At 63.1% G+C, this 57,671-nt stretch carries 48 protein-coding genes (1 of these 48 cut by a window edge); 34 read left to right on the top strand and 14 right to left on the bottom strand.

What is annotated here, in order from left to right:
- A protein-coding gene (locus tag ASG03_RS20280; protein WP_062468106.1) for an ABC transporter permease crosses the window boundary here: on the bottom strand, positions 1-404 show its 5' portion. The gene continues 400 nt to the left of window position 1, outside the view; only the first 404 of its 804 coding nucleotides appear in the window; its start codon is at positions 402-404; its stop codon lies off the left edge, out of view.
- Positions 405-521: 117 nt separating this feature from the next.
- Positions 522-1,304, bottom strand: a complete 783-nt coding sequence (locus tag ASG03_RS20275; protein ID WP_062695711.1) for an ABC transporter substrate-binding protein — start codon at positions 1,302-1,304, stop codon at positions 522-524.
- Between the two features lie 355 nt (positions 1,305-1,659).
- On the opposite strand from ASG03_RS20275, the gene ASG03_RS21225 reads away from it, so the two are divergent.
- Together ASG03_RS21225 and ASG03_RS20265 are read left to right on the top strand one after the other, a co-directional pair.
- The gene (locus ASG03_RS21225) at positions 1,660-3,912 is read left to right on the top strand and encodes an OmpA family protein (RefSeq protein WP_082475886.1); all 2,253 of its coding nucleotides are present in this window, start codon (positions 1,660-1,662) and stop codon (positions 3,910-3,912) included.
- A 119-nt stretch (positions 3,913-4,031) separates the two neighbouring features.
- A complete protein-coding gene (locus ASG03_RS20265) occupies positions 4,032-4,766 on the top strand; it encodes a polysaccharide deacetylase family protein (protein WP_062695568.1) in 735 nt (244 codons plus the stop codon).
- Positions 4,767-4,878: 112 nt separating this feature from the next.
- Here ASG03_RS20265 and mobB read toward each other — a convergent pair whose 3' ends face one another.
- From mobB to moaA, 3 genes are read right to left on the bottom strand one after another with little or no spacing between them, the layout of a single operon-like run.
- Positions 4,879-5,394 (bottom strand): molybdopterin-guanine dinucleotide biosynthesis protein B, encoded by a 516-nt coding sequence (gene mobB, locus ASG03_RS20260; RefSeq protein ID WP_062695567.1) that lies wholly within the window; start codon positions 5,392-5,394, stop codon positions 4,879-4,881.
- Complete coding sequence (gene mobA, locus ASG03_RS20255; RefSeq protein ID WP_062695565.1) at positions 5,391-6,053, bottom strand: molybdenum cofactor guanylyltransferase MobA; 663 nt, start codon at positions 6,051-6,053, stop codon at positions 5,391-5,393. The genes mobB and mobA overlap by 4 nt, the downstream gene beginning before the upstream one ends.
- 49 nt (positions 6,054-6,102) lie before the next feature.
- Entirely contained in the window at positions 6,103-7,197 is a 1,095-nt protein-coding gene (gene moaA, locus ASG03_RS20250) for a GTP 3',8-cyclase MoaA (RefSeq protein ID WP_082475900.1), read from the bottom strand.
- 163 nt (positions 7,198-7,360) lie between these two features.
- On the opposite strand from moaA, the gene ASG03_RS20245 reads away from it, so the two are divergent.
- Genes ASG03_RS20245 through ASG03_RS20235 form a run of 3 tightly spaced genes read left to right on the top strand, consistent with a single transcriptional unit; the run spans position 7,361 to position 9,567 of the window.
- Positions 7,361-7,753, top strand: a complete 393-nt coding sequence (locus ASG03_RS20245) for a gamma-butyrobetaine hydroxylase-like domain-containing protein (protein WP_062468097.1) — start codon at positions 7,361-7,363, stop codon at positions 7,751-7,753.
- On the top strand, positions 7,750-8,937 hold the full coding sequence (locus ASG03_RS20240) for a low temperature requirement protein A (RefSeq protein ID WP_443216647.1): 1,188 nt from the start codon (positions 7,750-7,752) through the stop codon (positions 8,935-8,937). Before ASG03_RS20245 ends, ASG03_RS20240 begins: the two co-directional genes overlap by 4 nt.
- A gap of 51 nt (positions 8,938-8,988) precedes the next feature.
- The gene (locus tag ASG03_RS20235) at positions 8,989-9,567 is read left to right on the top strand and encodes a nucleoside 2-deoxyribosyltransferase (RefSeq protein WP_062468094.1); all 579 of its coding nucleotides are present in this window, start codon (positions 8,989-8,991) and stop codon (positions 9,565-9,567) included.
- 19 nt (positions 9,568-9,586) lie between these two features.
- Here ASG03_RS20235 and ASG03_RS20230 read toward each other — a convergent pair whose 3' ends face one another.
- Both ASG03_RS20230 and fumC read right to left on the bottom strand, forming a co-directional pair.
- Positions 9,587-10,657 carry a GGDEF domain-containing protein gene (locus tag ASG03_RS20230; RefSeq protein WP_062695563.1) on the bottom strand — a complete coding sequence of 357 codons (1,071 nt, stop codon included), beginning with the start codon at positions 10,655-10,657 and terminating at the stop codon, positions 9,587-9,589.
- Between the two features lie 326 nt (positions 10,658-10,983).
- Positions 10,984-12,375, bottom strand: a complete 1,392-nt coding sequence (fumC, locus tag ASG03_RS20225) for a class II fumarate hydratase (protein WP_062695561.1) — start codon at positions 12,373-12,375, stop codon at positions 10,984-10,986.
- A gap of 507 nt (positions 12,376-12,882) precedes the next feature.
- Here fumC and ASG03_RS20220 point away from each other — a divergent pair.
- Entirely contained in the window at positions 12,883-14,772 is a 1,890-nt protein-coding gene (locus tag ASG03_RS20220) for a L,D-transpeptidase family protein (RefSeq protein WP_062695559.1), read from the top strand.
- A 210-nt stretch (positions 14,773-14,982) separates the two neighbouring features.
- Here the strand turns inward: ASG03_RS20220 and gltA are convergent, their stop codons facing one another.
- Positions 14,983-16,272 carry a citrate synthase gene (gltA, locus tag ASG03_RS20215; RefSeq protein ID WP_062471789.1) on the bottom strand — a complete coding sequence of 430 codons (1,290 nt, stop codon included), beginning with the start codon at positions 16,270-16,272 and terminating at the stop codon, positions 14,983-14,985.
- A 310-nt stretch (positions 16,273-16,582) separates the two neighbouring features.
- Between gltA and ASG03_RS20210 the strand changes: the two genes are divergently transcribed.
- The 9 genes from ASG03_RS20210 (at position 16,583) to exoR (ending at position 30,503) form a co-directional block, all read left to right on the top strand.
- Positions 16,583-19,051, top strand: a complete 2,469-nt coding sequence (locus tag ASG03_RS20210) for a ComEC/Rec2 family competence protein (protein ID WP_443216646.1) — start codon at positions 16,583-16,585, stop codon at positions 19,049-19,051.
- A gap of 174 nt (positions 19,052-19,225) precedes the next feature.
- Complete coding sequence (gene exbB, locus ASG03_RS20205) at positions 19,226-20,188, top strand: tonB-system energizer ExbB (RefSeq protein WP_062468087.1); 963 nt, start codon at positions 19,226-19,228, stop codon at positions 20,186-20,188.
- Positions 20,189-20,190: 2 nt separating this feature from the next.
- Positions 20,191-20,625, top strand: coding sequence for a TonB system transport protein ExbD (gene exbD, locus ASG03_RS20200; protein ID WP_062695558.1), 435 nt, complete (start codon positions 20,191-20,193; stop codon positions 20,623-20,625).
- Between the two features lie 186 nt (positions 20,626-20,811).
- Positions 20,812-21,471 (top strand): protein-L-isoaspartate O-methyltransferase family protein, encoded by a 660-nt coding sequence (locus ASG03_RS20195; protein WP_062695705.1) that lies wholly within the window; start codon positions 20,812-20,814, stop codon positions 21,469-21,471.
- A 330-nt stretch (positions 21,472-21,801) separates the two neighbouring features.
- Positions 21,802-23,160, top strand: a complete 1,359-nt coding sequence (locus ASG03_RS20190; protein ID WP_062601287.1) for a TolC family outer membrane protein — start codon at positions 21,802-21,804, stop codon at positions 23,158-23,160.
- 164 nt (positions 23,161-23,324) lie between these two features.
- Positions 23,325-24,281, top strand: coding sequence for a PopZ family protein (locus ASG03_RS20185; protein WP_062695556.1), 957 nt, complete (start codon positions 23,325-23,327; stop codon positions 24,279-24,281).
- A gap of 242 nt (positions 24,282-24,523) precedes the next feature.
- Entirely contained in the window at positions 24,524-27,367 is a 2,844-nt protein-coding gene (locus ASG03_RS20180) for a valine--tRNA ligase (RefSeq protein WP_062695703.1), read from the top strand.
- A gap of 474 nt (positions 27,368-27,841) precedes the next feature.
- Positions 27,842-29,098 (top strand): OmpP1/FadL family transporter, encoded by a 1,257-nt coding sequence (locus tag ASG03_RS20175; RefSeq protein WP_062695554.1) that lies wholly within the window; start codon positions 27,842-27,844, stop codon positions 29,096-29,098.
- A gap of 607 nt (positions 29,099-29,705) precedes the next feature.
- Positions 29,706-30,503 carry an exopolysaccharide production regulator ExoR gene (gene exoR / locus ASG03_RS20170; RefSeq protein WP_062695701.1) on the top strand — a complete coding sequence of 266 codons (798 nt, stop codon included), beginning with the start codon at positions 29,706-29,708 and terminating at the stop codon, positions 30,501-30,503.
- A 94-nt stretch (positions 30,504-30,597) separates the two neighbouring features.
- Here the strand turns inward: exoR and xth are convergent, their stop codons facing one another.
- On the bottom strand, positions 30,598-31,404 hold the full coding sequence (xth, locus tag ASG03_RS20165) for an exodeoxyribonuclease III (RefSeq protein ID WP_062695552.1): 807 nt from the start codon (positions 31,402-31,404) through the stop codon (positions 30,598-30,600).
- 269 nt (positions 31,405-31,673) lie between these two features.
- Between xth and ASG03_RS20160 the strand changes: the two genes are divergently transcribed.
- Complete coding sequence (locus ASG03_RS20160) at positions 31,674-33,137, top strand: phospholipase D-like domain-containing protein (protein WP_062695550.1); 1,464 nt, start codon at positions 31,674-31,676, stop codon at positions 33,135-33,137.
- A gap of 89 nt (positions 33,138-33,226) precedes the next feature.
- Here ASG03_RS20160 and erpA read toward each other — a convergent pair whose 3' ends face one another.
- Positions 33,227-33,559, bottom strand: coding sequence for an iron-sulfur cluster insertion protein ErpA (gene erpA / locus ASG03_RS20155; protein WP_062468072.1), 333 nt, complete (start codon positions 33,557-33,559; stop codon positions 33,227-33,229).
- Between the two features lie 198 nt (positions 33,560-33,757).
- Between erpA and ASG03_RS20150 the strand changes: the two genes are divergently transcribed.
- The 13 genes from ASG03_RS20150 (at position 33,758) to ASG03_RS20090 (ending at position 49,114) form a co-directional block, all read left to right on the top strand.
- Complete coding sequence (locus ASG03_RS20150; RefSeq protein WP_062695699.1) at positions 33,758-34,975, top strand: deoxyguanosinetriphosphate triphosphohydrolase; 1,218 nt, start codon at positions 33,758-33,760, stop codon at positions 34,973-34,975.
- A 103-nt stretch (positions 34,976-35,078) separates the two neighbouring features.
- Complete coding sequence (argS, locus tag ASG03_RS20145; RefSeq protein WP_062695697.1) at positions 35,079-36,839, top strand: arginine--tRNA ligase; 1,761 nt, start codon at positions 35,079-35,081, stop codon at positions 36,837-36,839.
- Positions 36,840-36,900: 61 nt separating this feature from the next.
- Entirely contained in the window at positions 36,901-39,414 is a 2,514-nt protein-coding gene (locus ASG03_RS20140; protein ID WP_062695548.1) for an SPOR domain-containing protein, read from the top strand.
- A gap of 153 nt (positions 39,415-39,567) precedes the next feature.
- Positions 39,568-40,584, top strand: a complete 1,017-nt coding sequence (nagZ, locus tag ASG03_RS20135; RefSeq protein WP_062695546.1) for a beta-N-acetylhexosaminidase — start codon at positions 39,568-39,570, stop codon at positions 40,582-40,584.
- A gap of 39 nt (positions 40,585-40,623) precedes the next feature.
- Entirely contained in the window at positions 40,624-41,481 is an 858-nt protein-coding gene (locus tag ASG03_RS20130; RefSeq protein WP_062695544.1) for a segregation and condensation protein A, read from the top strand.
- Positions 41,474-42,178, top strand: a complete 705-nt coding sequence (gene scpB / locus ASG03_RS20125) for an SMC-Scp complex subunit ScpB (protein ID WP_062695543.1) — start codon at positions 41,474-41,476, stop codon at positions 42,176-42,178. Before ASG03_RS20130 ends, scpB begins: the two co-directional genes overlap by 8 nt.
- Positions 42,179-42,432: 254 nt before the next feature.
- Complete coding sequence (locus tag ASG03_RS20120; protein ID WP_062468063.1) at positions 42,433-42,690, top strand: twin-arginine translocase TatA/TatE family subunit; 258 nt, start codon at positions 42,433-42,435, stop codon at positions 42,688-42,690.
- Positions 42,691-42,752: 62 nt separating this feature from the next.
- Positions 42,753-43,628: a Sec-independent protein translocase protein TatB gene (tatB, locus tag ASG03_RS21220; protein WP_082475884.1), complete on the top strand. Its 876-nt coding sequence runs from the start codon at positions 42,753-42,755 to the stop codon at positions 43,626-43,628.
- Positions 43,625-44,443, top strand: coding sequence for a twin-arginine translocase subunit TatC (gene tatC / locus ASG03_RS20110; protein WP_062468061.1), 819 nt, complete (start codon positions 43,625-43,627; stop codon positions 44,441-44,443). Before tatB ends, tatC begins: the two co-directional genes overlap by 4 nt.
- Before the next feature lie 103 nt (positions 44,444-44,546).
- Positions 44,547-45,830 (top strand): serine--tRNA ligase, encoded by a 1,284-nt coding sequence (serS, locus tag ASG03_RS20105; RefSeq protein WP_062695541.1) that lies wholly within the window; start codon positions 44,547-44,549, stop codon positions 45,828-45,830.
- Between the two features lie 86 nt (positions 45,831-45,916).
- Positions 45,917-46,570 (top strand): protein-L-isoaspartate(D-aspartate) O-methyltransferase, encoded by a 654-nt coding sequence (locus ASG03_RS20100; protein WP_062468056.1) that lies wholly within the window; start codon positions 45,917-45,919, stop codon positions 46,568-46,570.
- A gap of 191 nt (positions 46,571-46,761) precedes the next feature.
- The gene (locus tag ASG03_RS20095) at positions 46,762-47,412 is read left to right on the top strand and encodes a hypothetical protein (protein WP_062471775.1); all 651 of its coding nucleotides are present in this window, start codon (positions 46,762-46,764) and stop codon (positions 47,410-47,412) included.
- Positions 47,413-47,551: 139 nt separating this feature from the next.
- A complete protein-coding gene (locus tag ASG03_RS20090) occupies positions 47,552-49,114 on the top strand; it encodes a peptidoglycan DD-metalloendopeptidase family protein (RefSeq protein ID WP_062695539.1) in 1,563 nt (520 codons plus the stop codon).
- Positions 49,115-49,210: 96 nt separating this feature from the next.
- Here the strand turns inward: ASG03_RS20090 and ASG03_RS20085 are convergent, their stop codons facing one another.
- Positions 49,211-50,104 carry an ATP-binding protein gene (locus tag ASG03_RS20085; RefSeq protein WP_062695537.1) on the bottom strand — a complete coding sequence of 298 codons (894 nt, stop codon included), beginning with the start codon at positions 50,102-50,104 and terminating at the stop codon, positions 49,211-49,213.
- 244 nt (positions 50,105-50,348) lie between these two features.
- Here ASG03_RS20085 and yajC point away from each other — a divergent pair, with 244 nt between their 5' ends.
- The 5 genes from yajC to ASG03_RS20060 all read left to right on the top strand — a co-directional run bounded on the left by yajC (position 50,349) and on the right by ASG03_RS20060 (position 55,186).
- Positions 50,349-50,684, top strand: coding sequence for a preprotein translocase subunit YajC (gene yajC / locus ASG03_RS20080; RefSeq protein WP_062468050.1), 336 nt, complete (start codon positions 50,349-50,351; stop codon positions 50,682-50,684).
- Between the two features lie 60 nt (positions 50,685-50,744).
- Positions 50,745-53,273, top strand: coding sequence for a protein translocase subunit SecD (gene secD, locus ASG03_RS20075; protein WP_062695535.1), 2,529 nt, complete (start codon positions 50,745-50,747; stop codon positions 53,271-53,273).
- A complete protein-coding gene (locus ASG03_RS20070; protein WP_062695533.1) occupies positions 53,273-53,659 on the top strand; it encodes an Mth938-like domain-containing protein in 387 nt (128 codons plus the stop codon). The genes secD and ASG03_RS20070 overlap by 1 nt, the downstream gene beginning before the upstream one ends.
- Before the next feature lie 13 nt (positions 53,660-53,672).
- Positions 53,673-54,551, top strand: coding sequence for a phytoene/squalene synthase family protein (locus ASG03_RS20065; RefSeq protein ID WP_244475338.1), 879 nt, complete (start codon positions 53,673-53,675; stop codon positions 54,549-54,551).
- A gap of 221 nt (positions 54,552-54,772) precedes the next feature.
- A complete protein-coding gene (locus ASG03_RS20060) occupies positions 54,773-55,186 on the top strand; it encodes a hypothetical protein (RefSeq protein WP_062468045.1) in 414 nt (137 codons plus the stop codon).
- 40 nt (positions 55,187-55,226) lie between these two features.
- Here the strand turns inward: ASG03_RS20060 and trmFO are convergent, their stop codons facing one another.
- From trmFO to ASG03_RS21210, 3 genes are all read right to left on the bottom strand, one after another.
- Positions 55,227-56,663 (bottom strand): methylenetetrahydrofolate--tRNA-(uracil(54)-C(5))-methyltransferase (FADH(2)-oxidizing) TrmFO, encoded by a 1,437-nt coding sequence (gene trmFO, locus ASG03_RS20055; RefSeq protein ID WP_062695531.1) that lies wholly within the window; start codon positions 56,661-56,663, stop codon positions 55,227-55,229.
- A gap of 135 nt (positions 56,664-56,798) precedes the next feature.
- Positions 56,799-56,942 carry a DUF1127 domain-containing protein gene (locus tag ASG03_RS21215; protein ID WP_082475898.1) on the bottom strand — a complete coding sequence of 48 codons (144 nt, stop codon included), beginning with the start codon at positions 56,940-56,942 and terminating at the stop codon, positions 56,799-56,801.
- A 285-nt stretch (positions 56,943-57,227) separates the two neighbouring features.
- Positions 57,228-57,371 carry a DUF1127 domain-containing protein gene (locus tag ASG03_RS21210; protein ID WP_082475883.1) on the bottom strand — a complete coding sequence of 48 codons (144 nt, stop codon included), beginning with the start codon at positions 57,369-57,371 and terminating at the stop codon, positions 57,228-57,230.
- Positions 57,372-57,671 lie beyond the last annotated feature (300 nt).

Raw genomic sequence — 57,671 nt, 5'->3', positions numbered from 1 at the left:
AAAAAGGCGTTGATTTCGACCGGACCCGCGTAGCCGACGCCGGCGAGCACCTGCTGCACCACGATCTGGAGGCCGTAATAGACGATGAAGAGGGTCAACAGCTCCGGCAGGCCTCGGAAGATCGTCGTGTAGATGTCCGAGGACAAGCGGAGCGATCGCTCGCTCGACTGCTTGCCGAGAGCCACGCAAAAGCCGAGCATCAGTCCGAAGGGCAGCGTGGCGATTGCCAGGGACGCCGTGATGAGAAAGCCATAACCGATCTCGTCGCCCCAGCCTGCATCTCCGCACGCCAGCAGCGTGTTGCCGGCGAGGATCCGAAAGATGCCGAGAGGTCCGCACCACGGGTCCAGCGTGGCGCCGAGCCATGACACGGCGGATGAAAGCGCGGCCATGATTCCGCTCATTGTCTGATCGTCCCCTTGAGGCGCTCCTTGTTGGGCGCTTCTTGCTTACGTCGTTGTTGTCAAACAAAAACGGCGGGAGGGCAAGCTCCCGCCGCAGGATTTCGGCAAGGACCGGGCTTAGCCGCCGTAGACGTCGAAAGCGAAGTACTTGTCGTTAATTTCCTTGTACTTCCCGTTGGCGCGGATCGCCTTGATCGCGGCGTTGAACTTTTCGCGCAGCTCGTTGTCACCCTTGCGCAGCGCAATGCCGGCGCCTTCGCCATTGATGACCGGATCGACCGGCAGCGTGCCGAGCAGCTTGCAGCAATCGCCATCCGTGGTCTTCAGCCATTCCGAGAGCACGACGACGTCGTCGATCACGGCATCGATGCGGCCGTTGACAATGTCGAGCTTGTACTCGTCGGACGTCGGGTAGAGCTTGAGCTCGGCCTTCTTCATATGCGCTTCGGCATAGTTGGAATGGGTCGTGGAGGCCTGTGCACCGAGCGTCTTGCCGTCGAGGCCGGCTTCGGTCGCTTCGGTGATCGGGCTGTCCTTCGGCACGGCGATGGCCGGCGGTGTGTTGTAGTACTTCTCGGTGAAGTCCACCTTCTGCTTACGCTCGGCCGTGATCGACATCGAGGCGATGAAGGCGTCGTATTTCTTGGCGATCAGAGCGGGAATGGCGCCGTCCCAATCCTGGGTGACGAAGGTGCATTCGGCCTTCATCTCGACGCAGAGCGCCTTGGCGATGTCGATGTCGAAGCCCGTCAGCGAGCCGTCGGATTCCAGAACGTTGAAGGGCGGATAGGCGCCTTCGGTGCCGATGGTGATCTTCTCGCCTGCGGCAAGAGCCGTACTCGCGGTGAGGGCGAAAACGGCTGCAGCGGCAGCCATGGTGAAACGTTTGGCGATAGGCATGTCGATCCTCTCTGTTGGCGCAGTCCCGGCTTCTTTTTGGTGTTCCGGGACATTCGCAAGCGACGGCAAACGGTCGCTTCGGCTGCGATATTCCGTCACCCGTTCGCAAATGCAACAGGAAAAAGCAGCCGCAGAGAAAAGCGTGAGCCGGCTCTGGCGGTCGGATGCGGAAAGCCTATGTCCGCCGATGAACGCGGCATTCATCGCCAATTCATGCGCTTGTTGCTACCGCTCCGCCTCTGGATCGCAGCATGAGTTGCGACCGGCCGATACGCGGCGTTCGACGTTATGCCGGTCCGAATATTCGGCATCGGACACAAGAACAAGAACGGGATCTCTCGCAGGAGGAGACACCATGACCATTCGATCCAAGCTTTTCGCAACGGTAGCCATGCCTTTGCTCGCCATGACCGTCGGGCTGCAGCCAGCTTTGGCTGACGCCCAGATCAAGTCCTTCCAGTTGGCGCAGGCCGATGAAGACGAGCTTCTTCGCAAGCGCAAACCCGTAGAAGGGCAGGAAGAGTCCGCCCCGAACGGCGGCGCAGAGCCGTCGGAGAACGGCGAAGGCCGTCAGAAGCGGGAGGAACGTCGCAAGGATCGCGACTCCGACCAGCAGCAAGGCGAGGGAAAGAAGCAGCGTGAGGCCGAGCCGTCTTCCGGCCTGGACGCGCAGCCCCGCCGCGAAGAGCGTCGCAAGCAGCGCGACAGCGAACAGCAGAACCCGTCGGACGAGCAGCCGCAGGCCCAGCCATCGAGCGAGGATGCTCCGCGTCCGAGCCGCGAAGAGCGCCGCAAGCAGCGGGATGCCGAGCAGCAGAAGCAGAACGACGAGCAGCCGCAGGCCCAGTCATCGGGCGAGGATGCGCCGCGTCCGAGCCGCGAAGAGCGCCGCAAGCAGCGGGATGCCGAGCAGCAGAAGCAGAGCGACGAGCAGCCGCAGGCTGAGCCATCGGGCGAGGCTACGCCGCGTCAGAGCCGCGAAGAGCGCCGCAAGCAACGGGATGCCGAGCAGCAGAAGACCGAAGAGCAGCAGAAGAAAGCCGGCGCGGATGCGAACGACGCGGCGAAGACTGGCGATTCCGACGCGGCTGGTCAACCCAAGGCGGACGAGGACGCCGAACGCAAGCGGCAGCGCGAAGAGCGTATCCGCAAGCGCGAGGCCGAACGCCTGCAGGGTCAGCAGGATGGCGAGCAGCAGGCCAAGCCAGGCGATTCCGCCGAGCAGCCCGCTGCAGCCGAGATGACCGACGAGGAGCGTGCCCGTCTCCGTGCCGAGCGCCGCAAGCAGCGTGAAGCCGAAGGTCAGGGGACCGACGATCCGGCGCGCCCGCGTGACGCTCAGGACGCCGGCACGAATGCCGATCAGGCAGGCGACGACGGTGCAAACCGCGATCGCCCTGTCGTCGACAAGCGGTCGCGCGAGGAACGCGAGAAGCTGGCACGCGACCCGTCCAAGAGCGACGAGACCGTTGTCCTCCCGGTCGAGAATGGTGCCGCCGTGCTCGACAGTGACAAGGACGCCGACAATCGCGACAGAGACTCGCGCGATCGGCGTCGCCGCGAACGCGAGCAGGTTCGCGAGGAACGCGACAACCAGCCGCCGCCGCGCACGGATGCCGATGCGCAGTCCGAGCACCGCGAGCGTCGTCCGGATCGTGAAGAGCTGAATGCCGCGATCAACGAACGCGGGCGTCGTATCGATCAGGCACCGGAATTCGATGCCCGCGATCTGATCGACGCTCTGACCGGTCAGCGTCCGCGAATCGAGGAAACGCGCAACAACCGCACAGTTCTCGATTTCGGTGACGAGATCGTCGTGCGGAGCGACGATCGCCCGCGCCTGCGGCGTGACGCACGCGAGACCTCCTACGAGGAACTGCCGCGTGGCCGCACCCGCGAGGTGATCGAGCGCCCGAACGGCATGCGCGTCGTGACGATCTACAACCGCTACGGCGACGTGATCCAGCGCACACGCATCAATCGTGACGGCGAGGAATACCTGATGGTCTATGCGCCAGAGGTCGACGAAGAGAAGCGCCCGCCGCTCTACGACGTCGGCGAGGATCTTCCGCCGATGCGTCTGACCGTCCCGGTCCGCGACTATATCATCGACACGTCGACCGAGCCGGATCGCGATTACTACGACTTCCTAGCTGAGCCGCCGGTCGAGCGGGTCGAGCGAACCTATTCGCTGGACGAGGTCCGCAACTCGGCGCGTATCCGCGACAAGGTCCGTCGTATCGATCTGGATACGATCACCTTCGCCACGGGAAGCGCAGAAGTGCCGACATCGCAGGCGAAGACGCTGCGCAAGGTGGCGGACGCCATGCTGGAGGTCATCGACAAGGATCCCGGCGAGACCTTCCTGATCGAAGGTCATACCGATGCCGTCGGCTCCGACCAGTCCAACCTCGTCCTTTCCGATGAGCGTGCCGAATCGGTCGCCGCACTTCTGACGGATATCTACGAGATCCCGCCGGAAAACCTGGTCACGCAGGGCTATGGCGAACGCTTCCTCAAGGTCCGCACGTCGGAAGCCGAGCAGGAAAACCGTCGCGTCACCATCCGCCGCGTCACGCCGCTGGTGCGTCCCGTCGCGCAGAAGTAAAGGCTGACGAAGGGGACGGCGCTCGCTTCCGGCCGCCGCCCCTATTTTGCCACCTTGGCCGTCTTGATGATAAAGAACCCGGCGCGCCTCGCGCCGGGTTCTTGCCGTCTGGACGTCTCATGAAAGCTCTGTATCTATTGCCGCTGCTGGCGGCCCTCGGCTTCGGCTCCCAGGCTGCGGCCCGTGACGGTCTCCTGGAGCCGCGGCTCCACGTCGCTCCGGGTGGCAAGACGCCGCGTGTGGCGTTGACGTTCGACGCCTGCATGGGCCTTGCCGATCAGCGGATCCTGTCTGTCCTCGTCGACAATCGGATACCGGCAACGATCTTCATCACGGAGCGCTGGTTGAAGCGGAATGCTGCGACGCTGGCGATCTTCCTGGCGCATCCCGATCTGTTCGAGCTCGAGAATCATGGTGCGATGCATGTCCCCGCGATCGATCGACCGCAGGCGGTCTACGGAATAGCGTCCGCCGGGTCGGCAGAGGCCGTCGAGGCGGAAGTGTCGGGCGGCGCGCATGCGCTTGTGGCAGATGGCGCGCCGCAGCCGCACTGGTTTCGCGGCGCGACGGCGAAATACACCGCATCGTCCATCGCGCAGATCCGGGCCCTCGGCTTCGACGTGGCGGGCTATTCGCTCAATGGCGACGACGGGTCCCTTTTGGGCGCGAAGATTGCCACGCGACGGATTGCCGGCGCGCGAGATGGCGACGTGATCATCTCCCATATCAACCAGCCGACGCACGCGGCGGGAGAAGGCGTTGCGGCCGGCATTCTCGCGCTCAAGGCCAAGGGGTACGCCTTCGTGCGGCTGGATGCCGTCCACGAGGACGGCACGAACGCGACAGTCAACTGATGGGTCTGCCTAAGGCATGTCGCCCGAAAGTGTCCAGCGGTTTCGGGAAATGACACGCATCAAAACAAGACCTTAAAGCGCGTTGCGTGCGTCCTTTTTCACGCAGCGCCCTTTAACGTCGCGTAAGACCGCAGGTCATCTCCACGAAGTCGGCGATCGATGCGGTGTCGTCGAGGTCGAAGACGGGGAGGGTCGTGTCGGGAACCGGATGATCGGCTGCGATGCCGCAAATATAGGGGTCTGCGGGTGCGAGCGGCTCGTGGTTCTTCGCATCCAGCCGCCGCGCCTCGATTTTCGGGATAGGCTCGCGCTTGTAGCCTTCGACCAGGACGAGATCGCAGGGAGCGAGCCGCGCCAGGATCGCCTCGAAGGACGGTTCCACTTCTCCGCGGAGTTCGTGCATGATGGCAAAACGGGTGCCCGACACGATCGTCACCTCATGTGCCCCTGCTTCCCGGTGCCGCCAGCTATCCGCGCCGATTTTGTCGATGTCGAAATCATGATGGGCGTGCTTCACGGTCGAGATCTTATATCCCCGCGCCGTGAGTTCCGTCACGAGCCGGACGGCCAGGCCCGTCTTGCCGGAATTCTTCCAGCCGGCAATGCCGAAGATCTTGGGTGTGCTCATCGATGTCCAGCTTCGTCGCGTGCCAGCATGTGTTCGATCCTCTCGAGATCCTCGGGGCTGTTCATGTTGGAAAAGGGGTCGATCCCGCCAGAAGCTTTACCCGCCGAGGTGAAATCGACCACGACATGCGAATGTTGCTCGATGAAGGTGCGGACCCTGCGCTTGGCATCGGTCGCGATGAAATGCGTGAGATCGCGCGATAGCGCGGACGACCAGAGCGCGAAGACGGGATGCAGTTCGTCTCGCGAACTGGCCACGGCGATCATGCTGCGTGTCTCTTCGAGCGCTGTGCGCAGCCTGAAGACAAGGTCGCTCGGAAAGAAAGGTGCATCGACGGGGACGGTGGCCAGTAGCGGAGCGTCCATTGATTGGGCCAGACGCAGCCCGGCGAGGACGCCGGATAACGGACCAAACTGTCCGGGCGACGTTTCCGGAACCGTGAGAATGCCGGTCGAGAGGCTTGGCAGGGGCAGGGGCAGATTGCCGTTGAAGGCGAGGGCAGTGACCTGTGGTCGCAGCCGATCCAGAGCGAGCACCGCCAGCGATGTCCCGGCCAGGGGAACGCCGGCCTTGTCCCGCCCCATCCGGCTTGACAGACCGCCGGCAAGGACCATCCCGAGGACCGTCCGCGGGAGGTCTTCTGCGTGAACCGGGCGCATCGGTCAGCCCATCCTGCAATCATGGCTGTCGAGGGTAGGGGCGGTCATCTCAGCCGCCGGTAACGCTCATGTGGCGCGCAACCGCCGGGCGGTTCTGCGTTCGGTCTATGATGAAATCATGGCCCTTCGGCTTGCGTCCGATCGCCTCGTCGATCACCTGAGACAGGTAGGCATCTTCGGCGGATGCCCGGACAGCGGCGCGAAGGTCGGCGGCATCGTTCTGACCAAGGCACATATAGAGCGTGCCTGTGCATGTCAGTCGGACGCGATTACAGCTCTCGCAAAAATTGTGGGTCATCGGCGTGATGAGGCCGAGCCGTCCTCCGGTTTCCGCGACGGTCATGTAGCGGGCAGGGCCGCCGGTGGCATAGGCATTGTCGGTCAGTGTGAAGATCTTCGACAGCCGGTCCCGCATTTCGGACAGCGGCATGTAACGGTCCGTCCGATCCTCCTCGATCTCGCCCATCGGCATGGTTTCGATCAGCGTCAGGTCCATGCCCCGACCATGTGCCCAGCGGATCATGTCGGGGATCTCGAGATCATTGAAGCCCTTCAAGGCAACGGCATTGATCTTGACGTGAATGCCCGCTGCCTGGGCGGCGTCGATCCCTTCCAGCACCTTGGAGAGGTCGCCCCACCGCGTGATCTCCCGGAATTTGTCAGGGTCGAGCGTATCCAGCGAGACATTGATGCGCCGGACCCCGGCGTCCGCGAGGTCCTGCGCATAGCGCGCCAGTTGGGAACCGTTGGTCGTCAATGTCAGCTCGTCCAGCGTCCCTTCCTCGATCTTTTTGCCGAGTGCGCGCACGAGGTGCATGATGTTCTTGCGCACCAGCGGTTCCCCGCCGGTGAGGCGGAGCTTGCGCACGCCCTTCTCGATGAAGGCTGAGCAGATGCGCTCCAGCTCTTCGAGCGTGAGGAGATCCTTTTTTGGCAGGAAGTTCATGTTTTCCGCCATGCAATAGGTGCAGCGGAAGTCGCAGCGATCGGTCACCGAGACGCGCAGATACGTGACCGCCCGGCCGAAAGGGTCGATCATCGGCGCGGCTGAAGCGGCGAGCGCCGCGGCGCCCCGCTGATCGATCGGGCGTCTGTCGATGATGATGGTGTTCACAAGCGTCTCCGTCGTCCTGTGTGCAAACATCGTGCCTGCGACGGGATGCGTCAAGGCCGGCTTGGACGGGACGGTTTCTGTTCACGCTATGGGATCGTCGAGCGTGTCGGTTTCCTTGCAGGTGAATCTGCGCTAGGTCTCGAAAAAATCAAGCGGCAGCAGGCGCATGACGAGATGCGCGCGGAGAACCGACATGACGAGCGACATCTGGCCGAAGGAGCTGCGGGTCTCCAAGGATCGAAGAACGCTGACCGTGACCTTCAATGATGGGCTTGCGGGTATCCTGCCCGCCGAGATGCTGCGTGTGCTCTCGCCCTCGGCCGAGGTTCAGGGACACGGGCCGGGCCAGAAGATTACCGTTCCGGGCAAGCGCAACGTGGCCATCGCCGCGATGACGCCGACGGGAAATTACGCGGTCCGCATCGCGTTCGACGACGGCCACGACACGGGCATTTTCACCTGGACCTACCTGCGGACGCTTGCGACCGACGGCACCGCCCTGTTTGCCGCCTATGAGCAGGAGCTGGGCGCCAAGGGGCTCGACCGAGGGCGTGAGCGCGGCGGACAGGCTGAGGGTGGTCGATGAGCCGGCTTTTCCAGTCGTTGCGCGATAGAGCCGGCTGGATGCGCGATCGGCGCGAGGGCGAAGACGACAAGGTCGCCTTTCCCGAGCTGTTCTTCGATCTCGTCTTTGTTTTCTCGTTGATCCAGCTGTCGCACACGCTCGCCGTGCATTACTCGCTGCTGGGCGGGCTGGAAGCGCTGCTGATGATCCTTGCCGTCTGGTGGGTGTGGATCTTCACGACCTGGGTGACGAATTGGCTCGATCCGGATCGCATGCCGGTCCGCGCGATGCTGTTTGCCCTGATGTTCGGCGCGCTTCTGCTTTCCACCGCCATCGATGATGCCTTCGGCGACAAGGCGCTGCTGTTTGCCCTGTCCTACGTGGGCATGCAGGTGGGTCGTTCTCTCTTTACTGTCTATGCGCTTCATGGTCACAGCCCGGACAATGCACGCGATTTTCTGCGGATCACCTGCTGGCTGGTGCTGTCCGGAGTCTTCTGGATTGCTGGCGCCTTGATCGGCGGCGAGGCCCAGCTTTTCATCTGGATGGCAGCCCTTGCGATCGAATATGTCTCGCCTGCCGTCGGTTTCAGGGTGCCCGGACTGGGTCGCTCCGATTTCGACGACTGGGATGTTCTCGGCGCGCACATGGCCGAACGTTGCGCTCTCTTCGTGCTCATCTGCCTCGGCGAAACGATTCTCGTTACGGGCCGCACCCTGGCCGAAATGGACGTGACTCCGCTCGTCTTCGTGCTCGCTCTCAGCAGCTTCGGTTCGACCGTCACCATGTGGTGGATCTACTTCCGGTTTGGGCAGGAGCGGGCGGCTGCCCAGATTGAAAGCGACGACTCGCCGGGCGAAGTCGCGCGCACCATTTTCACCTATGCCCACATACCGGTCGTGGGAGGGATCATCCTCTGCGCGGTTGCGGATGAATTCGTTCTCGCGCACCCATACGGCGCGATTGATCTGAAGACGGCAAGCGCCATCATCGGCGGCCCCATCGTCTTCCTCGCCGGCAATGTCTGGATCAAACGCTCGGTCGCGCCGCGTCTGTCGGTCTCGCACCTCGGTGGAATCGGCCTGTTCATCCTGGCCGCGCCGCTCGCCTTCGTGGTCGAGCCCCATGTCCTGCTGATCATCTCCTTCGCCATCCTCGTCATCGTGGCCGTCTGGGAGTATGTGACGCTGAAGGCCAGGTCATAAGCGCGAACGCGCATGCGCCGACGCCGTAACTCGAGCAAAACGGGAAGCATCATGCCCCTGAAAGTCTATCTTGCCGGTCCTGAGGTGTTTCTGCCCAATGCGCGGGAGATCCTCGACCTGAAGGCCGCGCGGGCCCGAGCTGCAGGCTTCGAGCCGCTCAGTCCGGGCGATCTTGCCATTCCGCCGTCCGAGACGAAGTTCGGCATGGGCCTTGCGATCAGCCAGATCAACGAGGGCATGATGCGGGCGGCCGATGCCGTGATTGCCAACCTCACGCCCTTTCGCGGCGTTGCCGCCGATGTCGGCACGGCATTCGAGGTCGGTTTCATGTGCGCGCAGGGCAAGCTGGTCTATGCCTACACCAATGTCGCGCAATCCCACTACGATCGCTGCTCCGCCTATTACGGCGGCGACATCCGGGAGACGACGGACGGACGCCACCGCGGGCCGGACGGGATCTCGATCGAGAATTTCGACATGGCCGATAATCTGATGCTCGACGGCGGTATCGCCGCACGGGGCGGCGCGCTCGTGGTCGGCCGGGCGGCCCCTGATGCGCTCTATACGGACCTTGTGGCCTTTGACGAATGCCTCCGCCTTCTGGCCGAGCAACAGGGGACCGTCGCCTGATCGCGACGGCCAAGAACCGTCAACGGCGGTAGAGAAGCCAGTTACGGCCCGTATCCTTCTTCATGCCCTCTTCGAACAGCGTGGTCCGGTTGCGCCCGGCGTTCTTCGCACAATAGAGCGCAACGTCCGCCTTGTTGTAGAGGTCGACTGGATCATCGGCGAGAGATGCCTGGCAGACGCCGATCGACAGCGTGATCGGGCCGTAGTTCACGCCCGTCTTCGAGTTCTTGAACGGCGTATTGGCCAGTGCCAGACGAATGCGGTCTGCGATCTGGACGCATTCCTCGACCGTCTGATCGTTGAGGATGACGGCAAACTCCTCGCCGCCGGTCCGCGCCACGAAGGCCTCGCGTCGCAGGTTCGAACGGATGACCGTGCCGACCGTGGCAAGAATCTTGTCGCCCACCGGATGGCCGAAGGTGTCGTTGACCTTTTTGAAGTGATCGATGTCGCAGATCAGGAGACCCGTATAGGTGCGGATCTGATCGGAATTGTAAACCGCAGACAATTTCTCGTCGAAGGCTCGGCGGTTGGCGAGACGTGTCAGGGAATCGGTATTGGCAATGCGCTTGTACTCGTCGAGTTCCTGCCGGATGACGTCCATCTCCACCGACTTGAGCGAGACGTTCTCGACCAGCTCCTTGCCTTGGGTCATCGTATCTTCGGTGGCCTGCGTCAGCAGCTTCACAGCGCTGCGCAGGATTTCCGCACCGGCAGCACTCTTGCTGTTAATGTTCATCGCCGCTTCGCCGAGAACGCGGTTGTAACTTTCAAGCGCAAACTGTTCCTCGCGCATCATCGCGAGGAGATCGTTCAGCTGCGCCGCGAGACGATTATGGGCACGCTCGACCCCGGCCGCATGGTGGATATGCGCGAAGTATCGAGCGCCGATCTCGTCCAGTTCCTCCTGCGTCGCCTTGCTTCCAAGGCCGGCGAGTTCCTTCGTCAGCCGCGGATTGGAACCGATATAGGCCTCGTAATAGAGTTCGTAATTGCGCGGAATGGGAGCAATTCCCATGATCCGCATTGCGAAGGTGACCTGCGCAGCGATATCCGGTGCTTGTCCCTTGGGTGAAGTCGCAGGCTGCACGTCGCCCTCCCTGAAATGACCTTGGCATCGCTGACGATGACCTCAACGGCCTGCAATCACGCGCGTCCGCAGGCGCGGTTTTCCGGCCCCGGGAAAATCCGTCCTGCAATAACCCTACTCTAGGGTTTAAATGATGTGAGAAAGTTTAATGAATGCGCGAAACTACAGTTAGCAGACGCTTTCTAAGGCGAATTCGAACGGAGGGCCTGCGGCACATCAAAAACCCCGCTTCGGGGAAGCGGGGTTCCTTATGTTGTCAATGGTGCGCGTAAGCCGGCTGGACCCTCGACGGGTCCTCCTGCCGTGCCTCCCGGTCGGCGCGACGGTCAGGCAGGGCTGATCATCGTCTCCGGGCGAACGACGGCATCGAACTCTTCGTTCGTGACATAGCCGCCACCGACGGCCTCCTCACGCAGCGTGGTGCCGTTCTTGTGCGCCGTCTTGGCGATCTTAGCGGCATTGTCGTAGCCGATCTTCGGAGCGAGTGCCGTCACGAGCATCAGCGAGCGGTCGAGCGCCGCCTTGATGTTGTCTTCCCGCGCCTCGATACCCGTGACGCAGTTGTCGGTGAACGAAATGGCGGCATCGGCGAGCAGCTGGACCGACTGAAGGAAATTGTAGGCCATCAGCGGGTTGTAGACATTGAGCTCGAAGTGCCCCTGGCTGCCGGCAAAGGTCAGCGAGGCGTGGTTGCCGAAAACCTGCACGCAGACCTGGGTCAGCGCTTCGCACTGTGTCGGGTTGACCTTGCCCGGCATGATCGAGGAACCGGGCTCGTTTTCCGGGAGTGACAGTTCGCCGAGGCCGGACCGCGGGCCGGAGCCGAGAAGCCGGATGTCATTGGCGATCTTGAAGAGCGCCGCCGCCGTTGCATTGATGGCGCCGTGGCTGAAGACCATGGAGTCGTGCGCCGCCAGCGCCTCGAACTTGTTCGGCGCCGAGGTGAAGGCGATGCCGGTGATCGATGCGATCTCTTCGGCAACCTTTTCCGCAAAGCCGATCGGCGCGTTCAGCCCGGTGCCGACGGCCGTGCCGCCCTGAGCGAGCTCCTGCAGGCCCGGCAAGGTCATTTCGATGCGCTTGATCGAAGAGGCCACCTGCGCGGCATAACCGGAGAACTCCTGGCCAAGCGTCAGCGGCGTCGCGTCCTGCGTGTGCGTGCGACCGATCTTGATGATGTGATCGAAGGCCTTCACCTTTGCGTCCAGCGCCGCATGAAGATGCTTCAGCGCCGGAAGCAGGTCGTGGACGACGCGCTCGGCGCAGGCGATATGCATGGCCGTCGGAAACGTATCGTTCGAGGACTGGCTCATATTGACGTGGTCGTTCGGATGAACCGGCTTCTTGGAACCCATGACGCCACCGAGCAGCTCGATGGCGCGATTCGAAATGACCTCGTTGGCATTCATGTTCGACTGCGTGCCGGAACCGGTCTGCCAGACGACCAGCGGAAAATGCTCGTTGAGCTTGCCGTCGATCACTTCCTGCGCGGCGCGGATGATCGGCTCGCCGACGGCCGGGTCGAGGCGCCCGAGCGCCATGTTGGCGCGGGCCGCCGCCTGCTTGACGATGCCGAGCGCGCGAACGATGGACAACGGCTGCTTCTCCCAGCCGATCTTGAAGTTGCCAAGCGACCGCTGGGCCTGGGCGCCCCAATAGCGATTATTTTCGACCTCGATCGGGCCGAATGTATCTGTTTCCGTGCGGGTCGCCGTCATCGTCTTTTCCCCTGCTTCGTCAGATGCAGCGCGCGGCGCGCCGCAAGATCCTCGGTGCCGGTCTCGACATGGTCCGGCTGGTCTGGCGTCTTCTGTGGCCCAGGTCCGGCCCGATTGTAAAGAGAAAGAGGCGGAGCGATGCGCGGAGAATCGCTCGGTTCTACCGACCGGCGGCGGAAGACCGTGAGAGGTCTCGACCGAGGCCACCCCGAGAGGGCTGTGCCTTTTGGAACACAGGCCCCATGTCTCTTCGCAACGAGGAATGGCGGGCAATGCCGATTTTACGCCGGTGCTGCCGGGCCTGTGCGGCAAAAAGCGTAAACTATCAGATTCTTGGGATGTTTCAGCGAAGGCTCCGCAAGGTTTCGATGCGCTTGTCTCTGCGTTTAGGGCGTCTGCGTTTCCTTTTCATTCACCAACATTTCTTATAAGTCGGATGCTTGGTGACATGAACGGCATCGGGCGCCACCCGCCATGAGGCGGCACTGCGATACGGAAAGTTCGGCTATGACATTGAAGAAGACAGCAGCGATCGTCACCCTCATGTCGGGGTGCGCCCTGACCACGCTCAACGTCGGTCACGCCGACGCCATGACGCTGATGGACCTGTTCCGTCGCAACCGGGCGCCGGAAACCTTCCAGACGCTGCCGGAAGCAGCGCCGGCGCCAGCCCAGGAACAGCCCGCACGGCGCAGCGCATCCGCGTCGCCTGCGCCCCGTGTCGTCGGGCCGAAATATTACACCTACAAGGCGGAAGCGCCCCGACGCATCGAGACCGACCGTCTGGTCGATCCGGTCGTCACCGGCTCGCTTCGTCCGGAGCTCGTCTCGACGGGCGATACCACGCTGCTGAACGATGCGCGCCCGTATATGCCGTCCGTCACGGCCTATGCAGCGCCTGACGTCGCCAAGACGATCGAAGCCTATTATGCCGGTACCGATGCCCTGATCTGGATCGACGCCAAGGGCGTCAACGATCGCGCCCGCGCCGCCATGGCCGTGTTGGCCGACGCGGCAAGCGTGGGCCTCGATCCGCAGGACTATGCTGTCACCCTGCCCACGGAGACGCCGGATGCCACGGATATGGCGGCCCGCGAGAAAGCCCTGGTTTCCTTCGAGATCCGGCTGAGCGCGGCCGTCTTGACCTATGTTCAGGATACGGTGCGCGGCCGCATCGATCCGAACGCGATCTCCGGCTACCATGATTTCAAGCGCAAGGACGTGAACCTTGCGGGCAAGATGCGCGTGATCGCGGCAAGCCATGACGTTGCGGCGTTTCTGGCAACGCAGACGCCGTCGAACGTCGAGTTCACGGCCCTGCGCAACGAATTGAAGCGGCTTGAAGCAACGGCCGGCGGTCAGCCCCGCATCGAGATCCCGGAAGGGACGCTCCTCAAGCCGGGCATCGCCGATCCCGGCCTGCCGGCGGTCGTGGCTGCCATCAAGGCAAAAGGCTCGGATGCCCTGAAGACAGAGCATGCCGCGACGCTCGACGCCTATCAAGGCAGCGAGGCCTACACGCCGGATCTCGTGGCGCTGGTCGAAGGCTTCCAGAAGGAGAACGGCCTGAAGCCCGATGGCATCGTGGGCCGCGCCTCGATCCGCATCCTCAGCGGCGGCGACAGCAATGCCGACAGGATTTCCAAGCTGCGCATTGCCATGGAACAGGCCCGCTGGCTTCCGGCCGATCTCGGCAGCCGCTATGTCTTCATCAATCAGCCGGCGTTCACCGCATCCTATCATGATGGCGGCGTCGAGCAGTTCAACATGCGCGTCGTCGTGGGTTCGAAGACGAACCAGACCTATTTCTTCGAGGACGAGATCCAGACGGTCGAGTTCAACCCCTACTGGGGCGTGCCGCAGTCGATCATCATCAACGAGATGCTGCCGAAGCTGCGCAGCGATCCGGGCTACCTCGATCGCCTCGGTTACCAGGTCGAGGTGGGCGGCCGTCCGGTGTCGTCCTATGATGTCGACTGGTACGGCTCGACCAAGTCCGTCTCTGTCCGCCAGCCGCCATCGGACGACAATGCACTGGGCGAACTGAAGATCCTGTTCCCCAACGCGCATGCGATCTACATGCACGACACACCGTCCAAGAGCTTCTTCAAGAAGGACATGCGGGCCCTCAGCCACGGTTGCGTTCGGCTTGCCGACCCGCGCCGCATGGCGGCTGCCGTGCTTGGAACGACCGTCGAAGACGTCGCCAAGCAGATCGCCGATGGCCGCAACAAGGGCGTGTCGGTTCCGAGCCGCATCCCGGTCTACGTCGCCTATTTCACGGCCTGGCCGGACAAGAACGGCCATATCGCCTATTTCGACGACGTCTACGATCGCGACATGTACATGAACCGTGCTTTCGACGCCACGCGCCAGGTCCGCCGCATCGAAGGCTGAGCGCGCCGTTCTAGGTTTGGTTCGCGGGATGTGAAGCCAGTCTCCTGATCGAGACTGGCTTCATTACGTTTGTCGGAGCGAGCCCGGAACCAAGCCCTCTGCAAAACAGGATGACAACCAGGCGGCGCGCAGCGAGCGCGACAATTCGGCGAAAAAAAACCGCGGGCTCGAGGCCCGCGGCTTTTCGTCTCACATTACCGTGCGAACGGCTTAACGCTTGGAAACGGGGACGTAATCCCGCTTCGGCTCGCCAACATAGAGCTGGCGGGGACGACCGATGCGCTGCTCGGGGTCCTCGATCATTTCGTTCCACTGTGCGATCCAGCCGACGGTCCGCGCCAGGGCGAACAGAACCGTGAACATGGTCGTGGGGAAGCCGAGCGCCTTCAGGGTGATGCCGGAATAGAAGTCGATGTTCGGATACAGCTTCTTCTCGATAAAGTAGGGGTCCGTCAGCGCGATGCGCTCGAGCTCCATGGCGACCTGCAGGAGCGGGTCGTCCTTGTGGCCGAGTTCCGCCAGAACCTCATGCGTGGTCTTCTGCATGATCTTGGCGCGCGGGTCGTAGTTCTTGTAGACGCGGTGACCGAAGCCCATCAGGCGGAAAGGATCGTTCTTGTCCTTGGCCTTGGCGACATATTCCGGAATACGATCGACGGTGCCGATTTCCGCCAGCATGTTCAGGGCCGCTTCGTTGGCGCCGCCATGGGCCGGACCCCAGAGGCAGGCGATGCCGGCCGCGATGCAGGCAAACGGGTTCGCACCGGACGATCCGGCAAGACGAACCGTCGACGTCGAGGCGTTCTGTTCGTGATCCGCATGCAGGATGAAGATCCGGTCCATGGCGCGCGCGAGAACCGGGTTGACCTTGTATTCCTCACAAGGCACGGCAAAGCACATGTGCAGGAAGTTCGACGCGTAGTCGAGATCGTTCTTCGGGTAAACGAAGGGCTGGCCGATGTGGTACTTGTAGGCCATGGCGGCAAGCGTCGGCATCTTCGCGATCATGCGCAGGCTGGCGACCATGCGCTGATGGGGATCGGTGATGTCGGTCGAGTCATGGTAGAAGGCCGACAACGCGCCCACGCAGCCGCACATTACGGCCATCGGGTGGGCGTCGCGACGGAACCCCGTGAAGAAGCGCGACATCTGCTCATGCACCATGGTGTGGTGCGTGACGCGATGGTCGAAGTCGATCTTCTGGGCCTTCGTCGGAAGTTCGCCGTAAAGGAGAAGGTAGCAGACCTCCAGAAAATCGCCCTGTTCGGCGAGTTGCTCGATCGGGAAACCGCGGTGCAGAAGAATGCCTTCGTCACCGTCGATGTACGTAATCTTGGACTCACATGACGCTGTCGACGTGAAGCCGGGATCATAGGTGAACTGACCCGTCTGCTTGTAGAGCGTGCCGATGTCGACCACATCCGGGCCGATGGAACCGGACCGCACGGGCAGTTCGACCGATTTATCGTTGACCGTTACCGTTGCGCTTTTGCCTGCCATATAGCGATCCTCCATGTGCACCGAAACGGCACGAAATCGTGCCGCATTTCGTCATTGTTGCCTCAGTGCTACCGCATTTGATACCCCCTGCCAAGCGTGCGGCGGCGGTGCTTTTGCGATGCAGCATAATCATTTCGCGACGCGATAGTTGCATGGATAGGCGGCAGTTCCAATCGTGCCAGCTCACGAAAGCTGCGGCTTCCAGCGCTCCTCGATCGACATGATGAAGAAATAGGCACGAACGAAAAATTGTAACCCGCGCTGTTTTCTGCGAGACTTTTGCCGGGCGGCAAGAGGGGCATGGCATGTGATGCGTGACGTGCCGGAAACGCCAGTGGATGTTCGCCTTCGCAGCGATGGCCCCGCTGGGCGCGCGCCGGTCCCAGCCGACCGCTCCAACCTTCGCATGCCTTTTCCGGTGCCGCTTCCCGCCAGACGGTCGTTCGCTTTCCGGCCCCGAGGCCGTGTCTGGATTGTGAGGCTCCGGTCGCTGCCCCGAACATGGCCGAACAGCATCCGTCTTGCCTGGGACGAGGAGAGAGCGTTCGGGCATCCGTTTCTTTTCCTGCCGGTGCTGATGGCTTTGGGCGCAATCCTGTGGTTTTCAGCGCGCGATCCCCCGAGCATGGTCACTCTCGCAGTTCTGGCATGTGTTTTTTGCATAGCTAGTGTCGCACTCCATGCACGGCCGGGCGTGCTGAGCCTGGCCGTCATTGCCGCAACATTCCTGCTGCTCGGTGCTGCCTCCGCCGCCTTCGAGACCGCGAGAACGACGACCATCCTGCTCGACTCGCCGGTGACGACGACCCTCACGGGTCGGATCGTCAGCCGGGAGATCTCCGGCAAGAACGCCTACCGCTACGTCGTGGCCCTGCAGAGCACGGAGGGTCCGGTTTTGCGGCGTCCGCCGGCCACGTTGACGCTGACGGTCCGCGGCGGCAGGCCGGCAAGGGTCGGGGAGACGATCAAGGGACGCGCGCGCCTCTCCCCGCCGTCGGGACCTGCACTCGCCGGCCTCAACGATTTCGGCTTCGACAGCTTCTTCAAGGGTATCGGCGCGGTGGGATACGCCTTGGGCAATCCGCAGGTCGTTGCAACCCCCGTCCCGGACAGGGCCGGGCGGGGAGGTTCGATCGAGGCGGCATGGCAGGGGTTGGCGATCTGGCGAGAAGCGATCGGCATTCGCATCCGGGCGACCATCCCGGGCGACGCCGGCGCGATCGGCGCAGCTCTCGTGACCGCCGAGGAGCGTGCGATCGGCGACGACAGCATCACGGCGCTGCGAAACTCCGGCCTTGGCCATGTCCTGGCGATTTCCGGGATGAACATGGTGCTGGCGGCCGGTACCCTTCTGGTCGGCTTGCGCACCGGCCTCAGCCTCGTGCCCGGTCTCGCGCATCGGGTGCCGATCAAGAAGATCGCCGCCGCGGGGGCGCTCGCCATGGTGTGCTTCTACATTCTGATCTCCGGCGGCGCGGTCTCCGCGGTTCGGTCCTGGATCATGATCGTCATCATGCTGATGGCGGTCTTCTTCGACCGGCCGTCGATCAGCCTGCGCAATGTCGCCGTTGCGGCGCTTGTCATTCTGGCTGTCGATCCGTCGTCCGTCTCCGGTCCCGGGTTCCAGATGTCCTTTGCGGCGACGCTGGCCCTTGTCGCCGGCTATGCCCGCTGGCGGCAGCGCAAGGTGAAGGGCGGCCGTCGCGGCGGAAACGAGATCCTTGCCGGGGTTCGCAGCTTTCTCGCGGGACTTTTTCTCAGTTCTCTGATGGGCGGCGTCTCCACGATGGTCTATTCGGCAGCGCACTTCAACCAGTTGCCCGCCTACGGCCTGCTGGGCAACATGCTCGCCATGCCGGTCATCGGCATTGTCGTGATGCCCGCGGGACTGATCGCGATGCTTCTGATGCCGCTGGGGCTCGACACCCTGCCGCTGATCGTCATGGGCTATGGTCTTGAGGTCATGATGGCGGTGGCGCGGTTCGTCTCGTCGCTTGGAGGACAGATCTTCACCGGACGTTTGCCGCCGTCCGCCTTCGCGTTGATCGCCATCGGAGGTCTCGTTCTCTGTCTGCTGCGAACGTGGCTGGCCCTAGCCGGTCTTGGTCTTGTCGCCGCCGGTCTCTGCGTCGCCGGGCTCGCGTCTTCGGAACGTCCCGTCCTCGTCATCGCCGAAGACGGACGATTGGCGGCGATCATCGAGGGCGGGGCAGGTGCAAGCAACCGCAGCCGGCCACCCGCCTTCATCTACGGCCAGTGGACGCGGGCCCTGCGGCTCGACCGGCACGTCGCCCCCATTGTACGAGCGGATCTCGCTTTACCAGAACCGCCAGCGCGGGCATCCGAAACGCGCAAGCGACCGCCTTTTGCAGCCGGCGCAGCTGCAGCCTTGCTTCAACGGCTCGTTGCGGAGGGCACGCAGGACCGCTTTTCCTGCGTGCCCGGTCAATGGTGCGCAACCACGTCGCGTGACGGCTGGGTGATCGTGACCGTGGAAGATCGGCGACTGATCGGCGTCGCCTGCGACCGCGCCGATATCGTCGTGACATCGGCAAGCCCGGCTTTCACGGCGTGCCGGTCCGGCGCGATGCTGGCAAGCGGGCCGTCGCTCCGACGGACGGGGGCGCTTGAAGTCTACGCTGATCCGAAAGCTCCGGACGGGCGGCGGATCGTTCCCGCCATGAATGGGCTCACCCGCCCGTGGCAGCGCCATCGCGCCTATGACTGGCGTCAAGACCGCTATTCCGAAGCGCCGACGGAGAGTGTCGCCCCAACCTAGATTTCTCCTGCCAAAGAATCATGATGAAATTAGTCTACAAATCTTGCCTTACCCGTCTCCGGTGGCATATGAGGGCGTCATGACGTCACCAAGGTGACGAAACCGGCACCGATCGGTGCCCCGGTTCATCCTCCGCTCCGACGGACCGGATGGCCCGCTTGAAACGGACGAATCATGTCGAACCGCATATTTTCCATGCTCAAATTCGCCGTCGCGCTGATAGGGATGCTTGCCCTCCCGCTCACGGCCGCCGCACAGACAGCGACATCGCCGACGCCATCAGTGAGTGCGCCCTCCGTCGCACCCGAAGCGCCGGCGCCAAGCACAATGGTAACGGGCGATGTCGCGCAAGGGCAGCCGGAGCCGGCGGTCGCCGAGGGCGCAGATCCCGCTCTGCCGCACGATTTGTCGCCGGTCGGCATGTTCCTCGCGGCGGACTATGTGGTCAAAGGCGTCATGATGGCCTTGGCGCTTGCGTCAGTGGCGACCTGGGCCATTCTGCTGGTCAAGGTCTTCGAACTGTCTGCGGCCAAGACGCGTCTTCGACAGGCGCTTTTCCAGTTCTCGGAGGCAACTGGCCTGCGGGATGCGTCGGAAGGCCGTCCTGTCCGCACCGGGCCGGCCGTCGACATGCTGACGGCCGCGGGACAGGAGCTTAGCAAGTCTGAGCCGATCCTCGATCTCGTGCCGGGCGAGGGCGTGCGGGAACGGGTCGCCTCCCGTCTCCAGCGCATCGAAGCGGGCGCCGGCAAGAAGATTGCAGCCGGCACGGGTGTGCTGGCGACGGTCGGCTCCATCTCGCCCTTCGTTGGCCTGTTCGGCACGGTATGGGGCATCATGAATTCCTTCATCGGCATCAGCCAGGCACAGACGACCAATCTCGCCATCGTCGCGCCGGGCATCGCGGAAGCCTTGCTGGCGACGGCGATCGGTCTCGTGGCGGCCATTCCGGCTGTCGTCATCTATAATTACTTCGCAAGGTCGATCGCCGGCTATCGGCTGATCCTGGCGGATACCGCCGCGGCCGTCGACCGTCTGGTCAGCCGCGATCTCGATTTCCGCCTGGCGCGCCGCGTCGCGCCGCGGTTTTCCGACGCTAACCGGCAGGGCGACCTGCCCGCTGCACGGGGGAGGTGACCATGGCAACGCGTCTTGGCGACAGCGGCGGCGGTGATCTCGAGGAAAACGCCGAGATCAACGTCACACCCTTTATCGACGTCATGCTGGTGCTCCTGATCATCTTCATGGTCGCAGCGCCGCTGGCCACGGTGGACATGAAAGTGGATCTCCCGCAATCCGCAGCCAAACCGAGCCCCCTGAGCGACGACAAACCGGTGTTCATCACCCTCAAATCGGACCTGACGCTGGCGCTCGGCAACGAAACGACGGACAAAGCGCGCTTTGCTGCCGATCTCGACGGAATGACCGCCGGGAACAAACAGACGCGCATCCTCCTGCGAGCGGACAAAACGGTTGATTATGGTGCCCTGATGGATCTGATGAACCGGATCCAGCAGGCCGGCTACAGCAAGATCGCGCTCGTTGGCCTGGAGGGCGCCGTTCCCGCGCCATGACAGGCCGTGGGCCGCTGATGACACCGGGATGCCGGGCGATTTCTTCATCCCTGCATTCGCCGCTTGAAACGTGCGGTTCGGCGATTTATGAGCTTTGACAGGCAGCCCGCCATCAAGGCGAGCGCAGGTCGTCCGGATCAGGATCCAAAGGGGCGACGTTTAAAGCGGATCGAAGAGGCACGCGCGATGGATTTCGAAGCAGCACGTATCAAGATGGTCGACAACCAGGTTCGCACCACGGATGTCACCTCTCATACGGTCCTTTCCGCGTTCCTCGCCGTACCCCGCGAGGCTTTCGTCCCGGAAAACCGCAAGCAGCTGGCCTATATCGACACCGATATCGCTGTCTCTCAGGCCGATGGCGGACGCTACGTGATGGAGCCGTCACCGCTTGCCAAATTGCTGCAGCTTGGCGAGATCGCCAAGACCGATACCGTGCTCGAGGTCGGCTGCACGACGGGCTACACATCTGCGCTTCTCTCGCTGCTCGGCAAGGACGTGACGGCGCTCGAGAGTGACACGGCGCTCGCTGCTGAAGCGAAAGTCAACCTCTCTGCCCTTGGCTACGCCAATGTCGAGGTCGTCACGGGACCGCTCGAAGCCGGTTATCCGTCGAAAGCACCTTATGACGTCATTTTCGTCAATGGCGCGATCGAGATGGTCCCGGAAGCGTTGTCGTCGCAGTTGCGGGATGGGGGGCGTCTCATCGCCGTGGTGGGTTTCGGCAACGCCTCGCGCGCCAAGGTGTTCATGCGCGAAGGCGGAAGGACATCCGAGCGGAAGGCGTTCAACACGGCCGTGAAGCCCCTGCCGGGCTTTCGCGTCGCCAAAGAATTCGTTTTCTGACCGGTCGTCCCGACAGAAGAGCGTTTTATCAGTTTCTTGGAAAGGCCGGATCGCCGACATGCGATCCGGCTTTTCTGTTTGCAGGCGGAGACCCGTCCCCTTCTCGATGGACGGGACCCCCGGCATGGTCAGCCCGGCGCCATTCTCGACAATTAGACCTGCCTTGGATACTGAGATGCGATAAGGGAATCATCCTGTCGCGTTCTCGGATGGGCGTGCGGGGTCCGATCGGGACGTCCTGCGGATCATCGGCGTGACTGTTGCGCCGGGAACCCTTATACCGATCTGCGGGTGCCGGAGTGCTGGATCCTGTCATACTGGAGGCATCGCATGAAAATGCTGCGCACCACTGTCGTGCTCGCTCTGGCTTTTGGTTCGCCTGCCGCGGCCGAGACGATCGCGGACGCCATGGCAAAGGCGTACGTCAACAATCCTGACCTGAACGCTGCGCGCGCGGGACTGCGCGCCGTCGACGAGTCCGTCACGATCGCCAAATCAGGCTATCGGCCCCAGGTCTCGGCCGTGGCGAGCGCCACCCAGACGCGCTACGACAGCGAATTCCAGCGACGGCCCCAGAACTTTCATCAGGGATCTGCCGGCCTGACGATCACCCAGCAGATCTTCGACGGGTTCCAGACCCTGAACGAGGTCCGGGCGTCCGAGTCGACGGTGCTCTCCAGTCGCGAGAACCTGAAGGCCAACGAGATCTCCATCCTTCTGTCCGCCGCCGAATCCTATGCCAATGTCGTGCGCGACCAGCAGGTCGTCGGCATCCGGCGCCAGAATCTGGCCTTCCTCAAGGAACAGCTAAAGGCGGCCAATGCCCGCCTGACGGTGGGCGAGGGCACGCGGACGGATGTGAGCCAGGCAGAGGCGGAGCTGGCGAGTGCCAAGGCGCTGCTGGCGACCGCCGTTTCGCAGTTGACGCAGAGCGAAGCGGTTTATGTGCAGGTCGTCGGCGATGCTCCCAAAAACATCAAGGCGGCATCACCTGCAAAGGCAGGCATGCCGCGCACGCTGGATCAGGCGGTCGCTGCAGGCTTCCGCGATAACCCGCAGATCATTGCCGCGGAATATGCCGTGGACGCGGCAGGTTACAAGGTCAAACAGGCCGAGGGCACGATGCTGCCGGGTGTGACGATCCAGGGTTCGGTCAGCCGCAACACGGGCGATGCCAGCAGCAATGGCGGCATCGACAACAGCTCCGGATCGATCACCGCCCGTCTGCAGGTGCCCCTGTACCAGGGCGGGGCGGAATACGGTCAGATCCGGCAAGCCAAGGAGCGTGCCGGCCAGCAGCGGATTGCCGTCGACAGTGTCCGTCTCGATGTGCAGAAGACCGTCGTCAGCGCCTATGCCCAGCTGGATGCCGCCCGCGCGTCCATTTCGGCCAACAAAGAGCAGATCCGGGCCGCAAACCAGGCGCTCGCCGGCGTCATCGAGGAGCGGAAGGTCGGCCAGCGCACCACCCTCGATGTTCTCGATGCTCAGCAGTCGGTGCTCGTTGCTCGCGAGAGCCTGGCCGCCTCGCAGCGCAATGCCGTGGTCGCAAGCTATTCGCTCCTCGCCAGCATGGGCGCCCTGACGGTGCGCGGACAGAACCTCAAGGTGGCAGAATACCGGCCGGAAGATCACTACGAAGCCGTCAAGGACAAGTGGTTCGGCCTGAACCCGCCCGAACAGCGGTAAACGTCTTCCTTTGCTCGATGTGTCAGACCGGATGACGGGAGAAACAAATCTGTGCATCATCCCAGGAGGATGATTCGCGGCATTCCGCCAAACGGGCAAGTCGCTTAAGGATCATCAGGCTCTGCGCGAAGCGGCGCGCGCGTTGAATGAAACGAGGATCTGCAATGGCACAATCGAACCTGGCGCGCGAACCGTCCATGGACGAAATTCTCGCTTCGATCCGCAAGATCATCGAAAGCAACGAGGCGACCGGTCCGGGCCTTCCCGCCAATGACCATGGGCCGATGTCCGACAGCTATTATTCCAGCGACCGCGCCTATCTCGACGAGGAGCCGCCCGAGGATATCCAGCTCACGATCGACGATACCGTGTTTCCGGACTTCGACGTGACGGACGGCGCCTCCGTGCAGCAGCCGACATTGGCGCAGAGCTATCCGGATCCGGAAATGTCCCGCGTCGCAGCCTCGGCCCCCCTTTCTCTCGCGGACGTTGCAGCCCGCGTTCGTGCCGCTTCGGAACGCCAGTCGATGCCGCGCGAAAGCGTTGGCGCCGCCCGTGAAAGCGATGCGAGAGCGCCTCAGCCGGCGCCACGCCAGGAACGCGCGCAGCCCGTGCCGCAGGTCGATGTCACGGCCGCACGTCCTGACACGTCAAGCAGCGTCGGCTATCGCGAACCCGCGCCCGTCGAGGCGTCGACCCACGGCAATCGCGCGCATGCGGCAGAGGTAGAGGCGTCGATCCGCGCGATGGCCCGGGACGTTGTCGCGCCGCATCTGTCGGTGGAGGAACCGGTGTCCAGCGACGTGGTCGTTGCCGAATCCCATGTTGTCGCGCAGCCGGATATGGCCGTGGCATCACAGGCCTCCTCGCAGATGTCGCCCGACGTGCGGGCAAAGGACGCTTCCACGATCATCTCCGACGCTGTCAGCGAGCAGGTCTCCCGGTCGTTTGGCGAACTCGCACTGGCGATCGACAGCAGCCCCCGCCGCTCGTTCGATGAGATTGCCGAGGACATGCTGCGGCCGATGCTGCAGGAGTGGCTCGACGACAATCTCCCGACTCTGGTCGAGCGCCTCGTCCGCGAGGAAATCGAGCGCGTCGCGCGCGGTCCACGGCGCTAGTCCGCCGCTCGGAGCGGCGACACGCGAACCTGCCGCCTTTCGCGCGGCTCCGTATGAAGAGCGAACCCGGCGCCCTGTCAGGTTTCCGGCAGGTCGCGTCGGCCGCGCTGGCGCGGTCGGGCGTGGCACTTGCGGGTGGCACTCGCGGGTTGCGTCACCCATATTGACGGGGTGGAATGTTGCGCCTCTGCGCCGTTCCGGTCTACAAGCCTCCCACATCAACCAGCATGTTTGGCTCCGAAATGCTTGACAAAACCTATGATTCCGCTGCGGTTGAACCGCGTATTGCCAAGCTTTGGGACGATGCCGACGCGTTTCGCGCCGGCGCGGGCGCCAAACCCGGCGCCGACCCCTTTTGCGTCGTCATCCCGCCGCCGAATGTGACCGGCTCGCTCCACATGGGGCATGCGCTGAACAATACGCTTCAGGACATCATGATTCGCTTCGAGCGGATGCGCGGCAAGGACGTGCTGTGGCAGCCCGGCATGGACCATGCCGGCATCGCGACGCAAATGGTTGTCGAGCGGCAGTTGATGGAGCGGCAACTTCCAGACCGTCGCGCCATGGGCCGCGAAGCGTTCGTCGATCGCATCTGGGAATGGAAGGGCGAATCGGGCGGCTTGATCTTCAATCAGCTGAAACGCCTTGGCGCCTCCTGCGACTGGTCGCGCGAGCGGTTCACCATGGATGAGGGTCTATCCAAGGCTGTTCTGGAAGTGTTCGTCACGCTTTACAAGCAGGGTCTGATCTACAAGGACAACCGGCTCGTCAATTGGGATCCCAAACTCCTGACCGCCATCTCGGATCTCGAGGTCGAGCAGATCGAGGTAGCCGGCAATCTCTGGCACCTGCGCTACCCGCTGGAGCCCGGCGTTACCTATCAGCATCCCGTCGCCTTCAACGAGGAGGGCGAACCGACCGCGTTCGAGACGCGCGACTACCTGGTCGTCGCGACGACGCGGCCGGAGACCATGCTCGGCGACACCGGCATCGCCGTCAATCCTGAAGACGATCGGTATCGCGCCATCGTCGGCCGGCACGTCGTGCTGCCGCTCGTCGGGCGCCGCATCCCGATCGTCGCCGACGACTATGCCGACCCGACGGCGGGTACCGGCGCCGTCAAGATGACGCCCGCGCATGATTTCAACGACTTCGAGGTCGCCCGCCGTCATGACCTGCGCAAGATCAACATCCTGACAGTCGACGGCCACATCACGCTCAAGGAAAACGAAGACTTCCTGGAGGGGCTGCCGGCGACGGGCGAACTCGATGCCCTGATCGAGATCCTCGAAAACGTCGAGCGTTTTGCCGCTCGCAAGATTATCGTCTCGCTGTTTGAAGAGCGCGGCCTGCTGGACAAGATCGAACCGCACAAGCACATGGTTCCCCATGGCGACCGCGGCGGCGTTCCGATCGAGCCGCGCCTAACCGAGCAATGGTATGTCGATGCCGCGACGCTGGCCAAGCCCGCCATCGCATCCGTTCGCGAAGGGCGCACCAATTTCGTCCCGAAATCGTGGGAGAAGACCTATTACGAGTGGATGGAGAACATCCAGCCGTGGTGCGTTTCCCGCCAGCTCTGGTGGGGACACCAGATCCCCGCCTGGTACGGACCCGATGGACAGGTCTTCGTCGAGAAGTCGGAAGAAGAAGCGCTGCACGCGGCGATCCAGCACTACCTTTCCCATGAAGGCCCCATGAAGGCCTTCGTTCAGGATCGGATCGAGAACTTTGCCGTCGGCGAGATCCTGACGCGGGACGAAGATGTCCTCGATACCTGGTTCTCCTCGGCACTGTGGCCGTTCTCGACGCTGGGCTGGCCGGATCAGACACGGGAGCTGGCCAAGTATTACCAGACGGACGTGCTGGTGACCGGTTTCGACATCATCTTCTTCTGGGTGGCCCGGATGATGATGATGGGCCTGCATTTCATGAAGGACGAGAGCGGCAATTCGGTCGAGCCGTTTCATACCATCTATGTGCATGCGCTCGTTCGCGACAAGAACGGTCAGAAGATGTCGAAGTCGAAAGGCAACGTCATTGATCCGCTCGATCTGATCGACGAATACGGCGCCGATGCGCTGCGCTTTACGCTGGCCATCATGGCGGCGCAGGGACGCGACGTGAAGCTCGATCCGGCGCGCATCGCGGGCTATCGCAATTTCGGAACCAAGCTCTGGAATGCAACGCGCTTTGCCGAGATGAACGGCGTCAAGGCCGATCCATCCTTCCTGCCGGAAGCCTGCGTGCTACCCGTCAACCAGTGGATCCTCACGGAACTCTCGCGCACCGTTCGCGAGGTGACGACGGCCATCGAGACCTATCGCTTCAACGAGGCGGCCGGCGGGCTGTATCGTTTCGTCTGGAACCAGGTGTGCGATTGGTACCTGGAACTTCTCAAGCCGGTGTTTGCCGGGGATGACGAGGCGGCCAAGGCCGAATCGCAGGCCTGTGTCGCCCATGTGCTCGAAGCGGCCTACAGGCTGCTGCACCCGTTCATGCCCTTCATGACGGAGGAGCTCTGGACGCAGACAGCGGGCGAGGGCGCCACCCGGGACGGTCTGCTTTGCCATGCGGCCTGGCCGTCGGCCGGCTTTGCCAACGAGCATGCCGCTGCGGAAATCAACTGGCTGATCGATCTCGTCTCGGGCATCCGCTCGGTTCGCTCCGAGATGAACGTGCCGCCTTCCGCAATCGCGCCGCTGGTCGTGGTCGATGCCGGCATCTCCACGCGCGAACGACTTGAGCGACATGCCGCGGCGATCCGTCGGCTGGCGCGCGTCGATGCGATCGAGATCGCGACGACGGCGCCCAAGGGCAGTGCGCAGATCGTGGTCGGCGAAGCAACGTTCTGCCTGCCGCTCGGCGCCCTGATCGACCTCGTGGCCGAGAGGGCACGTCTCGCCAAGGCGATCGACAAGGTCGAGATCGAGCGCCAGCGTATTCTCGGGAAACTCTTGAACGAGAAGTTCGTCGCGAATGCGCGGCCGGAGGTCGTTGAGGCCGAGCGGGAACGTCTGGCGGAACTCGATGGCCAGAAGACCGCACTCGACGTCGCTCTCGGCCGTATCGCCGACGCAGGCTAGGCCTCGGCCGGTCTGCCGGTCAGTTCCAGACGATGACAGGGGTTGCAGCATGGCTGCAGCCCTTTTTTCATCGGAAGACCATGCCAGGAAAATGCGATCCGATCACGCGGGCGATTCGAACGGTTTGGAACGGGTATCCATCGCTTGACAAAACCCGACGAAACGCGCGGCGACGGCGCGTTGTTGCAATGCGAGACAGGAACATGTTTGAAAAAGGGCAGGTTGTGGCAAGGCGGTGACACATTGGGCCCGAGAGCAAATTCCTGCCCCGATTGTCGCGATCAGCCCATTTCGTAGAAAAAAAATTCCAAATCGTCCGTTTTCTTGCGTGCAGACGAAATTCTTACGTCAATTTTTGCACGCAACCAGATGTGACCATCAATTTCTGGGAATTGCATTCGGTTTGTATTCGCATATCCTCATGTTCAATAAGGCGGCATCCGAGGGCGTGTCGTCGCGAGAGTGGGAGGTTACATGAGTTTCAATTTTACACGGTCGGTCATCGCCACGGCAGTGCTCGCCGCGATGACGGCGACGTCCGCTCAGGCGGGTGGCCTGGAGCGCGGCGGTTACAACATCGATCTCCTGTTTGACCCCTCTGCCTATGCTCTTGAAGCCACGACGACGTACGTCAACCCGCAGCGCGATCTCAAGAACGGTCAGGACACCAATGCTGCCAACGGCCTGGGCGCCAACGGGCTTGGGGGCGGCTCGACATCGGTGCGCGACACGGAAAGCTACTGGGTTCCCCGCGTCGGCGTGAAAGCCGCGCTGGGCGATAGCGGCATCGACTGCATGGCCGACTACTCGCAGCCTTTCGGCGCCGACATCAATCCCGGCCGCAACTGGATCGGCGCCAACGACAACACCAAGACGAAGATCAAAACCGACAACTATGCCGTCACCTGCTCCTACAAATGGGCCATGGGTCCGGGCAAGGTCCGCGTCATCGCCGGCGGCTTCTATCAGGAAGTGGAAGGCTACAAGGAGCGTCTGGTCGCGCCGAACTTCTACGGCACGGGCAACGGCATCGGGCGCCTCGACCTCGAAGACAACGGCTGGGGTGGACGCGTCGGCCTGGCGTACGAAATCCCAGAATACGCTTTCCTGACGAGCCTGGTCTATAACAGCGAGGTCAAGTACGATGATATCGAGGGGACGATCGACCTTAGCCAGGTCACGGTTCCCGGACCGGGTGGACCGGCAAGCCCGATAACCTTCGGCAAGTATGCAGTGACCGGCGAGGCCTCCGTCCCGCAATCGCTGGAATACAAGATCCAGACCGGCATCGCGCCCGACTGGCTGGCCTTCGGCTCGGTCAAGTGGACCGATTGGAGCGTTCTGCAGTCGGTCAAGTTCTGCCCGGCGACCCTGAGCCCCCTCACGCCCTGCACCAGTCTTGATCTCCTGTACCGCGACGGCCTGACGGTGACCGCAGGCGTGGGACACAAGTTCAACGATCAGTGGAGCGGCGCCGTCAGCCTGACCTGGGATCGCGGCACCAGCACGGTGATCAATACGCAGAGCGACACCTGGACGCTGGGAACCGGCGTTGCCTACAAGCCGGTCGACAACGTCGAATTCCGTCTGGCCGGTGCCGTCGGCATCCTGACCAGCGGGTCGTCCCGCTCGACCACGATCGACGGCGTCCCTTTCGGCAACAATGTGCGCTACGATTACGGCAACGATGTCGTGACCGCCGTTTCGACGTCGCTCAAGGTCCGCTTCTGATCTCTGGTGCCATCGCCTCCAAGAACGCCCGGCTTCACAGTCGGGCGTTTTGCGTTTGGTGAGATGCCGGGCACCTTCGCTGGTTCGGTCGGTCAACGGCCGGCGGCCGAGCCGCGAGCAAGCCGAGGGCGCAAAACACGATCCGACCCGGCAATTTGTGACGATTCCGCAACACGCCAAGTGAATGGTCTGACGGCGGCGGCAGGCCCCTGTTTCAGTCTATTTCCCGCCACAAACGGAGAGCATCGATCTCCTTGAGGCCGGACGCCGCGACCCGACGCTCACGTCTGCGACATGGGGAACGTTTTTTCAGCGGTGGAAACGAAGTAGTGATGTTTCATAGTGTTACATGACGAACTTCGAGATGTCCGACGGTTGGAACCGGCGCGGGAACCGGGGATCCGGCAGGGAACAAAGAAGGGCCGCAGTGTCGCCGAAAATCGACGCTAGCCTGGCTCCGGGAAGCAAGATGACAGCGGCCTTAACGGCTGCGACGGGGGATGGCGGGCGAGGGGTCGCCGCGACATCCCGACAGGGCATGCAGCGAGTGGGGAAGCGCCGGATCGAACACAAGGCGAGCCGGGTTGAACGGAAGATTTTGACGAATATGCTACGCGAATGCAGGTCGTTGACGTTGGTGGTATTGAGTTTGGCGGCAGCGCTTGGAGCGTCTTGCGGTGCGGTTCGCGCCTTTGACCCCAATGCTGGCGTGACCAAGGAGTCCGGTCCTTTCGCCCTGTTCAAGTTCGGTTTCTCCGCCTACAAGAACGGTCGCAAGGACGAGGCCGTCGAGGCCTATCGCTACGCCGCCGAAAAGGGGCATACGGCCTCCCGCTGGGCGCTGGCCAACATGTATGCCGATGGTGACGGCGTCACGGAAAATGACCTCGAAGCCTTCAAGATCTACAGCGAGATCGCCGAAAACGGCGTCGAGCCGGGTTCGCAGGATACCGGATATTTTGCCAACGCGCTGATCTCGCTTGCCGGCTATTACCGCCGTGGAATTCCGGACACGCCCGTTGCCGCCGATCTTGCCCAGGCACGCCAGCTCTATTTTCAGGCCGCCTCGACCTTCGGCGTCGCGGAAGCGCAGTTCCAGCTGGCAAAGATGCTGCTCTCGGGCGACGGCGGCAGTGTGAACGTCCAGCAGGCCAAGAAGTGGTTGAACCGCGCCCGCAAGAAAGGGCATGCCGGGGCCATGGGCGTCTTCGGAAATGTCATCTTCCAGGAAGGTCAGACGGTGCGTGGCCTCGCCTACATGACGGCGGCTCTCGATCAGTGTTCGCCCAAGGATCGCCAGTGGCTGCAGCCGATGCAGGAGCAGGCCTTCTCGCTGGCCACCGAATCCGACCGCCGGGTTGCGATCAACATGTCCCACACCATTCGGACCAGCGAAGCGGACTAGCGGCCGCTCCCACGCGAGCCGTGTGGCTTGCGTCTTCTCTCCCTACTGTTGCGCCGAGACGGCTTCCTGTGCGGGCTGGTGGCCGAATGGTGCCCTACGCGGCGACGACCTTGATCGGCTTGACGTCGAAATGCGCGATTACCGGCACGTGGTCCGAAGGCTTCTCCCAGGCGCGCACGTGCTTCTCGATGTTGGTCGATATCAGGAGATCGGTTGCTTCGGGCGACAGCATCAGGTGATCGATACGAATGCCGTGATTCTTCGGCCAGGCGCCGGCCTGATAGTCCCAGAACGAGTAGTGTGACGCCGCGTCGGTCGTTGCCCGCACCGCATCGGTGAGGCCCAGCTGCTCCAGACGCCGAAAGGCAGCCCGCGTCCGCGGCAGAAAGAGCGCGTCGTTCTGCCACACGCCCGGATCCCAGCAGTCGTGCGGTTCGGGGATCACATTGAAGTCGCCGGCCAGAATCAGCGGTTCTTCCAGCATCAGCCGCGCTGCGGCGAAGGCCTGGAGCCGCTCCATCCAGGCCAGCTTGTAGGTGTATTTCTCGGTCTCCGGCGGATTGCCGTTCGGGAGATAGAGCGAGCAGACCCGGATCACGCCCCCGGTCACCGAGAAGACGCCCTCGATGAAGCGGGACTGCAGATCCTCGTCATCGCCCGCAAGCCCGTTCGTGACCTCGTCCGGCTTGATGCGGGACAACAGGGCGACCCCGTTGAAGCCCTTCTGGCCGTGGGTGAAGACGTGGTAGCCAAGCGCCTCGATCTCTGCCCTGGGAAACCCTTCGTCCACGGTCTTGATCTCCTGCAGGCAGGCAATGTCGGGTCGGGATTCCTGCAACCAGGCGAGAAGCGCATCGATCCGGGCCCTGACGCCGTTGATGTTCCAGGTCGCGATCTTCATGGTCTCTCTCTCCTGCGTAGGTGCAACGCTGTCTTAATGCGCGCCGGGCGCGTTGACAAACGCAGCGTGAGATCATTGGCCGCCGCCACGCTTGCAGGCCCAAGGCACGGTGCAGGCGCAGGCACCCCAATGTGATCAGACAGGCAAGCTTGCTGAGCTCGAGGTGGCGCCAGCGGGAATCCGCCAACGGCGATACACCTTTGCTTCCGGTTGCGCTAAGTCAGCACGTCACGTCACCGATTGTCGAAGAGAAGGAGCGAGTCCGGAGCATGATCCAGACGCTCGCCACATACTGGCCGCACATTTTCGCCGTTCTCTCTGTTGTCCTCGGGGTTCCCGCTGCGATCCACGCGACCATGACGAAGGACGAGGTGCGCGCAGCGCTCGGCTGGGTGGGTGTCATTGTCCTGTCCCCCGTCCTTGGTGCCATCATTTACGCTGTCGCGGGAATCAATCGGATCCGGCGCAGTTCCATCGGCCTTCAGCGTTCGCTCCTGAAGGACAGGACGGCCGATGCGCTCCAGCGCTTCGATGTCACCGACACCCTGGTCGCCGAACGTTTCGGCCAGCGCTTCTGCTCGCTCAAGACTCTTGGTGACAAGGTCAGCCGCCACCACATGTCGGCCGGCAATAGGATCGTCATGCTGGAAGGGGGCGACAGCGCCTATGCGCGTATGCTGGACGCCATCGCCGGCGCGCAGCGGTCCATCCTGCTGGAGACGTACATTTTCGACAGGGATCCGGTCGGCCTGCGCTTCGCCGATGCTCTGATCGCAGCCGTGCAGCGCGGCATCGCGGTACGTGTGCTGATCGACGCGGTTGGCGCGCGCTATTCCGTCCCCAGCATCGTCGGCTACCTCAGAAAGGGCGGCGTCACCACGCGCACCTTCAACGGCAATATCGTCATGGGCTTGCGGCTGCCCTATGCCAACCTGCGAACGCACCGCAAGATCCTGGTGGTCGATGGCAGCGTGGTCTTCACCGGCGGCATGAACATCCGTGCGGGATTCACCGCGGAATTTGCAAAAGGCGAGGAGGCCCACGATACGCATTTCGAGGTTCGCGGTCCGGTCGTCGCCGATCTCCTGCACGTCGCCTGCGAGGACTGGCAGTTTGCCAATGCCGAGATCCTGGAGGGCGAAGCCTGGGGCATCACCCCGCCGCCCGACAGCGAGCGCAAGGCCCCGATGATCATGCGGGTCATACCCACGGGCCCGGACCGCGCAAACGAAGCCAACCACAAGATGATCATGGGCGCGATTTCGGTTGCCCGCCGAAGCATCCGGATCATGTCGCCCTATTTCCTGCCGGACCGCGAACTGGTGAGCGCGCTGGTGACGGCCGCGCTGCGGGGCGTCCGCGTCGATATCGTGGTGCCGGCCGTCAACAACCTCACGCTTGTCGATCGCGCCATGACCGCGCAGTTCGACCAGGTGCTGAAAGGCGGCTGCCGCGTGTGGCGGGCACAAGGCGCGTTCAACCATTCCAAGCTGCTGACCATCGACGGACGATGGTCCTATATCGGATCCTCGAACATCGATCCCCGATCGCTTCGGCTGAACTTCGAGATCGACCTCGAAGTGCTTGACGCCAGTTTCGCAGCCGATCTCGAGCGGCGTTTCGAAGACATCCGCAGCGCGTCGAATGAGGTGACCCTGACGGGGCTTCGGGCACGACCGTTGGTGACGCGATTGCTCGACCGGGTCCTCTGGCTGGGGTCACCCTATCTCTAGGTCACCATCTTTCAGCTGCCTGATCGTTACAAATCATTGACTTCAGAGTGGTTTCGTACCCAGAGTCTCAGATCCGGGCACAGCGGACGTCAGATCGAGAAGCTGGTCCCGCAGCCGCAACTGGCAACGGCGTTCGGATTGCGGATCTGGAAGGATTGTCCGAGGAGATTGTCAACGAAGTCGATCTCGGAGCCTTCCATATAGACGAGCGACAGGCTGTCGATCAGCACCTTGGCATCTCCTTTTTCGAGAACCAGGTCGTCGTCCGAGCCGTCGTCGACCAGGTCGAACTTGTAGGAAAATCCAGAGCAGCCGCCGCCTTCGACGGAGACGCGCATGGCGTGCTTGTCACTGTCCGCCTTGAGGATCGTAGCGATGCGCTTTGCTGCAGAATCGGACAGCGTTACGGTGGCGTCGGTCATGTCGTGTCTCCTGCCGGGGTCAAGATCCGGAGAGTTTGTCGTAACTTACGAAGGAATCCGTATCCATGGTCTGCGCGGCAGCTACCAAACGCATGATTTACAACGGATCATGGCAAAGGGCGGCAGTCCGCGCTTTCATGCGGGCAAGACTATAGGTATGAAGGCTTTAAAACCGCGTCAATGGGATGCTGCATGCAAATGGCTTTGGATAAGGATGCACTGGGTTTCGGCGCGGGCCAGCGGGCCGTTTTTGCGTCCGATCCATGGACCAGCCGGGGACGGCTTTACCCTGAAGGGACGAGCACCACACGTTCGGACTTTCAGCGCGACCGCGACCGCATCGTCCACACCACGGCCTTTCGGCGCCTGAAGCACAAGACGCAGGTTTTCATCGCAGCCGATGGCGACCATTACCGTACCCGGCTGACGCACACGATCGAGGTAGCCCAGATCGCCCGCGCGCTCGCCCGCGCCATGCGCCTTGACGAGGATCTGGCGGAGGGCGTGGCGCTTGTTCATGACTTTGGCCATACGCCATTCGGCCACACGGGCGAAGACGCGCTCCAGGAAGTGCTCGCGGCCTATGGTGGTTTCGACCACAATGCGCAGTCGCTTCGCATCGTCACCAAGCTCGAGCGTCGCTATGCCGAGTTCGATGGGCTCAATCTGACATGGGAAAGCCTCGAGGGCCTGGTCAAGCACAACGGACCCCTGACAGGCCCGTCCGCCGATCCGCGGCACCCCGTCGTTCCCCAGCCGATCCTCGACTATTGTGCCCTCCATGATCTGGAACTGGGAACGTTTGCAAGCCTTGAGGCGCAGGTCGCGGCGATCGCCGACGATATCGCCTACAACACGCACGACATCGATGATGGCCTGCGCTCGGGCTATCTCACCTTCGACATGCTGGAGGAAATCCCGTTTCTTGCAGGCCTCATGCGGGAGGTGCGGGAGAAGTATCCGAACCTCGAGGCTGCGCGGTTCACGCACGAAATCATGCGCCGCCAGATCACGGCCATGGTCGAGGACGTGATCGGTGTGGCGCAGACAAACCTGCGTGAGCTTCGCCCGGAGAGCGCGACCGATATCCGCATGGCAGGGCGCGTCGTCGCGACGTTCTCGCCCGCGATGGGAGAGACCGACCGGCAGATCAAGCGCATGCTGATGACCCGGATCTACCGGCATGCCGATGTCATGCGGGTCCGGGAGAACGCGGCCCGGATCGTGGTCGATCTTTATCACGCCTTCATGGCCGAACCGCGCGAGATGCAGAAGCACCACTGGACAGATCAGATTGCCGGTCTCGCAGAGCCTGCCAAGGCGCGCCACGTGGCGGATTACATTGCCGGAATGACCGATACCTACGCGATTTCGACGCATCGGCGCTTGTTTGACCACACTCCGGATTTGCGCTAGAGCGCGACCCACCCGCCCGATCGCGCATCCCGGTACGCCGAGAGCCGGGCCCCTGATGCGGACCGCGGCCTGAAGAGGCGCGCCCTCTCTGACGATGGATATCATGAACATTTACGCCGACCTTGAAGCCAGAGTGAAAAAAGTCCTTGAAACGATTGATGTCGTTCAGGAAAAAGGTTCGAAGGTTGATGTCTCGCGCGTGGCGGTGGAAACGCCGCGGGATCCGAGCCATGGCGATGTTGCGACCAATGCGGCCATGGTGCTGGCCAAGCCGCTCGGCACGAACCCGCGCGGGCTGGCCGACGCGATTGCTGCCGCGCTGCGGCAGGACGCCGATATTGCCGAGGTCTCGGTTGCCGGGCCCGGCTTCATCAATCTGCGCCTCTCCGTCGGCTACTGGCAGCGTCTCCTGGCCGCGATCGTCAAGGCGGGGAACGACTATGGCCGCAGCACGGTCGGCGCCGGGCGGAAGGTCAATGTGGAGTATGTCTCGGCAAATCCGACCGGTCCGATGCATGTCGGGCACTGCCGCGGCGCCGTGGTCGGCGACACCTTGGCGAACCTTCTCGCCTTTGCCGGCTGGACCGTGACGAAGGAATACTACATCAACGACGCGGGTTCGCAGATCGATGTGCTGGCGAAGTCTGCCATGCTGCGCTATCGCGAAGCGCTCGGTGAAGCGATCGGCGAAATCCCGGCTGGTCTCTACCCGGGCGACTACCTCGTTCCGGTCGGGCAGGCACTGGCGCAGGAATTCGGCGAGAGCCTTCTCGGCATGCCCGAAGACCGCTGGATGCCACTTGTGAAGGAACGGACCATCGCCGCGATGATGGCGATGATCCGCGAGGATCTGGCCGCACTCAACGTGCACCACGACATCTTCTTTTCGGAACGGACGCTTCACGCCGACGGCGCGCAGCGGATCCGCTCGGCGATCAACGATCTGACCTTCAAGGGGCACGTCTACAAGGGAAGCTTGCCGCCGCCGAAGGGGCAGGTGCCGGAAGACTGGGAAGATCGCGAGCAGACGCTGTTCCGCTCGACGGATGTCGGAGATGACATCGACCGTCCGCTGATCAAGTCGGACGGCTCCTACACCTATTTCGCTGCCGACGTCGCCTACTTCAAGGACAAGTTCGATCGCTCCTTCGACGAGATGATCTATGTGCTGGGCGCCGACCATGGCGGCTATGTGAAGCGGTTGGAAGCCTTGGCACGGGCGGTGTCGGGCGGCTCGGTCAAGCTGACCGTGCTTCTCTGCCAGCTCGTCAAGCTCTACCGCAACGGCGAGCCTGTGAAGATGTCGAAGCGGTCCGGCGATTTCGTCACCCTGCGCGACGTCGTGGATGAAGTCGGCCGCGACTCCGTGCGGTTCATGATGATCTACCGGAAGAACTCGGAGCCTCTGGATTTCGACTTCGCCAAGGTCACCGAGCAGTCGAAGGACAATCCGGTCTTCTACGTGCAGTATGCGCATGCGCGCTGCCGTTCGATCTTCCGTCAAGCTGCCGAGGCCTTCCCGGACCTCGACCTTGCGGCCGTCGATTTTGCCGAGGCGCTGGGCACCCACATAGCGGATCCCAGCGAGTTGCAGTTGATCGCAAAACTGGCAGAGTATCCCCGTATCGTCGAATCGGCGGCACTCGCGCAGGAGCCGCACCGCATCGCATTTTATCTTTATGATCTGGCCAGCGCGTTCCATGGGCATTGGAACAAGGGCAAAGATTTTCCGGGCTTACGCTTTATTAACGATAAAAGTAGAGAATTGAGCCTTGCCAGACTAGGACTGGTGCATGCGGTTGCCTCCGTTCTGAGGTCCGGCCTTGATATTACAGGCACGGATGCCCCGAACGAGATGCGATAGCATGTCACCATTTCCCCATATTGGACTGGCACGACCGGCCCAGTATTTGTGAGTGGAGCGAATGGCAGACAAACAGTTGGCACGAAGCGCGGATGTGGACCCGAACTCGTTTCCGGATGAAGATCCGTTGAGCGAGCTGGCCCGCATTGTCGGCTACGACAATCGTCCCGCCCTGCAGCAGCTTCAGGAGCTGGAGCGTCATCGGGAAGCGGTTCGCTACGACCCGATCGTTGATCTCGAAGAAGAGCTGATGCGGGAGTTCGAGGCGTACGATACGCCGGTCGTGCCCGATGTCGCGACGCCAGAGCCCGTCGTGCACATGCCGCCCGTCGCGCAGATGCCCCTTGTCGTGGAGCCCGTCGCCGTTCAGCCGCCAGTTCGCGCGCCGCAGCCGGTGCAGCCGCAGCCGCGCCCTGTCGAGCCCACCTTCGAGATGCAGCCCGAGCCGGTTGCGCATCATAATTCCGAACCGGAATATTCCGCGGTGCGCCGTTCCGAGCCCGCGATCGACCTGGGCGATGAACTCGAAATGTCGCTGGGTTCTTCGCCGCAGCCGGTCGTTGCACCCCCAATGCCGGTCGAGCCGGTTCGCCAACCCGTCCGCCCCCACGTGGATGCCCTGCTGCAGACCGTCGAGCAGTTCGCCGTTCCGCATGCGCCGGCTCGTCCTGCTGTCGCTGCCGAGGCGGCACGGAAAAACAACTTCCCCTTCACGCCGAACTTCAGCCGCGCGACGCCGGTGGCTCTCAGCAGCGGGGCCAATCGCACCTTTGCGACACCCCTGCCGCCGGCCCCCGTCGTGGCTCCCGCCGCTCCGGTCCTGCCGGCTGCGGCTCCCACGATGGCTGTTGCGCCGTCCAAGGTCGAGCCCGTCATGCAGGCGCAGGCTCCCGTAGCCGCTGCCGCCGTCGTTGCCGCTCCGATCGCGGCACACTTTGTCCAGCCTGCGCCCGCCGTTGCTGCAGAGCCCGAGCCGGATTTCAACTTCGATGATTTCGAGATCGATCTATCCGATATCGACATCGAGCTGGATATGGCGGCGGACGAGGTTGCCCCGATCGAGGAGCCGGTCGAAGCCTTCACCGAAGCCGAACTGCCCTTTGATCCCTCGATGATTGCCGAAGCCGATTACGGCGTGACGGCAACCGGCGACATCGACGTGCCCCAACTCCCCGTGATCGAAGAGCAGAATCTCCAGCTCGATGCCGGTGACTACGATCTGGATATCGATGCCGAAATGGCACAGATCTTCAGCGCCGGTCGCCAGGAATCGGAGCGCGGAAACAGCGACGTCGCAACGGCCGTTGCGGCAGGCGTCGCGGGCGCTGCCGCCCCGGCGCGGTCTTCGCACGAAGAATTTGCCGATTTCGAACGGGCGATGGAAGAAGATTTCCGGCGTTCGATCAGCCAGCGCCAGGAGGTCATCGGGCAGGGCGATCGTTCGTACGAGCCGGCCCACGGGAACGACAACGACGTGCGTCCGCGCGGCAAGCTCTTCCTCCTCGCCGGTGCTGCCGCCATCGTGCTGATCGCCGGTGGCGTCGGCGCCTATACGATGATGGGCAGTGTCGGTGCGACCTTTGCGAGCTCCGAGCCCCAGATCATCCTTGCCGACAAGGCTCCGACCAAGATGGTTCCTCTTGAGAAGGGCGGCAAGACCGTGCCCAATCAGGACAAGGCCGTCTACGACCGGGTTGCCGGTGCGCAGGAAGAGGCGCCCCAGCAGGGGACCCTGGTCTCCTCGACCGAAGAACCCATCGACGTTGTCCAGCGGACGTTGACCCCGGAGAGCCTGCCGCTCGAAGGCGCAAACGGCCTGGACGGCATGCCCGCCGACGACGAAGGCGCGGATCGTCTGATGCCGGAAGATGGCGACGCCCAGGCCACGGCAGCAGCCGAGGATGCGGTGCCCGCCGTTGCGCCGCGCAAGGTCCGCACGATGATCGTGCGCCCCGACGGAACGCTTGTCGCCCGCGAAGAAACCGCACCGGAAGAGGCACCCGTTGTCGCGGCGGCTGCCCCCACGGGCAAGACGGTGAAAGCCGGCACGCCCACGCCGAACACGGCAGCCCTGGCAACGCCCGCGCAGGACGAAGTCGGCGCGCTCGCTGCCGCAGCCGACGCGACGGTGTCGAACGTTTCGGCCCAGACCGCCAAGGCGCAGCCGCTTCCCGAAGCACGTCCTGTGACGAAGCCGGTCGAGACTGCCAAGGCAACACGCAAGCCTGTCGATACGTTCGCGACGTCGACGACGCCGGCGAGCGCAGCAGCCAGCGGTGCGCCGAGCGCACCGGCCGACACGTCGCCGGTTCAGACCGCGTCGATCGCACCCGGCAGCTACGTCGTTCAGGTCGCCTCCCTCCCGTCGGAAGCCGAAGCGCAGAAGTCCTACAAGAGCCTGTCCGGCAAGTTCGGAAGCGTCATCGCAGGCCGCGGTGTCGATATCAAGAAAGCCGACATCGCCGGAAAGGGCACGTACTATCGCGTCCGCATCCCCGCCGGCAGCCGGGACGAGGCAAACGCGCTTTGCTCCCGCCTGAAGAGCGCCGGCGGAAGCTGCCTGGTCACACGATAGGCGAAGACAGACACGTTTGAAGGGCGCGGCCGAGGCTGCGCCCTTTGTCGTTTGGAGGGAGTGTGCGGCTGGTCTCGCAATCTCCTTGCTCTGAGGCCCGATCCGTCCTTAAACCATCCGTGGATGTCGAACAGAAAAGCATGAGGAAACGCCATGAGCGGATCGAAAGCATTCATCTCGGGCTGTAAGGGCCTCGCGCTGACGGCTGATGAGAAATCGTTTTTCGCGGATGAACGCCCGTGGGGCTTCATCCTCTTCGGGCGCAATATCGGCGAAGCCGCGCAGATTTCCGATCTCGTCGCGAGTCTGCGCGACAGCATCGGCAATCCCGAGGCGTTCGTGCTGATCGACCAGGAAGGCGGTCGCGTCCAACGTATCCGCCCGCCGCTCGCCGGAGCCTATCCGAATGCGGCGGCCATCGGCGCTCTGTTTCACACCGATCCGGCCAAGGGGCTGCGGGCTGCCTGGCTAATGTCCCGGCTGCATGCCTTCGATCTCATGCGCTACGGGATCAACGTGGACTGCCTGCCGGTGCTCGACGTGGCGGCCGAAGGCATGAGCGAGGCGATCGGCAATCGCGCCTATTCGCGCGATCCGCAGGCCGTTGCCGCGCTCGGAGCGGCCGCTGTGGAAGGGCTGAAGGCTGGCGGAATGTTGCCTGTCATGAAGCACATGCCGGGCCACGGTCGCGCGCTCGTCGATTCGCATCACAAACTTCCCGTGGTGGATCGGAGCTTCGAGGAGCTGGCGATCAGCGATTTCGTACCGTTCGTCGCGCTGAAATCCGAGGTCATGGCCATGTCGGCGCATATCGTCTTCACGGCCATCGATCCCGATCGGCCTGCGACGACGTCGCGAAAGGTGGTCGATGAGGTCATCAGGGGGCATATCGGGTTCGACGGGCTGCTGATGTCCGATGACGTGTCGATGAACGCGCTCGCGGGTGACATGGAAACGCGGGCGAGGGGCATCATCGAGGCGGGCCTCGATCTCGTTCTTCACTGCCACGGTATCATGGAGGAGATGCAGGCCGTCTCTCGCGTCGTTCCGGAACTGTCGGGTCCGTCGCTCCGGCGCGCGGATATCGCGGCATCGAGTTTCCGCGCGACCGATGCTTCCGACGATGTGGCCCTGCGCGCCGAGTTCGCGGAGATGTTCCCGAGTGTCTGAGGTTTCGCGAACCGGAAAGCGATATCGAAAGCCTCCGCAATGATCGTGGGCGATGGTCGCGATGGCGTGCGCGGTCGTATCCCGGATGAGGCGCGATGGGAGGCCGACGAGCGTGCGCTTCACGAGGCGGAGCTGGTGGTCGATATTGCCGGCTTCGAAGGTCCGCTGGATCTCCTGCTGCATCTGGCGCGAAATCAGAAAGTGGACCTCTCGCGTATCTCCGTCCTCGCTCTGGCGGAACAGTACATCGCCTTCATTGAAAGCGCGCGCTCGATTCGGTTGGAACTCGCGGCCGATTATCTCGTCATGGCGGCGTGGCTCGCCTTCCTGAAATCCCGCCTTCTCATTCCCCAGCCGCACAAGGATGACGGACCTTCGGGCGAAGAAATGGCGTCTGCGCTTGCCTTTCGGCTCAAGCGGCTCGAGGCGATGCGCGACGCCGCCACCCGGCTGGTCAATCGCAACCGGCTCGGCCGGGACGTCTTTGCGCGCGGTGCACCCGAACATATACCGGTCGAGCGCACCTCCGCTTACGAGGCGTCCCTGTATGATCTTCTTCAGGCCTATGCGAGCTTGCGCCAGCGCGAGGCGGTCATGCAGGTGACCATCGAGCGGCGTCAGGTCTGGTCGCTTGCGGATGCGCGTCTGATTCTTGCGCGCCTGACGGGCGGGCTGTCCGACTGGACGGTGCTCGACCACTTCCTGCTGCGCTATGTCGGAGACCCCGGGCAGCGCGTGAGCGCCATCGCCAGCGCTTTTGCGGCGTCGCTCGAAATGGTCCGCGAGGGTAGGCTGCAGATCCGCCAGGAAGAGGCCTTTGCGCCCCTCTATGTCCGGCTGGGCGATAATCCGATGACCGAGGCCGACATCGCAGAACTGGAAGCGCGCAATGGCTGAGATCGAGGAGGACGACGTCCTCGTCCGGCACGACCACGGCGTTCATCGAGCCCACGAACTCGAACGCATCGCCGAGGCGCTGGTCTTTGCCGCCGCTCAGCCGGTTTCCGAAGTCTACCTCGCGCAACGCCTTCCGGAAGGCACGGATGTCCGCAGCATCATGCTGCGCCTGAAGTCTGTCTACGCGACCCGCGGGGTCAACCTTGTTCAGGTAGACGACCACTGGGCGTTCCGAACGGCGGCGGATCTCTCTTTCGCTTTGTCGTCGGACGCGCAGGAGGTGCGCAAATTGTCGCGGGCAGCGCTCGAGATCCTCTCCGTCATTGCCTATCACCAGCCGGTGACGCGCGCCGAAATCGAGGATATCCGCGGCGTCCAGACGTCCAAGGGGACGCTGGACGTGCTGATGGAAGCCGGTTGGGTTCGGTTTCGCGGTCGCCGCCGGACCCCCGGGCGTCCGGTCACCTTTGCGACGACACGCGATTTTCTCGATCATTTCGGTCTCGAGAACCTGCGGGATCTGCCGGGACTGGAGGAATTGAAGGGTGCGGGCCTGCTTGCCGGGCGCATCCCGCCCGACTTCCAGATACCGCTTCCGCCGGGGGATGACGAACCGTCCGACGACGAGGATCCGATCACCGCCCTCGACCTTGAAGAGCTCGGCCTTCTCCCGCCGAGCGGCGACGAGCCCGCCTGATCGACCGCCATTCAGCGGGGCGTGCTGCAGCTCGGCTCGCGCCGGATTGAACAGCGCGAGCATTGCGCGCCATCGCCGTTTCCTTTAGATCTTTGTTCGAAAAGCAGGACTGCGTTTCTGCAAGAGAATCGCATCGGCGGACAAAGACCAAGGGCTGGGCAAGCGGCAACGCCGGCCATATCCCGGAGACAAGTGGAACAGGGCAGGCAGGCCATCCGGGATGGGTTTGTCGGATTTGCAGGGAGTTTACGAGTATGGGTTCATTCAGCATCTGGCACTGGCTCATCGTGCTGGTCGTCGTCCTGCTGCTCTTCGGTCGCGGCAAGATCCCGGAACTGATGGGTGATGTCGCCAAGGGCATCAAGAGCTTCAAGAAGGGCATGACCGACGACGAGACGGATGTTGCCGACAAGACCGGTTACGACAAGCCGGGCTACGAGAAGAGCCCCTACGACAAGACCGCTCCGATCGATCCGCGCACCGTCGAACATAAATCCGACGAAGTACGCTGATCAGGCAGTTCGGGTGCCCGGCAAACCGGCGCGGCCCCTTGTGATGTGCGGAGTTCCTGAGAATGCTTGACGTCGGCTGGACCGAGCTTGTTGTCATTGCCATCGTCCTGATTATCGTCGTTGGCCCGAAAGACCTTCCGCCGATGCTCCGGACCTTCGGCAAGATGATGTCGAAGATGCGTGGCGTGGCAGCTGACTTCCGCCACCAGTTCGACGAGGCGCTGCGTGAAGCGGACCTCGACGACGTGCGCAAGACGCTGAGCGAGGCGCAGAAGCTCAATCCGGCAAACAGCCTGCGGGAGGCGATGAACCCGCTTCGGCAGATGGGCAACGACATCAAGGCGGATCTCCAGAAGGCGACCCGGCCGGATGAGAAGGCTGCGCCTGTGATGTCGGAGATCCCGCCGGCGCCGGAGATTGCGGCCTCGGTCGCGACACCGCCGGAGCAACCGTCGGCGCCGGGTGCGGACGTCGCGCCCCTCGCAGCCTCTGCCCATCCCGCGGCGTCGGAACCGGTCGTCCCGTTCCCTGGCAATCCTGTGCCGGTCGCGGCTGCCCCCGTGATCCCTGTCACGTCGCCTGCACCCTCTTTGCCGTCAGCCGACGTGACGATGCCGGCCACGAGCGCTGCTGCCGTGCCGCTTGCCGACGGCGCGCGCGTCAGCCCGAAACCACGCAAGCGCGCCGTCAAGGCGGAAAACGCGGGCGGTGCGGAAAGCGCGGCAAATCAGGAGAAGCCTGTTGCGCCGATTCGCAAGGCGGTCGCCAAGGCTGCGGTCGATGGAGCGCCGGCCAAGCCGCGCAAACGCGCGCAAGCGCTCGCAGGCGAAGCCGGGGTGGCCGAGATCGGCGCAAAGATCAGCCGACGGAAAAAGGCGGTCGCCGCGGATGCGGCTCCTGAAACACCGATCACGCCGAAGAGCGGAGACGAGGCATGAGCGCCGATCTCGAAGACAAGCCCCAGCCGCTTCTCGATCACCTCATCGAGCTGCGAACCCGTCTGATCTGGGCCGTCGGCGCGTTCTTTGTGGCATTCCTTGTCTGCTTCTTCTTCGCCAAGCAGATCTTCAATGTGCTCGTGCAGCCCTACAAGTGGGCCGTGTCCTGGGCCGGTCTCGATCATCGCGCGGCAGGTCTGATCTACACCGCGCCGCAGGAATTCTTCTTCACGCAAATCAAGGTCGCCATGTTCGGCGCTTTGGTGATCGCCTTTCCGATGATCGCGACGCAGCTGTACAAATTCGTGGCGCCGGGTCTCTACAAGAATGAGCGCGCCGCTTTCCTACCCTTTCTCATCGCGTCGCCGCTGCTGTTCCTGCTCGGTGCGGCGCTCGTCTATTTCTTCTTCACGCCGATGGTGATGTGGTTCTTCCTCAACATGCAGCAGGAGGGCGGGCAGGGCGAAGTCTCGATCCAGCTTCTGCCGAAGGTCTCGGAATATCTGAGCCTGATCATGTCGTTGATCTTCGCCTTCGGTCTGGTGTTCCAGCTTCCCGTGATCACGACGCTTCTCGCGCGCGTCGGCTTCGTCACGGCGGCGACCCTGGCGGCAAAGCGGAAATATGCAATCGTGATCTCGTTCATCGCGGCGGCCATACTCACCCCGCCAGATCCCGTCTCCCAGATCGGCCTTGCGATCCCGGCCATCCTTCTCTACGAGATTTCCATCTATACGGCCCGACTCATCGAGCGCCAGCGCGCCAGGGATGCGGCGTCGCGAGAGCTTGCGGAAGCCGACGACCAGACCGATTGACCTTCCTCCAGGAAGAGAGACGGCAATGACGCGGCCGGCAGGTCGGCGATGTCGTCCGCGTTTTCTGCAGGGTGTCGGGTCTCTCACATTCGGAGACTGATCGATGCTCGATATCAAATGGGTGCGGGACAATCCCGAAGCGCTTGACGCCGCACTGGCAAAGCGTGGCGCTCCCGCACAGGCGTCCAGCCTGGTCGCGCTTGACGAGAAGCGCCGAGGCCTCGTGCAGGCGCTTCAGGACATGCAGTCCCGTCGCAATGCTGCCTCCAAGGAAATCGGGGCAGCGATGGCCCAGAAGAACGCGGAGCTGGCTGATCGTCTGAAAGCCGAGGTCGCCGAACTGAAGACCGCGATGCCGGCGCTCGAGGACCAGACGCGCACGGTGGATGCCGAACTCCACGACGTGCTCTCCCGTCTCCCGAATATACCGCTTGACGATGTCCCGGTCGGCGCCGACGAGCATGCGAACGTCGTTTCCCGCACGGTCGGTGAGCGTCCTGGCTGGAATCACAGAGCGCTTGAGCATTACGAAATCGGCGAAGCGCTGGGCTACATGGATTTCGAGCGCGCCGCAAAATTGTCGGGCTCCCGCTTCACCGTGCTGACGGGGCCTCTCGCCCGCCTGGAGCGCGCCCTCGGCCAGTTCATGATCGACCTTCATACGGGCGAGCATGGCTATACCGAGGTGTCCTCGCCGCTAATGGTGCGCGATGACGCGATGTTCGGCACCGGCCAGCTGCCCAAATTTGCCGAAGACCTGTTCCGCACGACCGACGGCCGCTGGCTCATCCCGACCGCCGAGGTGACCCTAACCAATCTCGTACGGGAAGAGATCATCGAGGCCGAAAAGCTGCCCCTGCGGTTCACGGCGCTGACACCATCCTTCCGCTCCGAAGCCGGTTCGGCGGGGCGCGATACCCGCGGCATGCTGCGCCAGCACCAGTTCTGGAAATGCGAGCTCGTGTCCATCACCGATGCCGAGACGTCGATCGACGAGCATGAGCGGATGACGGCCTGTGCCGAAGAGGTGCTGAAGCGCCTCGGACTTCATTACCGGGTCATGACGCTCTGCACCGGCGATATGGGGTTCGGTGCGCGCAAGACCTACGACCTCGAAGTCTGGCTTCCGGGCCAGAATACCTTCCGCGAGGTGTCTTCATGCTCCGTCTGTGGGGATTTTCAGGGGCGGCGCATGAACGCGCGCTACCGCTCGAAGGACGACAAGGCGTTGAAGTTCGTTCACACGCTGAACGGTTCGGGCACCGCGGTCGGCCGGGCCATGATCGCGGTCATGGAAAACTACCTGAACGAGGACGGCTCCGTTACCGTGCCGGATGCACTTCGGCCGTATATGGGCGGCCTGACGCGTATCGAAGCGGCGCGCTGACACGAGCGCCCGCGCCGTCTGGTGGCGGGCAACGGGCAACGGGCAGGGGGCAGGGGGCAGCGTAACGTGGGGAGGGATGCAGGCTTATGGCAACGCGGTTTCTAGAGCAGGAAGGGTTTGCTGCGCTTGTCCTGCGTCTGCGGGCGGAAGGCATCACCAACAAGGGCTTGCTCAACGCCGTCGAGGAGACGCCGCGGACACAGTTCGCCCCGGCGCCCTACCAGAAGGAAGCTCTGTCTCCCCGTATCGTGCCGCTGGACTGCGGCTCGTTCATGGAAGGGTATGATTTCGCGGTGCGAACGCTGCACGCGCTTGGCGTGAAGCCCGGACAGCGCATCCTCGAGATCGGCACGGGCAGCGGTTTCACAGCCGCCGTGATGGGACGGATCGCCGAGCGGGTCCTCAGCTACGAGCGCTACAAGACACTGGTGACGAACGCGCAGGCAAGCCTCGAAAAGCTCGGGATTCGCAATGTCATCGTCCGGCAGGCCGATGGCAGTGCAGGCTTGGTCGGCGAGGGAACCTTCGACCGCATTCTCGTGACCACCGCCTTCGACAGCCTGCCGCGTGTATTCTCGGATCACCTCGTCTCCGGCGGCGTGCTTCTCGTGCCGATCATGGTGAGCGAAACCGAGTGCCGCATGGTCCGTCTGACCCGGACCGGAAGCCGTTTCGACCGTGAGGATCTCTTCGAAGCGCCGTATCTTCCGATCGTCCCGAAAATGGCGGCGTTCCTGTAAGACTCATCCCCTTCAGCCGGTAATCGGTAAGGCGCTCTCGACGAGGCGTCGGCTGTGTCCATTCTCCAAGCATTAACAGAGTGTTAATATTCTCCAGCTTCGCGCAAGCCTTGCGATCTACCTCATGGTGGACCTCAAGAGCTTCGCAGAGGTGCAGGCTCCCGAGGCGTGAAGGCGCAAGGAGCATGTTCATGCAGATTGCAGGCAAGACGATCATCGCGACCAACGACGCCGGCCAGCGGGCGCCGCGTTCGCCCGTTCGTCCCGACGTCGAAAATCGCGAGCCCACGACCCCCGTCGTTTCGATCGGTGGCAGCTACGATCCCTCGTCGCGTGTCTCGTTGTCCGCGGAAACCCTTCTCTTTCTTTCGCGCACCAAGCGCGCCCAGGAAAAATACCCGCCTTTGACGCGCGAGGAGTGGAACAACAAGCTCTCGCCGCAGCTTGCCGCACGCGAATATCAGGCTTTTGGCAAGTATGGCGAGACCGGCGACTACAAGGCCTACTATCGCGGCTTCATCGACTATTACGACAACCTGCGTCCGGACGATCAGGACAGCCTTCGCTATTTCGGGACGCGCGATGCCGCTGTCGCAGGCCTGCGCTCTGCGGAATACGAGGACGAGTCGGGTCTCGAAGCCCCAGGGGGTTTCCAGACGCTGGTCGACGTGCTTCTGGACGGCGAGAAACCGTCTTTCTCCGAGCAGGGAACGGAGGCTCCAGCCGTGATGATCACGGGCGACAAGTTCGGCTGGGATACCGGATCCGTGTCCTACGAGGACGTCACCGAGAGCCGTGCGGAGCATTCCGAGATCGAGCGCTTCTATCGCGAAAGCTTTTGATCTGCTTGTGCATTTTCCTCGTTACAATCGACTTACGCTCGCCGAAAACCATAAAGTGTGAGCGGCTCTTAACCCGTCGGTAACTCTAATACGTTTTAATAAACCTACATCGGGGCTACGTTCCAAGTAGGTAAGCGTCATGCGTTTAAGTGTATCGTCATCTGTTCATAAATCGGTCGTCCGTCTGGGGGTGGCCGTTCTCCTGGCGAGCGCGGCGAGTGGCTGCAGTTCGGATTCGTCCCGGTTCGGAGGGCTGTTCTCACGCTCCGACCTGACGACCAATTCCATTCCGAGCGCTCCGGTGCCAGGTGGGGATATTGACGGCAGCGGCAACATGCCGCCCGTGTCCAATGCACGTCAGGCGGCTGTCAACCAAGCGTACCCGGATCCGGTCAGCGCCACGCCGGTGTCCCGCACACGGGTCGCATCAACGCCCATGAACGTTCAGCGCACGAGCCTGGCCGATCCGACCGTCGAGCCGACGCGTCGGCCGAGCGCACAGCCTTTCCCGTCGACCGCCTCATCCTCGCAGGGCCGGGTTCCGGCGCTTGCTGCGCCCGATCCGGTCACGACGGCGACCGTTCGCCCGTCGAGCGGCTGGTCCACCGTCAACGCACCTGCCGTCCTGATGCGGCAGGGCGATACGACAGCCTCGCTTGCCACCCGCTTCGGCGTGCCGGAGAAGGAAATCCTGAAGGCGAACGGCCTGAAGCGCGGTTCCGACGCGGAGCCGGGTCAGCGTATCCTGATCCCCACCTATGGGGCAGCGGGGAGTGCGGCGAAGGCATCGGCCTCGCAGGCCGCCACGGCCCTCGACATCGACAAGCAGAAGAACAAGCCGGTTCTCCCGGAGAATCGCGACGTCGCTATTCTGCCGACACAGACGCAGAGCCGCGAAAAGGGGTCTCTCGCCAACGGCGCGACGGCTGGCAAGCAGCCGATGACCGGCGAAGGCGACGCGGCCGGAACCTATACGGTGAAGGCTGGCGACTCGCTGAACCGTATCGCGAAGGCCAATGGCGTTTCCGTCGATCAGCTGCGCGCCGAGAACGGCCTGACGAGCGGCGCGATCCGCGTCGGCCAGGCTCTGAAGCTGCCGAAGACGTCGTCGGTTGCCCGCAACACGGCGCAGCCCGGAACGGACGCGGTCACCACCGCTTCCGTCGCCCCGAAGGCTGCCGCGCCGAAGGTCGAGAAGCCCGCTAAGGTCGAGCAGGCGAAGGCCGATGCGTCCAAGCCGACGGAATATACGCCGGCCGTCGCCAAGCAGTCGGTCAACGAGGTCGCGGCCAAGGATGACGGTTCCGACGCACCGAAGGCCACCGGGATCAGCAAGTATCGCTGGCCGGTGCGGGGCGCGGTTGTCGCAGGCTATGGCGCCAATGTGGAAGGCAACCGAAACGACGGCATCAACATCTCCGTTCCCGAGGGCACCCCGATCAAGGCGGCCGAGAACGGCGTGGTCATCTACTCCGGCAGCAGCCTGAAGGAGCTCGGAAACGCCGTCCTGGTTCGCCACGACGATGGTACCGTCACGGTCTACGGCAATGCTTCGGAACTGAAGGTCCAGCGCGGCCAGAAGATCCAGCGCGGTCAGACGCTTGCAGCCTCCGGCATGAGCGGAACGGCGACACAGCCGCAGGTTCATTTCGAAGTCCGCAAGAACGCGACGGCGGTCAATCCCGCGAGCTATCTCGAATAGAACCTCACGACGTCCAGATGCAGCGATATCCCCGGCATGTCCGGGGATTTTGCATATGGGGTGTTGCTGTGATTGAGGACAGGTGTCTCAGCCGTCTCACGCGTCCGCGCCGCGTTCGCCCGCGTCTGCAATCCGCGTCCGCGTGCGGCCCGCCAGATCCTGGATGAACTGCCAGGCCACCCGCCCCGAACGTCCGCCGCGCGTGGTGCTCCATTCCAGCGCTTGTGCGTGAAGGGTCTCCTTGGAGACCGGAATCGCAAAATGCTCGGCATAGGCATCGATCATCGCGAGATAGTCGTCCTGGCTGCATTTGTAGAATCCGAGCCACAAGCCGAAACGATCCGACAGCGAGACCTTTTCCTCGACGGCTTCGGAAGGGTTGATCGCCGTGGAGCGCTCGTTCTCCATCATGTCGCGCGGCAAAAGGTGGCGGCGGTTGGAGGTGGCGTAGAGCAGGACATTGTCCGGTCGTCCCTCGATCCCCCCGTCGAGGACCGCCTTCAGGGATTTGTACGACGTATCGTCATGGTCGAACGAGAGGTCGTCGCAAAAGACGATGAACGGCACGGGGGCCGCTTTCAGAATGTCCATGAGCTGCGGCAAGGTCGCGATGTCCTCGCGATGCACCTCCACGAGCTTGAGCGGCACGCCGGTGCGCTGGATCACGGCAGCGTGGACGGATTTGACGAGCGAGGACTTGCCCATGCCCCGCGCGCCCCAGAGAAGGACATTGTTTGCCGGATATCCTCCGGCAAAGCGCAACGTGTTGTCGAGCAGGATGTCGCGAACATGATCGACGCTCTGGATCAGGGAGAGGTCGATCCGGTTCGGTCGCGCGACGGGCTGCAGATGTGCCCGCAATGGTGCCCAGACGAAGCACTCCGCAGCGTCGATCGTATTGACCGCGGGTGCGGGCCCCGCGATGCGCTCCACGGCCGCAGACAGCCTGCGAACCTCTTCCATCAGCCGTTCGAGTGTCGCTTCGCTCATATCAGTCTCCTCTCGCCCGCCATCGCTTCGGGTGCCTTCTCCGGCGTCCGGGCTGCGCTAACACGCGTCCTTGTCTGGGGAAAGGTCATCCGGCGGCTGAAAAGCCCTTCTGCGCCGGGATAAACTATGCGAGAGGCATGGTTCGGCGCGTTGCAATCGTAGCGGCCATTCTTATAGTGCGGCCATTCCGCGAAAGGGCGTTCCGCCTATCCGGCCGCAGTCGTTGTTATTTAAGGAGTGATCGATGTTCATTACGGAAGCTTTTGCGCAGACGCCTGGTGCAACCGGCGCTGGCGGCGCGGACATTCTCATGTCCATTCTGCCGTTCCTGCTGATCTTCGTCGTGATGTACTTCCTGATCATCCGTCCGCAGCGCGCTGCGCTGAAGCGTCGCGAGGAATTGTTGAAGAACATCCGTCGCGGCGATCAGGTCGTCACGGGCGGCGGCATCGTGGGCAAGGTCACGAAGGTCATCGACGACGGTGAACTCGAAGTGGAAATTGCTGACGGCATCAAGATTCGTGTGGTACGCAGTGGTGTGACCGAAGTCCGCGTCAAGGGCGAACCCGTCAAGGAATAACGGGCCGCTGGCGGCAACGACGACGATCCGATTGATCCACTGCGAAGCGCCGGGAGCGTCATGCCGCAAACCTCACGCTGGGGAACTGTTCTCGTCTGGCTCGTCGTTCTCGCGAGCTTCGTCGTGGCCCTGCCGAACGTGCTGCCACGTTCGCTTCTCGACAGCCTTCCGGCGTGGGTGCCCGCCCGGCAGGTGGCGCTCGGGCTGGATCTGTCCGGCGGTTCGCGCATCGTGCTCAAGGTCGAGCGGGATGATGTGGCGCGCACGCGGCTACAGGCTGCGACGGAGGCCGTTGCGGCCCAGTTGCGCAATGCCAATCTCGCCTTCACCGATCTTTCGGGCGTCGGCGAGGATATCACCTTTTCTCTCCAGGACACGGCCAAGGCTTCGACCTTGCCGCAGGTGCTGGCACCGCTGGTGGGCACGGTCGATCGCGGTCGTGGCGGCAAGGCCGTCAGCGAGTTGCGGTTCGTCGGCACGCAGGACGGCCAATCGCAGCTCAGTCTGACGCCGGAAGGCATCGATGCGCGTCTCGGCGATGCCGTGGCCGACAGCATCGCGGTCCTTGAGCGGCGGCTTGTGGAACTGGGCGTCGTCGCGCCGCGTCTCGGTCGGCAGGGGGCCGATCGGATCGTGGTGCAGGTTCCCGGCCTCTACGACTCCGAGCAGCTGAAGACCGTGCTCGCGCAAGGCGGTGAATTTTCGTTCCGCCTGGTGGATATGTCCACCACCGTCGAGACTGCTGTGAGCAATGCGCCGCCTGCCGGCTCCGAAGTTCTCTATTCCGCGGAAGATCCGCCGGTCGCCACGCTGGTCAAGCGCCAGCCAGTGGTCACGACGGCCGATGTCGCCGATGCCACGGCCGCAACCGACGGGCCGGATGGCGCTCCGGTCGTCGATCTCGTCTTTACCGAAGACGGCGCACGTCGCTTTGCCGAAGCGAGCAGGACGGCGGCCGGCACGACCATGGCGGTCGTTCTCGACGGTTCGGTGATCTCGACCCCGCTGATCCGTCAGGCCGTTACGGACGGGCGCATCCGACTTGCGCCGGAGATGACGCCGGAAGGTGCGCAGGATCTGGCGCTCGTGCTGCGTGCCGGCGCTCTGCCGGCCGCCATCACGGTTGCCGAAGAGCGCACCATCGGCGTGGGCCGCGGTTCCGACAGCATCGAGTCGATGCTCGTCGCCGGTGCGGTCGGCACGATCGTCATCATCGCCTTCATGGTCGGCTTCTACGGGCGGTTCGGCGTCGTCGCCAGCATTGCGGTCGTCCTCAATGTCATCATGATCGTTGCCGTTCTCACAGCCACGGGTTTGCCGCTGACGCTTCCAGGACTCGCCGGCATCGTGCTGACGATCGGCGTAGCCGTCGATTCCAACGTGCTCATCTTCGAGCGCTTTCGCGAAGAGGCTGCCGCGGGGCGGGATTTCCGCCAGGCAATCCAGCTTGGCTTTGCCCGCGCTTTCGGCGCAATCGTGGATGCGAACATCACGACGCTCATCGCCGCGATCATCCTTCTGTATCTCGGCAGCGGCGCCATTCGCGGCTTCGCGGTCACGCTGGCCATCGGCATTGTCACCACGCTGTTCACGGCGTTCACGCTGACCCGCGTGATGCTGGAGGCCTGGCAGCGGCGGCGGCCGCGCAAGCGCCTGCCGCGCGGCATCAAGACGGCGATGTTCGACCGCCTGTCGTTTCGGTTCATGGCGGCACGTCGTTTCGTGTTTTCCATCACGGCGGTCCTGTCGATCCTCACCGTCGTGCTCTTTGGTCTGTTCGGCATCAATCTCGGCATCGATTTTTCGGGAGGTTCCGTCATCGAGGTGCAGGCGCGGGAGGGGAACGCCAATATCGGCGATATTCGCGCGCGCCTCGACCAGCTTAACCTCGGTGACATTTCCGTCGAGCGATATGGCTCGTCGCGCGACGCGGTCATTCGCGTCCAGTCGCGGGACGGGGGGGAGAATGCCGAGCAGACGGCGGTTATTCTCATCCGCGACGAACTGGACAGCGCCTATGATCTGCGACGTGTCGAAGTGGTCGGTCCCACGGTCTCCGAGACGCTGACCCGTTCGGCGTCCATCGGCGTTGCCATCTCGCTGCTCGGCATCCTTCTCTACATCTGGGCGCGTTACGAGTGGCAGTTCGCGGCCGGTGCGATCGTCGCGACGCTGCACGACGTCGTTCTAACGATCGGGCTGTTCGTCGTGACGGGCATGGAGTTCAACCTTACGAGCGTCGCGGCTTTGCTGACCATTGTCGGCTATTCGCTGAACGACACGGTCATCGTGTATGATCGCATCCGCGAGAACCTCAACCGGTTTCCGCGCATGCCTCTGCCGATCCTGATCGACACTGCCATCAATCAGACCCTGTCGCGGACCGTGCTGACCGGTGCGACGACGCTTCTGGCTCTGGCGGCCCTGAGCATCTTCGGCAGCGACACCATACGACCGTTTGCCGTCGTCTTGATGTTCGGGGTGGCCGTGGCCACGTTCTCCTCCATCTATGTCGCTGGGCCGGTGCTCATCCTGTTCCGGCTGAAGCGCGCCCGCGCCCGGGCACGCGACCTTCATGGAGCAGCCTGATGCGCCGTCCGATCGAAGTCCGCAATGCCCATTTCCCCGGCCGTGCGCCCATCGATGCCTATGGCAACGGCGGTTTCCGCTTTGCCGGCATGTCGCATCGTGGATCGCTGCTTCTGCTTCCTTCCGGCATCTATGGCTGGGAGAAGGAGGAAGGCGAACCGTTGACGGCCGCAGATTTCGAGCGTGTCCTCGCGGAGGCTGGTGACATCGAAGTCATTCTCGTGGGGACCGGGGCGAATATCCGGCCGCTCGCTGCGGACGTGAAGACGGCGCTGCGCAACAATGCGATCTCTTCCGACCCGATGAGCACCGGCGCGGCCGTGCGCACCTACAACATCATGTTGGCGGAAGAGCGCAACGTCGCCGCCGCGCTCATCGCCGTGTGACGTGACCGCTCCGATGTCCGATACCACCACGTCTGCCACGATGTCCGGCCAGCCGGACTTTTCGCCCAGTCTTGCCGCGCTTCGCGAGAACGACCGTGACCGCTATCTGGCCTGCCTGCTGGCGCCGCCGGACAAGCAGGGTCCGCTCGCAGCGCTTTACGCGTTTCATGCCGAGATTGCCCGTGTGCGCGATGTCGTCCGGGAACCGCTTCCCGGCGAGATCCGCCTGCAATGGTGGCGTGATGCGCTGGAGGATGTCACGGGCGCGAAGGCCGACGGAAATCCTCTGGCCGAAGCGCTGCTGCGCACGGTGCGGGAGGCGCGCCTGCCGATCGGCGTGCTCCTCGACATGATCGACGCGCGCGTCTTTGATCTCTACGACGATCCCATGGAGAGCCGGAGTGCCCTCGAAGGCTATGCGGGTGAAACGGCCTCGGCGCTTATTCAACTTGCCTGCCTCATCCTCGACCCGGATACGGCACCACGTTCGGCCGAAGCCGCCGGTCTTGCCGGCGTGGCCCAGACGATCGCCGGCCTGCTGATGCTTGCCCCTGTTCACCGGCGCCGTGGCCAGGTCTATTTTCCGGCGGATCTTCTTGCTGCGACCGGGCTCGACCGAACATCGTTCCTGAACGGGGAGGATCGGGCAGCGACCTCGCGCGCGGTCGCCGCTCTGGCCGGCTTGGGCCGCGAGCACCTCGAGAAGGCGCGGGGCGCCTCCAAGGCCATTTCTCGAACGAACCGGGCCGCCTTTGCGACCGTCGCGCTCGCGGACACGGTTTTCAAGCGGGCGGAAACGCTGGGCGCGGATGTGTTTGACGCGTCGATCGTTCCACCGCAATGGCGGCGCCAGTGGTGGATGTGGCGCGCGGCCAGAAGCGGCCGCTGGTAGCGTGCCACGTTTGCGGGACACTTCGCGCAAGCCTCGCGGGTTACATGGAAAGCTCGAGCCGTGAGAACAGAGACGGTCTGCACATCGTGACCCGAGGCACGCTGCGTGATTTGCGGGCGAACGGGCAGCGCCACGCCGTCAGCGACGGATAAGCGGGATGCCCCGTATCGGTGTGCCCGATGCGTTGCTAGCCCAAGGTACCGCCTGAAATGGATAATGCGATGATTTCCTGGTTCGCCATTGCCGCATCGTTGTTGGCCGCGGCCTACATCTACCAGCGCATGAAGCGCCAGCAGGCAGACGATCTGTCGACGCCGGACGAAGGGCAGGCGATTCTCGATTTCGGACGAGCGTTTCCCGATGAAGCGATCCGCGCCATCCATCCGACCGCCGATGGAAACGCCTTCTTCGTGCGGCTTCACGACGGCAAGGCCGGCATCGTTCTCGGGCAGGGACGGCATTATCTCTGCCACCTCATCGTGCCCGGGAAGGTGCGGATCACCCACGCCGCGAGCGGCCGCGGGCTTGGCCTGTCGTTCAGCGATACAGCGATCTTCGACGGAACCTACGAATTCGCGACCGGGGAGACTGCGGCCGAAGTCTCGCTCTGGATCCTCGGCAGTTTCAGCGCCTGAACCGGAAGGCCGCGCGTCGAGGGCAGGGGCGGTTGGTCCCTCAGGCCGACCGCAGAAGCGCCTCGCCATCCTGTCCGAGCCATGTCGCGCAGTCGGCAAGCGCGCGGCTTGCGACCAGGTTTTTCTTGACGATGGCCTTGTCCTTGCCGCGGAAGCGCTTGACGCCCTCGGGCTTGACGATCGCACCGGGATCCAGCGGCGGAAACAGGCCGAAATTGACATTCATGGGCTGAAAAGACCGTTTTCCCGGCTCTTCGTCGGAAACGATGTGTCCCCCCGTAATATGCCCGAGCAGCGCGCCGAAGGCGGTCGTTGCCGGCGGCATGCTCAACGGGTGCCCCAGGCGCTCGGCCGCGGCGAATCGTCCTGCCAGAAGCCCGATGCTGGCGCTTTCCACATAGCCCTCGCACCCGGTGATCTGGCCGGCAAAGCGAAGACCGGGGCGGGATTTCAAGGTCAGCGAGCGGTCGAGCAGGATCGGCGAATTGAGATAGGTGTTGCGATGCAGACCGCCCAGACGCGCGAACTCCGCTTTCTCGAGGCCCGGGATCATGCGGATGATATCCGCCTGCGCGCCGTATTTCAGCTTCGTCTGGAAGCCCACCATATTGTAGAGGGTTCCCAGCGCGTTGTCCTGGCGCAGCTGTACGACGGCGTAGGGCTTGACGGTCGGATTGTGCGCATTCGTCAGACCCATCGGCTTCATCGGACCGTGACGAAGCGTCTCGCGACCACGCTCCGCCATGACCTCGATCGGCAGGCAGCCATCGAAGTAGGGCGTCCCCTCCCATTCCTTGAAGCCGATCCGGTCACCCGCGATCAGGGCGTCCACGAAGGCATTGTACTGGGCTTCGTCCATCGGGCAGTTGATGTAGTCCTTGCCCGTTCCGCCGGGACCGACCTTGTCATAGCGTGACTGGAACCAGCAGACGTCCATATCGATCGTTTCGGTATGAATGATCGGCGCGATCGCATCGAAGAAGGCGAGCGCGTCGGCGCCGGTCTGCGCCTGAATGGCTTCGGCCAGCGCCGGCGCGGTGAGCGGACCGGTCGCGATGATGGCGAGATCCCAATCCTCGGGCGGAAGCGCGGACACCTCTTCGCGCGTCAGCCTGATCAGGGGATGCCCGCTGATCGCCTTTGTCACGGAGGCCGAGAACCCTTCGCGGTCGACGGCAAGCGCCCCACCCGCCGGCACCTGGTTCCGGTCGGCACAGGCCATGATCAGCGAGCCCGCGAGGCGCATTTCGGCATGGAGGACGCCGACGGCATTGCTGGTCGCGTCGTCGGAGCGAAACGAATTGGAGCAGACCAGTTCCGCGAGATGATCGGTCTTGTGCGCCTCGGTTTCCCGGACGCCGCGCATCTCGTGCAGGATGACCGGGATCCCGGATTGCGCGATCTGCCAGGCAGCCTCGCTGCCGGCGAGGCCGCCGCCGACGACATGGATGGGGGAGTGGGAGCTGTTCTTCGTCATGGCGCGTTCATAAAGCAAAACATCGCCGCCCGGAAGGGCAGGCACTCTCGCAGTTTGGTGTGCGCCGGCCTGGCAAACAAACGAAAACGGCGCTCCGAAGAGCGCCGTTGGCATACAGTTCAGGCGATCCGACGATTAACGGTAGGAGCGCGATGCAATGTTGCGGATGTCGAAGCGGGTGATGCCGATGTCCGACAGGGCATGGTTCGAAAGGTTGCCGAGTTCCGAAACGGTGCGGCGGTAATTGATCCAGCTCTTTGCGATGCGAATGGGGTTCATGGTCTTATCCTTCAGTATCTGGGTGAGATGCATTGATCAGCGATCTCGTTGACGCTGCTTATACGCCCACGCCTCAGCCAGGTGGAGTGCAAAGACTATGCAGCTGCCATGCATTTGTGCAGATGCATGCTCATTTCGCGCGCATTCAAAGGGTCTGACCAATTTTGTGGCGGCTCGCCATTGCGCCTCGACAGGCAAGGTGACGACGTGTGAGGGCGCAAACGAAAACACCCTCCGGCAGGGCCGAAGGGTGTTCAGATTCAAACGTTTTTGGCAGCTTTTAACTTAGCGAACAGCCTTGCGGGCAACGCTCAGGATTTCGCTACGGCCGATGCCGAGATCGTTCAGTTCGCGATCGCTCATGCGGCCGAGCTCGGAGACGGTCTGGCGATACTTGCGCCACGTGGAGAAAGAGCGGGTCAGGTTCATGTCGGTTTCCTTTTTGGAAGTGCCGGCATGTCTCACCGGCGCGTTGTCATGACGCTGATATAGCCAATCAAATCGATTAGAGGCAGGGGGTCTGTTGCATCGCACCCATGCGGCGGATGCAAGTCTCGGCGCGGGCAGGATCAGGCGGCATGACCGGCGCCCCCGACGTTCCACCCGTGCGCGGGCCGGGAAAACCGCATTTTCCCTTTGATCCCCGGGGAACGGGTGTTATAGAGACGCCGCGCTCGGGAAGGCCTGGACCCGGTTGCAGCAGGAATCTCGCGATTCCGCTCGACCGTT

The sequence above is a fragment of the Rhizobium sp. Leaf341 genome, from assembly GCF_001424325.1.
GTDB lineage: Bacteria > Pseudomonadota > Alphaproteobacteria > Rhizobiales > Rhizobiaceae > Ferranicluibacter.
The sequence above is the reverse complement of the archived record's forward strand: the minus strand, read 5'-3'. Positions and strand labels throughout refer to the sequence as shown.

Excerpts from the sequence above, each read along its gene's own strand:
- ASG03_RS20265 (WP_062695568.1), top strand. The coding sequence starts at position 4,032 with ATGAAAGCTCTGTATCTATTGCCGCTGCTGGCGGCCCTCGGCTTCGGC.
- mobA (WP_062695565.1), bottom strand. The coding sequence starts at position 6,053 with ATGCGCCCGGTTCACGCAGAAGACCTCCCGCGGACGGTCCTCGGGATG.
- ASG03_RS20275 (WP_062695711.1), bottom strand. The coding sequence starts at position 1,304 with ATGCCTATCGCCAAACGTTTCACCATGGCTGCCGCTGCAGCCGTTTTC.
- gltA (WP_062471789.1), bottom strand. The coding sequence starts at position 16,272 with ATGGCAGGCAAAAGCGCAACGGTAACGGTCAACGATAAATCGGTCGAA.
- ASG03_RS20090 (WP_062695539.1), top strand. The coding sequence starts at position 47,552 with ATGCGTTTAAGTGTATCGTCATCTGTTCATAAATCGGTCGTCCGTCTG.
- ASG03_RS21225 (WP_082475886.1), top strand. The coding sequence starts at position 1,660 with ATGACCATTCGATCCAAGCTTTTCGCAACGGTAGCCATGCCTTTGCTC.
- yajC (WP_062468050.1), top strand. The coding sequence starts at position 50,349 with ATGTTCATTACGGAAGCTTTTGCGCAGACGCCTGGTGCAACCGGCGCT.
- ASG03_RS20070 (WP_062695533.1), top strand. The coding sequence starts at position 53,273 with ATGCGCCGTCCGATCGAAGTCCGCAATGCCCATTTCCCCGGCCGTGCG.
- serS (WP_062695541.1), top strand. The coding sequence starts at position 44,547 with ATGCTCGATATCAAATGGGTGCGGGACAATCCCGAAGCGCTTGACGCC.
- tatB (WP_082475884.1), top strand. The coding sequence starts at position 42,753 with ATGCTTGACGTCGGCTGGACCGAGCTTGTTGTCATTGCCATCGTCCTG.
- nagZ (WP_062695546.1), top strand. The coding sequence starts at position 39,568 with ATGAGCGGATCGAAAGCATTCATCTCGGGCTGTAAGGGCCTCGCGCTG.
- exbD (WP_062695558.1), top strand. The coding sequence starts at position 20,191 with ATGGCAACGCGTCTTGGCGACAGCGGCGGCGGTGATCTCGAGGAAAAC.
- exoR (WP_062695701.1), top strand. The coding sequence starts at position 29,706 with ATGCTACGCGAATGCAGGTCGTTGACGTTGGTGGTATTGAGTTTGGCG.
- moaA (WP_082475900.1), bottom strand. The coding sequence starts at position 7,197 with ATGTTTGCACACAGGACGACGGAGACGCTTGTGAACACCATCATCATC.
- ASG03_RS20185 (WP_062695556.1), top strand. The coding sequence starts at position 23,325 with ATGGCACAATCGAACCTGGCGCGCGAACCGTCCATGGACGAAATTCTC.
- ASG03_RS20190 (WP_062601287.1), top strand. The coding sequence starts at position 21,802 with ATGAAAATGCTGCGCACCACTGTCGTGCTCGCTCTGGCTTTTGGTTCG.
- ASG03_RS20180 (WP_062695703.1), top strand. The coding sequence starts at position 24,524 with ATGCTTGACAAAACCTATGATTCCGCTGCGGTTGAACCGCGTATTGCC.
- xth (WP_062695552.1), bottom strand. The coding sequence starts at position 31,404 with ATGAAGATCGCGACCTGGAACATCAACGGCGTCAGGGCCCGGATCGAT.
- ASG03_RS20210 (WP_443216646.1), top strand. The coding sequence starts at position 16,583 with ATGCGTGACGTGCCGGAAACGCCAGTGGATGTTCGCCTTCGCAGCGAT.
- ASG03_RS20140 (WP_062695548.1), top strand. The coding sequence starts at position 36,901 with ATGGCAGACAAACAGTTGGCACGAAGCGCGGATGTGGACCCGAACTCG.
- trmFO (WP_062695531.1), bottom strand. The coding sequence starts at position 56,663 with ATGACGAAGAACAGCTCCCACTCCCCCATCCATGTCGTCGGCGGCGGC.
- ASG03_RS21215 (WP_082475898.1), bottom strand. The coding sequence starts at position 56,942 with ATGAACCCCATTCGCATCGCAAAGAGCTGGATCAATTACCGCCGCACC.
- tatC (WP_062468061.1), top strand. The coding sequence starts at position 43,625 with ATGAGCGCCGATCTCGAAGACAAGCCCCAGCCGCTTCTCGATCACCTC.
- mobB (WP_062695567.1), bottom strand. The coding sequence starts at position 5,394 with ATGAGCACACCCAAGATCTTCGGCATTGCCGGCTGGAAGAATTCCGGC.
- ASG03_RS20130 (WP_062695544.1), top strand. The coding sequence starts at position 40,624 with ATGATCGTGGGCGATGGTCGCGATGGCGTGCGCGGTCGTATCCCGGAT.
- ASG03_RS20120 (WP_062468063.1), top strand. The coding sequence starts at position 42,433 with ATGGGTTCATTCAGCATCTGGCACTGGCTCATCGTGCTGGTCGTCGTC.
- argS (WP_062695697.1), top strand. The coding sequence starts at position 35,079 with ATGAACATTTACGCCGACCTTGAAGCCAGAGTGAAAAAAGTCCTTGAA.
- ASG03_RS20195 (WP_062695705.1), top strand. The coding sequence starts at position 20,812 with ATGGATTTCGAAGCAGCACGTATCAAGATGGTCGACAACCAGGTTCGC.
- ASG03_RS20220 (WP_062695559.1), top strand. The coding sequence starts at position 12,883 with ATGACATTGAAGAAGACAGCAGCGATCGTCACCCTCATGTCGGGGTGC.
- ASG03_RS20150 (WP_062695699.1), top strand. The coding sequence starts at position 33,758 with ATGGCTTTGGATAAGGATGCACTGGGTTTCGGCGCGGGCCAGCGGGCC.
- fumC (WP_062695561.1), bottom strand. The coding sequence starts at position 12,375 with ATGACGGCGACCCGCACGGAAACAGATACATTCGGCCCGATCGAGGTC.
- ASG03_RS20245 (WP_062468097.1), top strand. The coding sequence starts at position 7,361 with ATGACGAGCGACATCTGGCCGAAGGAGCTGCGGGTCTCCAAGGATCGA.
- ASG03_RS20175 (WP_062695554.1), top strand. The coding sequence starts at position 27,842 with ATGAGTTTCAATTTTACACGGTCGGTCATCGCCACGGCAGTGCTCGCC.
- ASG03_RS20160 (WP_062695550.1), top strand. The coding sequence starts at position 31,674 with ATGATCCAGACGCTCGCCACATACTGGCCGCACATTTTCGCCGTTCTC.
- ASG03_RS20100 (WP_062468056.1), top strand. The coding sequence starts at position 45,917 with ATGGCAACGCGGTTTCTAGAGCAGGAAGGGTTTGCTGCGCTTGTCCTG.
- erpA (WP_062468072.1), bottom strand. The coding sequence starts at position 33,559 with ATGACCGACGCCACCGTAACGCTGTCCGATTCTGCAGCAAAGCGCATC.
- exbB (WP_062468087.1), top strand. The coding sequence starts at position 19,226 with ATGTCGAACCGCATATTTTCCATGCTCAAATTCGCCGTCGCGCTGATA.
- ASG03_RS20065 (WP_244475338.1), top strand. The coding sequence starts at position 53,673 with ATGTCCGATACCACCACGTCTGCCACGATGTCCGGCCAGCCGGACTTT.
- ASG03_RS20240 (WP_443216647.1), top strand. The coding sequence starts at position 7,750 with ATGAGCCGGCTTTTCCAGTCGTTGCGCGATAGAGCCGGCTGGATGCGC.
- ASG03_RS20060 (WP_062468045.1), top strand. The coding sequence starts at position 54,773 with ATGATTTCCTGGTTCGCCATTGCCGCATCGTTGTTGGCCGCGGCCTAC.
- ASG03_RS20235 (WP_062468094.1), top strand. The coding sequence starts at position 8,989 with ATGCCCCTGAAAGTCTATCTTGCCGGTCCTGAGGTGTTTCTGCCCAAT.
- ASG03_RS20085 (WP_062695537.1), bottom strand. The coding sequence starts at position 50,104 with ATGAGCGAAGCGACACTCGAACGGCTGATGGAAGAGGTTCGCAGGCTG.
- ASG03_RS21210 (WP_082475883.1), bottom strand. The coding sequence starts at position 57,371 with ATGAACCTGACCCGCTCTTTCTCCACGTGGCGCAAGTATCGCCAGACC.
- secD (WP_062695535.1), top strand. The coding sequence starts at position 50,745 with ATGCCGCAAACCTCACGCTGGGGAACTGTTCTCGTCTGGCTCGTCGTT.
- ASG03_RS20095 (WP_062471775.1), top strand. The coding sequence starts at position 46,762 with ATGCAGATTGCAGGCAAGACGATCATCGCGACCAACGACGCCGGCCAG.
- scpB (WP_062695543.1), top strand. The coding sequence starts at position 41,474 with ATGGCTGAGATCGAGGAGGACGACGTCCTCGTCCGGCACGACCACGGC.